This is a genomic window from Streptomyces sp. NBC_00459 (assembly GCF_036013955.1).
In the GTDB taxonomy this organism is placed as follows: domain Bacteria; phylum Actinomycetota; class Actinomycetes; order Streptomycetales; family Streptomycetaceae; genus Streptomyces.
Window position 1 is genome coordinate 518,286 of record NZ_CP107903.1, and the last position, 56,785, is coordinate 575,070.

53 protein-coding genes and 3 pseudogenes (2 of these 56 only partly in view) are annotated in these 56,785 nt (G+C 70.7%); 32 read left to right on the plus strand and 24 right to left on the minus strand.

What is annotated here, in order from left to right; translation table 11 throughout:
• Together OHN74_RS02010 and OHN74_RS02015 are read left to right on the plus strand one after the other, a co-directional pair.
• A protein-coding gene (locus OHN74_RS02010; protein WP_327692752.1) for a hypothetical protein crosses the window boundary here: on the plus strand, nt 1–1,271 show its 3' portion. It extends 25 nt beyond the left edge of the window; the window shows 1,271 of its 1,296 coding nt (coding positions 26–1,296); its start codon lies off the left edge, out of view; its stop codon occupies nt 1,269–1,271.
• Between the two features lie 3 nt (nt 1,272–1,274).
• Nucleotides 1,275–4,256, plus strand: a complete 2,982-nt coding sequence (locus tag OHN74_RS02015; RefSeq protein WP_327692753.1) for a hypothetical protein — start codon at nt 1,275–1,277, stop codon at nt 4,254–4,256.
• Between the two features lie 33 nt (nt 4,257–4,289).
• On the opposite strand, the gene OHN74_RS02020 is transcribed toward OHN74_RS02015, so the two are convergent.
• Nucleotides 4,290–5,315, minus strand: coding sequence for a LacI family DNA-binding transcriptional regulator (locus tag OHN74_RS02020; RefSeq protein ID WP_327692754.1), 1,026 nt, complete (start codon nt 5,313–5,315; stop codon nt 4,290–4,292).
• A gap of 203 nt (nt 5,316–5,518) precedes the next feature.
• On the opposite strand from OHN74_RS02020, the gene OHN74_RS02025 reads away from it, so the two are divergent.
• The 3 genes from OHN74_RS02025 to OHN74_RS02035 all read left to right on the plus strand — a co-directional run bounded on the left by OHN74_RS02025 (nt 5,519) and on the right by OHN74_RS02035 (nt 9,654).
• Nucleotides 5,519–8,218, plus strand: coding sequence for a cellulosome protein (locus OHN74_RS02025; RefSeq protein WP_327692755.1), 2,700 nt, complete (start codon nt 5,519–5,521; stop codon nt 8,216–8,218).
• Between the two features lie 175 nt (nt 8,219–8,393).
• Entirely contained in the window at nt 8,394–9,050 is a 657-nt protein-coding gene (locus OHN74_RS02030) for an ATP-dependent Clp protease proteolytic subunit (RefSeq protein ID WP_327692756.1), read from the plus strand.
• Between the two features lies 1 nt (nt 9,051).
• A complete protein-coding gene (locus tag OHN74_RS02035; RefSeq protein WP_327692757.1) occupies nt 9,052–9,654 on the plus strand; it encodes a ClpP family protease in 603 nt (200 codons plus the stop codon).
• Nucleotides 9,655–9,687: 33 nt separating this feature from the next.
• Here the strand turns inward: OHN74_RS02035 and OHN74_RS02040 are convergent, their stop codons facing one another.
• A complete protein-coding gene (locus OHN74_RS02040; protein WP_327692758.1) occupies nt 9,688–10,095 on the minus strand; it encodes a helix-turn-helix domain-containing protein in 408 nt (135 codons plus the stop codon).
• Between the two features lie 96 nt (nt 10,096–10,191).
• On the opposite strand from OHN74_RS02040, the gene OHN74_RS02045 reads away from it, so the two are divergent.
• On the plus strand, nt 10,192–10,968 hold the full coding sequence (locus OHN74_RS02045; protein WP_327692759.1) for a class I SAM-dependent methyltransferase: 777 nt from the start codon (nt 10,192–10,194) through the stop codon (nt 10,966–10,968).
• 309 nt (nt 10,969–11,277) lie between these two features.
• Nucleotides 11,278–12,165, plus strand: coding sequence for an RNA polymerase sigma factor SigF (locus OHN74_RS02050; protein WP_327692760.1), 888 nt, complete (start codon nt 11,278–11,280; stop codon nt 12,163–12,165).
• Between the two features lie 73 nt (nt 12,166–12,238).
• On the opposite strand, the gene OHN74_RS02055 is transcribed toward OHN74_RS02050, so the two are convergent.
• Both OHN74_RS02055 and OHN74_RS02060 read right to left on the minus strand, forming a co-directional pair.
• Nucleotides 12,239–12,706, minus strand: a complete 468-nt coding sequence (locus OHN74_RS02055) for an ATP-binding protein (protein ID WP_327692761.1) — start codon at nt 12,704–12,706, stop codon at nt 12,239–12,241.
• Nucleotides 12,707–12,811: 105 nt separating this feature from the next.
• Complete coding sequence (locus tag OHN74_RS02060) at nt 12,812–14,095, minus strand: DUF6777 domain-containing protein (RefSeq protein ID WP_327692762.1); 1,284 nt, start codon at nt 14,093–14,095, stop codon at nt 12,812–12,814.
• A gap of 162 nt (nt 14,096–14,257) precedes the next feature.
• Here OHN74_RS02060 and OHN74_RS02065 point away from each other — a divergent pair, with 162 nt between their 5' ends.
• Both OHN74_RS02065 and OHN74_RS02070 read left to right on the plus strand, forming a co-directional pair.
• Nucleotides 14,258–15,547, plus strand: a complete 1,290-nt coding sequence (locus OHN74_RS02065) for a streptophobe family protein (RefSeq protein WP_327692763.1) — start codon at nt 14,258–14,260, stop codon at nt 15,545–15,547.
• A 34-nt stretch (nt 15,548–15,581) separates the two neighbouring features.
• Complete coding sequence (locus OHN74_RS02070; protein WP_327692764.1) at nt 15,582–15,734, plus strand: hypothetical protein; 153 nt, start codon at nt 15,582–15,584, stop codon at nt 15,732–15,734.
• Between the two features lie 128 nt (nt 15,735–15,862).
• On the opposite strand, the gene OHN74_RS02075 is transcribed toward OHN74_RS02070, so the two are convergent.
• The 4 genes from OHN74_RS02075 to OHN74_RS02090 all read right to left on the minus strand — a co-directional run bounded on the left by OHN74_RS02075 (nt 15,863) and on the right by OHN74_RS02090 (nt 20,318).
• On the minus strand, nt 15,863–16,879 hold the full coding sequence (locus OHN74_RS02075; RefSeq protein ID WP_327692765.1) for a serine/threonine-protein kinase: 1,017 nt from the start codon (nt 16,877–16,879) through the stop codon (nt 15,863–15,865).
• Complete coding sequence (locus OHN74_RS02080) at nt 16,879–17,481, minus strand: hypothetical protein (protein ID WP_327692766.1); 603 nt, start codon at nt 17,479–17,481, stop codon at nt 16,879–16,881. The genes OHN74_RS02075 and OHN74_RS02080 overlap by 1 nt, the downstream gene beginning before the upstream one ends.
• Before the next feature lie 14 nt (nt 17,482–17,495).
• Nucleotides 17,496–19,838 carry an ABC transporter ATP-binding protein/permease gene (locus tag OHN74_RS02085; protein ID WP_327692767.1) on the minus strand — a complete coding sequence of 781 codons (2,343 nt, stop codon included), beginning with the start codon at nt 19,836–19,838 and terminating at the stop codon, nt 17,496–17,498.
• Between the two features lie 69 nt (nt 19,839–19,907).
• Nucleotides 19,908–20,318 carry a hypothetical protein gene (locus OHN74_RS02090; RefSeq protein WP_327692768.1) on the minus strand — a complete coding sequence of 137 codons (411 nt, stop codon included), beginning with the start codon at nt 20,316–20,318 and terminating at the stop codon, nt 19,908–19,910.
• Nucleotides 20,319–20,650: 332 nt separating this feature from the next.
• Here OHN74_RS02090 and OHN74_RS02095 point away from each other — a divergent pair, with 332 nt between their 5' ends.
• On the plus strand, nt 20,651–20,947 hold the full coding sequence (locus OHN74_RS02095; protein ID WP_327692769.1) for a DUF1905 domain-containing protein: 297 nt from the start codon (nt 20,651–20,653) through the stop codon (nt 20,945–20,947).
• A 14-nt stretch (nt 20,948–20,961) separates the two neighbouring features.
• Here OHN74_RS02095 and mgrA read toward each other — a convergent pair whose 3' ends face one another.
• A complete protein-coding gene (gene mgrA / locus OHN74_RS02100) occupies nt 20,962–21,954 on the minus strand; it encodes an L-glyceraldehyde 3-phosphate reductase (protein ID WP_327692770.1) in 993 nt (330 codons plus the stop codon).
• Between the two features lie 119 nt (nt 21,955–22,073).
• Here mgrA and OHN74_RS02105 point away from each other — a divergent pair, with 119 nt between their 5' ends.
• Both OHN74_RS02105 and OHN74_RS02110 read left to right on the plus strand, forming a co-directional pair.
• A complete protein-coding gene (locus OHN74_RS02105) occupies nt 22,074–22,961 on the plus strand; it encodes a LysR family transcriptional regulator (protein ID WP_327692771.1) in 888 nt (295 codons plus the stop codon).
• Nucleotides 22,962–23,016: 55 nt separating this feature from the next.
• Complete coding sequence (locus OHN74_RS02110) at nt 23,017–23,532, plus strand: mycothiol transferase (RefSeq protein WP_327692772.1); 516 nt, start codon at nt 23,017–23,019, stop codon at nt 23,530–23,532.
• Here the strand turns inward: OHN74_RS02110 and OHN74_RS02115 are convergent.
• Nucleotides 23,514–24,584, minus strand: coding sequence for an adenosine deaminase (locus OHN74_RS02115; RefSeq protein ID WP_327692773.1), 1,071 nt, complete (start codon nt 24,582–24,584; stop codon nt 23,514–23,516). The two genes, OHN74_RS02110 and OHN74_RS02115, sit on opposite strands and share 19 nt — an antisense overlap.
• Nucleotides 24,585–24,624: 40 nt before the next feature.
• Nucleotides 24,625–25,020, minus strand: a complete 396-nt coding sequence (locus OHN74_RS02120; RefSeq protein WP_327692774.1) for a VOC family protein — start codon at nt 25,018–25,020, stop codon at nt 24,625–24,627.
• Between the two features lie 522 nt (nt 25,021–25,542).
• On the opposite strand from OHN74_RS02120, the pseudogene OHN74_RS02125 reads away from it, so the two are divergent.
• Nucleotides 25,543–25,773: pseudogene (locus tag OHN74_RS02125) on the plus strand (phosphatase PAP2 family protein); the annotation flags it as partial.
• A gap of 253 nt (nt 25,774–26,026) precedes the next feature.
• Nucleotides 26,027–26,734, plus strand: a pseudogene (locus OHN74_RS02130) (dienelactone hydrolase family protein).
• 131 nt (nt 26,735–26,865) lie between these two features.
• Here OHN74_RS02130 and OHN74_RS02135 read toward each other — a convergent pair.
• From OHN74_RS02135 to OHN74_RS02150, 4 genes and pseudogenes are all read right to left on the minus strand, one after another.
• Nucleotides 26,866–27,813: pseudogene (locus tag OHN74_RS02135) on the minus strand (hydrolase); the annotation flags it as partial.
• A gap of 209 nt (nt 27,814–28,022) precedes the next feature.
• On the minus strand, nt 28,023–28,922 hold the full coding sequence (locus OHN74_RS02140; RefSeq protein WP_327692775.1) for an aldo/keto reductase: 900 nt from the start codon (nt 28,920–28,922) through the stop codon (nt 28,023–28,025).
• A 219-nt stretch (nt 28,923–29,141) separates the two neighbouring features.
• Nucleotides 29,142–29,570 (minus strand): nucleoside deaminase, encoded by a 429-nt coding sequence (locus tag OHN74_RS02145; RefSeq protein ID WP_327692776.1) that lies wholly within the window; start codon nt 29,568–29,570, stop codon nt 29,142–29,144.
• Nucleotides 29,567–30,442: an LLM class flavin-dependent oxidoreductase gene (locus OHN74_RS02150; protein ID WP_327692777.1), complete on the minus strand. Its 876-nt coding sequence runs from the start codon at nt 30,440–30,442 to the stop codon at nt 29,567–29,569. The genes OHN74_RS02145 and OHN74_RS02150 overlap by 4 nt, the downstream gene beginning before the upstream one ends.
• Before the next feature lie 95 nt (nt 30,443–30,537).
• Between OHN74_RS02150 and OHN74_RS02155 the strand changes: the two genes are divergently transcribed.
• Nucleotides 30,538–31,008 (plus strand): Lrp/AsnC family transcriptional regulator, encoded by a 471-nt coding sequence (locus OHN74_RS02155; RefSeq protein ID WP_327692778.1) that lies wholly within the window; start codon nt 30,538–30,540, stop codon nt 31,006–31,008.
• Between the two features lie 244 nt (nt 31,009–31,252).
• Here the strand turns inward: OHN74_RS02155 and OHN74_RS02160 are convergent, their stop codons facing one another.
• Nucleotides 31,253–32,623, minus strand: coding sequence for a PI-PLC domain-containing protein (locus OHN74_RS02160; RefSeq protein WP_327692779.1), 1,371 nt, complete (start codon nt 32,621–32,623; stop codon nt 31,253–31,255).
• A 185-nt stretch (nt 32,624–32,808) separates the two neighbouring features.
• On the opposite strand from OHN74_RS02160, the gene OHN74_RS02165 reads away from it, so the two are divergent.
• The 12 genes from OHN74_RS02165 (at nt 32,809) to OHN74_RS02220 (ending at nt 45,530) form a co-directional block, all read left to right on the plus strand.
• The gene (locus OHN74_RS02165; protein ID WP_327692780.1) at nt 32,809–33,975 is read left to right on the plus strand and encodes an acyl-CoA dehydrogenase family protein; all 1,167 of its coding nucleotides are present in this window, start codon (nt 32,809–32,811) and stop codon (nt 33,973–33,975) included.
• 71 nt (nt 33,976–34,046) lie between these two features.
• Nucleotides 34,047–34,814, plus strand: coding sequence for an SDR family oxidoreductase (locus OHN74_RS02170; RefSeq protein ID WP_327692781.1), 768 nt, complete (start codon nt 34,047–34,049; stop codon nt 34,812–34,814).
• A 90-nt stretch (nt 34,815–34,904) separates the two neighbouring features.
• On the plus strand, nt 34,905–35,678 hold the full coding sequence (locus OHN74_RS02175; RefSeq protein ID WP_327692782.1) for a FadR/GntR family transcriptional regulator: 774 nt from the start codon (nt 34,905–34,907) through the stop codon (nt 35,676–35,678).
• A 152-nt stretch (nt 35,679–35,830) separates the two neighbouring features.
• On the plus strand, nt 35,831–36,628 hold the full coding sequence (locus OHN74_RS02180; protein ID WP_327692783.1) for an enoyl-CoA hydratase/isomerase family protein: 798 nt from the start codon (nt 35,831–35,833) through the stop codon (nt 36,626–36,628).
• Nucleotides 36,629–36,631: 3 nt separating this feature from the next.
• The gene (locus OHN74_RS02185) at nt 36,632–37,600 is read left to right on the plus strand and encodes an acyl-CoA dehydrogenase family protein (protein WP_327692784.1); all 969 of its coding nucleotides are present in this window, start codon (nt 36,632–36,634) and stop codon (nt 37,598–37,600) included.
• Nucleotides 37,597–38,742, plus strand: coding sequence for an acyl-CoA dehydrogenase family protein (locus tag OHN74_RS02190; protein WP_327692785.1), 1,146 nt, complete (start codon nt 37,597–37,599; stop codon nt 38,740–38,742). The genes OHN74_RS02185 and OHN74_RS02190 overlap by 4 nt, the downstream gene beginning before the upstream one ends.
• A 17-nt stretch (nt 38,743–38,759) precedes the next feature.
• The gene (locus OHN74_RS02195; protein ID WP_327692786.1) at nt 38,760–40,343 is read left to right on the plus strand and encodes a FadD3 family acyl-CoA ligase; all 1,584 of its coding nucleotides are present in this window, start codon (nt 38,760–38,762) and stop codon (nt 40,341–40,343) included.
• Nucleotide 40,344: 1 nt separating this feature from the next.
• Nucleotides 40,345–41,556, plus strand: coding sequence for a CaiB/BaiF CoA transferase family protein (locus OHN74_RS02200; RefSeq protein ID WP_327692788.1), 1,212 nt, complete (start codon nt 40,345–40,347; stop codon nt 41,554–41,556).
• Nucleotides 41,553–42,428 (plus strand): enoyl-CoA hydratase/isomerase family protein, encoded by an 876-nt coding sequence (locus OHN74_RS02205; RefSeq protein WP_327692789.1) that lies wholly within the window; start codon nt 41,553–41,555, stop codon nt 42,426–42,428. The genes OHN74_RS02200 and OHN74_RS02205 overlap by 4 nt, the downstream gene beginning before the upstream one ends.
• Complete coding sequence (locus tag OHN74_RS02210) at nt 42,428–43,573, plus strand: thiolase family protein (RefSeq protein ID WP_327692790.1); 1,146 nt, start codon at nt 42,428–42,430, stop codon at nt 43,571–43,573. The genes OHN74_RS02205 and OHN74_RS02210 overlap by 1 nt, the downstream gene beginning before the upstream one ends.
• Nucleotides 43,574–43,584: 11 nt before the next feature.
• Entirely contained in the window at nt 43,585–44,733 is a 1,149-nt protein-coding gene (locus OHN74_RS02215) for an acyl-CoA dehydrogenase family protein (protein WP_327692791.1), read from the plus strand.
• Entirely contained in the window at nt 44,733–45,530 is a 798-nt protein-coding gene (locus OHN74_RS02220) for an SDR family NAD(P)-dependent oxidoreductase (RefSeq protein WP_327692792.1), read from the plus strand. The genes OHN74_RS02215 and OHN74_RS02220 overlap by 1 nt, the downstream gene beginning before the upstream one ends.
• 9 nt (nt 45,531–45,539) lie before the next feature.
• On the opposite strand, the gene OHN74_RS02225 is transcribed toward OHN74_RS02220, so the two are convergent.
• The gene (locus tag OHN74_RS02225) at nt 45,540–46,808 is read right to left on the minus strand and encodes an amidohydrolase family protein (protein WP_327692793.1); all 1,269 of its coding nucleotides are present in this window, start codon (nt 46,806–46,808) and stop codon (nt 45,540–45,542) included.
• The gene (locus tag OHN74_RS02230) at nt 46,802–47,806 is read right to left on the minus strand and encodes a CoA transferase (RefSeq protein ID WP_327692794.1); all 1,005 of its coding nucleotides are present in this window, start codon (nt 47,804–47,806) and stop codon (nt 46,802–46,804) included. The genes OHN74_RS02225 and OHN74_RS02230 overlap by 7 nt, the downstream gene beginning before the upstream one ends.
• Before the next feature lie 49 nt (nt 47,807–47,855).
• On the opposite strand from OHN74_RS02230, the gene OHN74_RS02235 reads away from it, so the two are divergent.
• Nucleotides 47,856–48,803, plus strand: coding sequence for an enoyl-CoA hydratase/isomerase family protein (locus OHN74_RS02235; RefSeq protein WP_327692795.1), 948 nt, complete (start codon nt 47,856–47,858; stop codon nt 48,801–48,803).
• Nucleotides 48,804–48,917: 114 nt separating this feature from the next.
• Here OHN74_RS02235 and OHN74_RS02240 read toward each other — a convergent pair whose 3' ends face one another.
• The 6 genes from OHN74_RS02240 to OHN74_RS02265 form a co-directional block, all read right to left on the minus strand.
• Nucleotides 48,918–49,649, minus strand: coding sequence for an enoyl-CoA hydratase-related protein (locus OHN74_RS02240; protein WP_327692796.1), 732 nt, complete (start codon nt 49,647–49,649; stop codon nt 48,918–48,920).
• Nucleotides 49,650–49,681: 32 nt separating this feature from the next.
• Entirely contained in the window at nt 49,682–49,993 is a 312-nt protein-coding gene (locus tag OHN74_RS02245; protein ID WP_327692797.1) for a hypothetical protein, read from the minus strand.
• Between the two features lie 92 nt (nt 49,994–50,085).
• The gene (locus OHN74_RS02250) at nt 50,086–50,448 is read right to left on the minus strand and encodes a hypothetical protein (protein WP_327692798.1); all 363 of its coding nucleotides are present in this window, start codon (nt 50,446–50,448) and stop codon (nt 50,086–50,088) included.
• The gene (locus OHN74_RS02255; RefSeq protein WP_327692799.1) at nt 50,445–51,152 is read right to left on the minus strand and encodes an ABC transporter ATP-binding protein; all 708 of its coding nucleotides are present in this window, start codon (nt 51,150–51,152) and stop codon (nt 50,445–50,447) included. Before OHN74_RS02255 ends, OHN74_RS02250 begins: the two co-directional genes overlap by 4 nt.
• Complete coding sequence (locus OHN74_RS02260; protein WP_327692800.1) at nt 51,149–51,859, minus strand: ABC transporter ATP-binding protein; 711 nt, start codon at nt 51,857–51,859, stop codon at nt 51,149–51,151. The genes OHN74_RS02255 and OHN74_RS02260 overlap by 4 nt, the downstream gene beginning before the upstream one ends.
• On the minus strand, nt 51,840–53,954 hold the full coding sequence (locus OHN74_RS02265; RefSeq protein ID WP_327692801.1) for a branched-chain amino acid ABC transporter permease: 2,115 nt from the start codon (nt 53,952–53,954) through the stop codon (nt 51,840–51,842). Before OHN74_RS02265 ends, OHN74_RS02260 begins: the two co-directional genes overlap by 20 nt.
• Nucleotides 53,955–54,068: 114 nt before the next feature.
• Between OHN74_RS02265 and OHN74_RS02270 the strand changes: the two genes are divergently transcribed.
• The 4 genes in view from OHN74_RS02270 to OHN74_RS02285 are tightly spaced (at most 56 nt apart) and all read left to right on the plus strand, a layout consistent with a single transcriptional unit that may run on beyond the window.
• Entirely contained in the window at nt 54,069–54,539 is a 471-nt protein-coding gene (locus OHN74_RS02270; RefSeq protein WP_327692802.1) for a pyridoxamine 5'-phosphate oxidase family protein, read from the plus strand.
• 56 nt (nt 54,540–54,595) lie between these two features.
• Nucleotides 54,596–55,015 carry a nuclear transport factor 2 family protein gene (locus tag OHN74_RS02275; protein WP_327692803.1) on the plus strand — a complete coding sequence of 140 codons (420 nt, stop codon included), beginning with the start codon at nt 54,596–54,598 and terminating at the stop codon, nt 55,013–55,015.
• Nucleotides 55,012–56,112, plus strand: a complete 1,101-nt coding sequence (locus OHN74_RS02280) for an acyl-CoA dehydrogenase family protein (RefSeq protein WP_327692804.1) — start codon at nt 55,012–55,014, stop codon at nt 56,110–56,112. Before OHN74_RS02275 ends, OHN74_RS02280 begins: the two co-directional genes overlap by 4 nt.
• A 2-nt stretch (nt 56,113–56,114) precedes the next feature.
• Nucleotides 56,115–56,785, plus strand: the 5' portion of a protein-coding gene (locus OHN74_RS02285) for an acyl-CoA dehydrogenase family protein (RefSeq protein ID WP_327692805.1). The gene runs 118 nt beyond the window's last position; 671 of the gene's 789 nt are visible here — the first part of the coding sequence; it begins with the start codon at nt 56,115–56,117; its stop codon lies beyond the right edge, outside the window.

The following is a 56,785-nucleotide window of genomic DNA, read 5'->3' on the forward strand; positions in this document are numbered from 1 at the left end:
GGGTGACCCGCGGCGCGGACGGCACGATCCGGATCGCCGCCGGGCCGGACCTCCGTCGCGTCGAGGCGTACGGCGAAGTCGTCGCCGGGGGCCCCGATTTCACCCGGGCCGTCCTGGACGTCGCGGGCGCCGTGCTGGCCTGGCCCGTCCTAGGCGAACCGGGGTTGCCGTGGGCGGAGGTCCATGACGCGGGGCGGGCCCAGCAGTGGGTGTGGGCGCTGTACGGCGAGCGGGTCGCCGGCGCCGTCCACGACTGTGCGGCGGGGCAGGACGACGTACGGGTGACGACAGAGGTGACGGTACTCGCGGGCGCCGCCGCCAGGCTGGGCCTCGGTCACTGGGCGGCCCGCTGGTGGCCCGCCTCGCACCAGGACGGGATACCGGCGCTCGAACCCGGCCTGCTGGGCCTGGAGTTGGCCGCGCTCACCCACCACTGTCAGCAGCTGTTCGACGACGAGGGCGACCAGCCCGACGACTGCGCGGCCGAACTGATCGAGGAACACCGGGCCATCATCGGCCCGCTGATCGAGTGGTGGCGCGCGACACCGGTGCCGGCGGACCTGGCCCGCCATCTGGAGAGCGTGCTGCGGCTGGTCGACGACGCTGCGGACAACGCCGGACTGGACGGGCTGGCTCTGCGCCACCTCCGCTCGTCGCTCGACGGGCGTGGTCCGGCCGCTTCCTCGGCCGGCCCCGGCACACTGTTCGCCCGCCACGGCGGCTACGCACTCGCCGCGGGCGAACAGCTCGTCACGGGCGGCCGGGTGATCGCCCGGGGGACGGGAACCAACGACTGGCGCCGCTACCCGCCCGGCCTGGTCGACGCCGCCGAGAACGCGGTGTCCTGGACCGCTCGCGCGCTCGGCGCACGGCGGCGGATCGAGGTCGAGGCCCTCGCCGATCCCGGCGCACCCGTCACCGGCGCGCCGCTCGTCGCGGAGGTCCACGTGAACGGCGACGGCCCGCACCGGGTGCCCCTCGCCAGGCGCGACGACCTGTGGACCGGTCAATCGGACCTGTCCCCGGATCTCCCGGCCGCGGTGTCGGCGCCGCGTATCGAGGTGGGTGTCCTGCTGCCCGGCTTCGACCCGGGCCCCCACCCACCGGGCGAGGCCGACGGCCACGCCGGGCGTGAAGCCGTTCGCGCCCTGGTCCGGCGGCGGCTTGTGGCCGCGACCCGGCCTCCGGCGTACGGCGTGTCGCCGCACGACAGCCACTCGGCACCGTTCCTGGCCGAGACCGCCGCCACCGCACTCGACGAGGACTACTGACCTATGCGGGACGACGAGGTCGTACACGGCGAACAGGTCGCACACGACGAGCAGGTCGAACAGGTCGACGGCGCGGGCGTGTCGGCGCTGTACGGGGAGCCGTTCGACGGCGGTTTCGCCCTGGCCGAGGAACATCAGCTGGCCGCCGACCTCACGGCCGCGTGTGCCGTCTACGAGGAGTTGCTCACCCTGGCGGAGTCCATCGAGGACTCGCCCGACGTACGGTTCCTGCGGGCTCATCTGCTGTCGAACCTCGCGAGCGTCCGGCTCACCGCCACGGACCTCGCCGGGGCCGAGGACGCCGTCGAGCGGTCCCGCGCCCTGCTCGACAGCATCGCGGCCGCGCCGATGGGGCCGCGCGGCCGTCAACTGTGGCTGGAAGTCCTGCTGAAGACTCTTTTCGCCACGGCCGACCTGCGGCGCAGGACGGGACGTCTGGACGAGGCGCTGGCGTGTCTCGACGAAGCGGCGGCCAGGCTGCCCGAGTTCGACGATCCGGAAGGACTGCGCGGCGCCGAACTCGGCTCGAACCGCGTGCATCTGCTGATGGAGCGCGGCGAGTGGGGAGCGGCCGAGGAACACGCGACGGCGCTGCTGTCCACCCTGGAGGCGACCGGGCTGGAGACCGTGCCGCGGCTGCTGACCGCGCTCGGTCTGATCTGCTCCTCGACCGGGCGCTACGACGAGGCCGAGGACTGCCTCGCCCGTGCGGAGGAGCACTTCCGGGCCCTGGGGGACATCGGCGAGCAGCACTCACTGATCGCGCACCGGGCGCACGTCGCGCTGGACCGGGGCGAACTCGACGTCGCGGAGCGGCTGTTCGCCGAGGCGTCCGCGTTCTTCGAGCGGCAACGACGCTTCGGCGACCTGGCTGTCTGCGAACAGGCCCGCGCCTTTCTCGCCGGCCGGCGCGGCGACAGCAGTGGCGCGGGCGACCTGATGGCGGCGAGCCTGGCCCGCTTCGAGGAACTCGGCGCCTCGATAGCCGCCGCCGACACCATGCTGCTGGGCGCCCAACTCGCCTACGACCGGGGCGACATCACCGAGATGAAACGGCTGGCCCAGGAGGCTCGGGACATCTACCAAGCCCGGGAGGTGTACGAGCGGTGCGCACAGGTCGACCTCATGCTGGCGAGAACCCTTGAGGACAACCTGAACCGGACCGACCACGGCGACCACCAGACGCTGTCGATCGACAACGCGCTCTCCCTCGCACTTCCCGCCGCCCTGACCCTTCAGGCGGCGCGCTTCGACTTCGCCACCGCCCGCGCACGCCATCAGTGGCTCCAACTGGCTGACGACGCGATGGAGTTGGCCTTCCGCCTCGCCGTACGCCGACAGGACCAGGGTTTGTTGTTCGAGCTGGTGGAACACCGCAGCGCGGGCGCTCTGCTGGCTCTGGACCGTACGCCGTCGGCAGCGCCCCACGCTTCGCCCTCGGGGTCCGCCGAGGGCGCCGATTCGGTCTTCCCGAGTGCGGCCATGAAGGCGTACGCGCACCCCGACGGCCCGATGACCCTCGGCGGGGCGGCGGCAGAGGTCGCCGCCTCCGCGGGCCTGCGCGTCGCGCCGCCGCCGAAGGTGCGGATGGCGGCGCAGGGTGCCGGTCGCGTGGCGCTCCAGGAGTACATCGCGGGGGCCGAATTCCGCTATCACCGGCGGATCGTGAACGACGAAGAGGTCCCGTTCTGGTTCACCGACGACCTGACGGGCCGCCCGGTCGTCCAGGTCCGGCTGGCCGACGCCGGCGACCTGTTCATGACCTGGACCTGGGCCGGCGGCGCCCGGGGATTCGGCACCGGCCAGGGGCCCGCCGGCGAAGTCAACCGGGCGGTGCGGGAGTTGGCCGCCGCGTTGCCGGGGACGGGCGAGGGAGCGACGGGAGTGCGACGTGCCTTCGACTCGGGTGCGATGACGGAGCAAGAGGCCGAGCACCGGCTCGCGCGGCTGCTGGCAGAGGCGCTGTGGCCGGAAGGGCTGACGGCTCAGATACGCCAGGTGTCCGAGCGGGCGGGCCGCCCGCTGGTCCGGATCCAGCCCTCGCCCCGGGTCGCCCAGGTCCCCTGGGAACTCCTCGCCGTCGACGGCTCCACCGACGAACGGCTCATCGAGCTGGCGGACGTCGTGACCACCGCACCGGTGTCGGTGCGACGCCAGACCGACACCGCACGCCCGGCGCGGGACCGGGACACCGCCGCGCACACCGGACCGGTCGTTCTCGTCCTCGACCCCAGGATCCCCGGATTCCGGGCCGACTCCACGCTCGGCTCCGTCCTGGGACCGCCCGGATCGGACCCGGAGCTGTCGTCCTTCGTACAGCGGCGTCTCGACACCGGCGCCGTCGTGCCGGCCGTCGCCACCCCGGCGGAGGCGTTCCGCCGCACCGACCTGGACCGGGACTGGCTGGGCCAGGTGCTCCGCAAGGGGGCCCGCAGGCTCCTGTACGTCGGGCATGTGAGCGGCGCGCCGGTAGAGGGCGGGCAGAGCGAGGACGGCACGCTCCATCTGTGCTGCGGCCCGGGAACCGCCGGCCTGGCCGAACCTCTCCGCGGTGGTCATCGCCCGTTGTCGGCCAAGGACCTCCTGCTGGGCACACTGCCCCTGCGTGCGGACGGCGAGCCGGGGGCCCTGCTCTGGCCCTCGCCGGCGCGGGTCGCCCTCATCGGCTGCGAGAGCGGCGGAGACCTCCGCTTCGCCGAGTCGTTCGGCCTCGCGACAGCGATGATCCACAACGGTGCCGAGCTGGTCACCGCCACCCGCTGGGTGCTGCCGACCAGCTTCGCCTTCCACCACCTGGCCGGCCTGCCCGAGTCCGTACGCCCGCTGACGGAGGCGGTCATCGCCGTCGACACAGCCCACGAACACGCCGATCCCGTGGCCCGGCTCGGGCGCTGGCAGCGCGAGCGACTCGACCGGTGGCGGAGCGGGGGCCGGATCGAGCACTCACCGCTGCTGTGGGCGGCCCTCACCTCGATCACCGTATGACCACGTCACCCCGAACGAGGGAAGGACGAGCTGTCAGCCGTCGACCGTGAGCGTCGGGGCGGGGCCGGTGCTGGCGCGCAGGGAGATGGGCGGTGCGAGGAGATGGTGGCGTGGGGCCGCGTCGGGGTGGTCGAGCCGCTCGACGAGCAGTTCGACGGCGAGCCGGCCCAGTTGCTCGGCCGGTACGTCCGCCGCGGTGAGCTGCGGGGTCACGGTCTCCGCCCACCGTCCGGCCACGACCCCGGTGAGGGAGAAGTCGCGCGGTACGTGCCGTCCTGCCACGGCCAGGCCCCGGTAGAGACCGCCGAGCGCGGCCTCGTTCAGGGTGACCAGTGCCGTGGTGTCGGGGTCCTCGTGAAGGATCCGCTCCAGGCAGTCCTGCCCGGACGGTGCGTCGTCGCCGCAGCAGTACGTCCGTACGGTGAGCCCGCGTTCGGCCGCGGCCTTGGTGAAGCCGTCGAGACCGCGGTGCGCCGACTCGTAGCCGGCCCGCAGCAGGTGCTCGGGCCGGTTCACGAAGGCGATCCGGCGGTGTCCCAGGTCGGCGAGGTGGTTGACGCAGGCCGCCGCCAGTGCCGTGTGGTCGAGACCGACCCACCAGTCCTGGTCCGAGCCCGCCGTGCGGCCGATGCAGACGGCGGGGAAGTTCTCCTCGCCCAGGTGGTCGACCCGGTCGTCCTGGAGCCTGATCTCCATGAGGATCGCGCCGTCGACCCGGCGCTCCGCCAGCAGCCGCTGGAACGAGCGGTCGCTGTCCACACCGCTCGGGGAGAGCAGCACGTCGTAGTCGTACGCCGCCGCGGCCTCCACCACGCTGCCGATGAAGTCGAGCTGCATGCCGGTGTAGTGGTTCCCGGCCGGCGGGAAGACCAGGCCGATGGTGCTGGTCCGGCCGTTGGCCAGGGCACGTGCGCTGGCGTTGGGCCGATAGCCCAGCTCGTCGATCACCTGCTGGATCCTGCGCCGGGTCTCCTCCGAGACGGAGCGCTTGCCGCTCAGCGCGTAGGACACGGTGCTCCGCGAGACACCGGCCCGCTTGGCGATCTCCCCGATGTTCACGCCACTCCTCTGTCGAACCGGTTCGCGTGAAGGCACGCTAAGAGCGGAGGCGGCCGATGTCAATGACGAACACGGATCTCCGAACATCCGTCAGCCTATCCATGTTGAAGGTATTGCTCACCGCTTTTCGGCGGTGCTAACTTCCGGCACGCATTCTTCGAACCGGTTCGACAGTCATGACGGATCACCTCACGGAGACCTCAGTGCGACGCACCCGCAGCAGAACCACAGCCGGCGCCACCGCCGTCACCGCCCTCGCCGCCCTGCTCGCCGTACCCGCCACCGGCGGCACGGCCCGCGCGGCGGAACCCGAACGGCTCACCATCGACCTCGCCACCGACACCGGCGCCTTCCACGGCGGTGCCTCCGGCTCGCTCTACGGCGTGTACGGCGACGGCGTGCCCAGCCGCAACGTCCTTGAGGGCATGCACGTCCGTACGGTGTCGACGAAGGCACAGGACGGCCCCCAGCACCCGGGTGCGGACGCCCTGGAGATGCTGCCGCCGTTCGTGGACTCGGGCGGCAAGGACGTCTACGTCTACATGACCGACATCTACCGCGGCTTCCCCTACCAGTGGCCGGGGGCGGACGGTCCGGCACGGCTCGCCGACTTCAAGGAGAAGATCAGGAAGCAGGTCCAGCAGGTCCTGACCCTGGACGACGCGTACAAGGACCACGTCGTGTACGTCCCCTTCAACGAGCCCGAAGGGAACATGTTCGGCACCGGCGAGTGGAGCTACAACAAGGTCTCCTGGCTCGACGACCCGCAGTACTACTTCGCGGCCTGGAAGGAGGTCTACCACCTCATCAAGGGCCTCGACCCGGACGCCCGCATCGCGGGACCCAACACCAGCGTCCTCTACGACCAGGTCAAGGGCTTCCTGCGATACGCCAAGTCCAATGCCGTGGTGCCGGACGTGATGACCTGGCACGAACTGTCGTCACCCGCGGCGGTCCGCACCAACGTGGCGAAGTACCGGCAGATGGAGAAGGACGTCGGCGTCGGCCCGCTGCCGGTCAACGTGAACGAGTACGGCCACAACTACCACCTCTCCGTGCCCGGTCAGGTCGTCCAGTGGGTCTCCGCCATCGAGGAGTCGAAGATCGACGCGGACCTCGCCTACTGGAACATCGACGGCAACCTCAACGACTCGGCGGTGGAGGCCAACAAGGGCAACGGCCAGTGGTGGCTGTTCAACGCCTACGGGCAGATGTCCGGCCACACGGTCGAGGTGACCGCCCCGCATCCCAACCAGCAGTACACCCTCCAGGGCGTCGCCACCCTCGACGAGTCCAAGAAGCAGTCGCGGGCGATCTTCGGCGGCAAGAGCGGTGACGCCGACGTCGTCTTCCGGAACATCGACCCCGCACTGTTCGGCAAGGCCGTGCACGCCACCGTGCAGGAGATTCCCTGGACCGGCCAGGTCGGCGACTCCGCCCAGCCGCTGCGGCTGGCCGACCGGGAGCTGACGGTCGGCGCGGACGGCGCCGTCACCCTGCCCATGACCGGCATGAACGAGATGTCTGCCTACCAGGTCATCCTCTCCCCCGGCGGCCACGGCGCAGTGTCCGTCGAGCCCTCGGTGAGCTGGCGCAGGACGTACGAGGCCGAGAACGCCACCTACACCGGCGGCGGTTACTCGAAGAACGGCCCCGAGGGCACGCCCTCCAACGTGGGCGGGTTCGCCACGTCCGGGACCTACAACGTCGGCGGCCTGCGCACCGGGTCCGACGGGGTCCTCGGCTTCGACGTGGAGGTCCCGCAGGACGGCACGTACGACCTCAGTGTGTTCGCCAACTCCTACAACCTGTACGACCTGGTGAAGGCGCAGGGGCCCACCAACGTCTTCCTGCGTGTCGACGGCGCCGATCCGCAGGAGCTCAGGCTGCCGCTCGGTTACAAGTGGGTGGTCTGGGGCCACACCGACACCACGGTGAAGCTGACCGCCGGCAAGCACCGCATCACCCTCGCCGCAAAGGACCCCGACCTGGGTGCCACCAAGGGCGACGCCATCATCGACAAGGTCGACCTCGCGCTGCGGGACGCGCGGGTGACCGCACCCGCGGTCTACGAGGCCGAGTACGCCACCCTCGCCGGAACCCTGCCCACCTACACCCGCCCCGGCGCCTCGGGCCCCGGCACGGTCCCGCTGGCCAAGGGCGACTCCGCGACCTTCTGGGTCCACTCCCCCACCGACGGTGAATCGACCGTGTACGTCGACCACTTGGGCGGCGGCCGAGCGAGCCTCTCCCTCAACGGTGAGAAGCTCGACGTTCCCAAGGTCGGGGGTGACAAGAAGGGCAGAGACCGGGTGCGGGTGTTCCTGTCCGGCGGCATCAACAAGATCACCGTCACCGGCGCCTCACGGACACTGGTCCTCGACCGGCTGCGGGTCAGGAGGTCCAGCGGCACGCTGACGACCAGGATCTACCAGGCGGAGGACGGCCGGCTGAGCGGTGCCGCCAAGGTGACCGACGCGTACCCCTTCGCCACCGGCGGCAGGGCGGTCACCGACATCGGAGACGGCAGGGCCAACGCCCTCACCCTCGACGTCGTCGCCGACAAGGCCGGCCGGCACGCCGTGACCGTCCGCTACTCCAACGCGGAACAGCCGCCCGCCACGCACTACAACCCCGACCCGATCGCCCGGCACGCCGACCTCTCCGTCAACGGCGGGCCGGCCCGCCGGGTGCTGTTCCCGACGACCTTCCACTTCAACAACTTCTGGGAGCTGACCGTCCCGCTCACCCTGAAGAAGGGAACCAACCGGCTCACCTTCACTGCCGAGGAACTGCCCGACTTCAACGGCGACACCTACAACCAGTACGACCAGCGATCCCCGTACGCACCGGTCATCGACCGCATCGCCGTCACCCCCATCACGGAGAAGCGGCCCGGGTGACGCCCCGGCCCGGGCCCTCCTCGGCCCGGGCCCTCTGCCGTCGGCGAATCTGCTGCGGGCCGAGAAACCGGCCTCCGTCGTCGAGTCGGGTCGAGAGTGGGAAGCGCGGAGCCATCCGCCGATCGACGAACCACGACCCACGATCGATGACTCAACGACTCGACGAGGAGCCCCTATGTCCCTGCTCACCACCGCCGGTCCCTGGCCGGCGCTGCTGCCCCGGGCCGAGGAGGGCGACACCCCGCCCTCCCGGTTCGACGACCATCTCGCCGCCCAACTGCTCGCCCAGCGCATCGTGTTCCTCGGAACGCAGGTCGACGAGGTCTCGGCGAACCGGATCTGCGTCCAGTTGCTCCTGCTGTCGGCGGAGGACCCGCGCACCGACATCAGCCTGTACATCAACAGCCCCGGCGGCTCGGTGACGGCGGGCCTCGCCATCTACGACACCATGCAGCTGATCCCCAACGACGTGTCCACGCTCGCCATGGGATTCGCGGCCAGCATGGGCCAGTTCCTGCTCAGCGTCGGCGCGCCCGGCAAGCGGTACGCGCTGCCGAACGCGCGGATCATGATGCACCAGCCGTCGGCCGGTATCGGCGGGACCACCGCCGACATCGAGATCCAGGCGGAGAACCTGGAGTTCACGAAGCGGGCCGTCGAGCGGATCACCGCCCAGCACACCGGCCAGAGCGAGGAGACCATCTCGCGGGACGGCGACCGCGACCGCTGGTTCACGGCCGAACAGGCCAAGGAGTACGGCATGGTGGACCGGGTGGTCGGCTCGCTGGCCGACGTGCGCCCGGCCGCCTCGCGACGACGGATGGGGCTCTGACATGGGGACGTACACGATTCCGAACGTCGTCGAGCGCACCCCGCAGGGCGAGCGGTCGTACGACGTGTTCAGCCGGCTGCTGTCCGAGCGGATCATCTTTCTCGGCACCGAGATCGACGACGGCGTCGCCAACGTCGTCATCGCACAACTCCTGCATCTGGAGTCGTCGTCACCGGAGCAGGAGATCGCGATCTACATCAACTCGCCCGGCGGCTCGTTCACTTCGCTCATGGCGATCTACGACACCATGACCTACGTGCGGGCGCCGATCTCGACGTTCTGTGTCGGCCAGGCGGCCTCGACCGCGGCGGTACTGCTTGCCGGAGGCGATCCCGGCCGCCGGTTCGTCCTCGAACACGCCCGGGTGCTGCTGGGCCAGCCGGCCAGCGGCGGCCACCGGGGCACAGTGTCCGACCTGGCCGTCCAGGCCAGGGAGATGGTCCGCATCCGCGCACAGGTCGAGGAGGTGCTCTCCCGGCACACGCACCACGACGTGACGACCCTGCGCGCGGACATGGACCGCGACAAGGTGTTCACCGCCGCGGAGGCGGTGGCCTACGGCCTGGCCGACGAGGTGGTGAGCCGCCGCCTGGCCGATGTCTGACGGCGGCACGTCGGACGGGCGCGCGCCAGCCTGCTAGGCGACCAGGCACAGCCCGTTGTACGGGGTGGAGGTCGTCGCACGCGCCCTGGTACGGCTTCGGGTGTGCCGTGTCAGCTCGCTCTGGGTCAGGGACAGCAGGTCTCCCAGGCCCAGGCCGAGGGCCCCGGCGGCCGCCGCGAGGACCTCCGAGGAGGCTTCCTTGCGGCCCCGCTCCAGCTCCGACAGGTAGGGCATGGAGATCCTGGCCGCGTCGGCGACATCCTTGAGGGTGCGTTCCTGGGCGAGCCGTTCGCGGCGCAGGACGTCGCCGACCAGATCTCGGAAGAGCGGTTCCCTGGGTGCGGGCCGCTCCGGGGTCATCGGGGCGGCGGGAGCCGGAGCCGGTGCGGTCTTCGGACGCAGCGGGATCACGCGGGCCTGGTTCGGCGCTTGATTGCTCACCTCCTCAGCCTAAAAGCGATCGCTTCCGAGGGAAGGGGTCGGCATTCTGCCCTGGGTGGAATCACCACGACAGGACGAACGGGCCGAGGGGCGAACATGCTGCGGGACACATTCGACGAGGCGGCGGAACTGTACGACCGGGCCCGCCCCCGGTATCCAGAGACGCTCGTGGACGACCTGGTCCGCGCGGCCGGCCTCGGCCCGGGCAGCCGAGTCCTGGAGATCGCCCCGGGTACGGGTCAGCTCACCGTCCCGCTGGCCACTACGGGATGCCGGCTCACGGCCGTCGAGCTGGGCCCGTCCCTGGCGGCCGTGGCCCGGCACAACCTGCGGGCGTTTCCGCTGGCGGAGGTGACGGTCGCCGACTTCGAGCACTGGCCGCTGCCGCCCGAACCGTTCGACCTGGTCGTCTGCGCGACCGCGTTCCACTGGCTCGACCCGGCGGTACGGCTGCCCAGGATGGCTCGGGCGCTCCGGCCCGGCGGGCTTCTCGCGCTCGTCACCACGCACCATGTCAAGGGCGGCACCGTCGACTTCTTCCAGCGGGTGCAGCGCTGCTACGAGCAGTGGGACCCGGCCACGCCACCCGGCCTCCGGCAGGTCGACGAGGCCGACACCGCGACCGACACCGGCGAGCTGGACCGGTCCGAACACTTCGACGGTGTCGAAGTCCGGCGCCACGCACAGGACATCGCGTACTCCGTCGACGAGTACATCGACGTCCTGCTCACCTATTCGAACCACCGCGCGCTGGACGCGCCCTCACGCGACGGCCTGCTCGCCGGTATCCGGGACCTGATCGACACGCGGTACGGCGGCCGGGTCGACAAGCGTTACCTCCATGAGCTGATCATGGCGAGACGAGTCTCCTGAGCGCACCACGAAGCCCTTCACAGCGAGTACATCGGGTGGGGTGCACCAGGACCGGGTGCTCTACGCCGATCCTCCGGGTGGCGTGGACCGCAATCGCTCCACGACGTCTACGCAGGCGCCACGATCAGCCCCGCAGTCCTTACTGCCAGGTCAACACCCATGGTTCTGCGGGCTTTTCGCACCGTGTGTCCACCGGTTTTTTTGCAGGGAGCAATATTTGTGGCATGCCCTGCGCCCGACCGGGTACGCGCAGTCCGGTAACCGTTCCATCGTCCGCAGCTCGATGTTTTCGTGGGAGAGGTACAGGTAATGGACACCGCCATGATCCGGTCGAAGGCAGAGGTCGCCATGGACACCGCCGGAGCCAGGACGGGTGACGCCCCACTGCCCGGGATCCCGGAACCGCGAAAGGTGGCCCCGCGTGACGCGCGGGAGCTGTCCCGCCAGTTCTTCAGGCGCATGAACGAACTCGAAGAGGGCACGCACGAGCACCAGTACGCGCGCAACACCCTGATCGAGATGAACATGTCGCTCGTGCGGTTCGCCGCCGGACGTTTCCGGGGCCGCGGCGACGACATGGAGGACATCGTCCAGGTCGGGATGATCGGCCTGATCAAGGCCATCGACCGGTTCGAGCTGTCCCGCGAGGTGGAGTTCACCTCGTTCGCGGTGCCGTACATCGTCGGTGAGATCAAGCGGTTCTTCCGTGACACGACCTGGGCGGTGCACGTACCGCGGCGCCTCCAGGAGCTGCGTGTCGAGCTGGCCAAGGCTCGCGAGGAACTGTCGAGCAGGCTGGACCGTGATCCGACGGTCGCCGAACTCGCCACACTGATGAACCTGTCGGAGGAGGAGGTCGTCGAAGGCCAGATCGCCTCCAACGGCTACAACTCCGCCTCCCTCGACGCCGCGTTGACCGGCGACGGGCCCGACGACGGTGAAGCGGTACTGGCCGACTTCATCGGGGTCGAGGAACACGGCATGCGGCTGGTCGAGGACTTCCAGTCGCTCGCCCCGCTGCTCGCCGAACTCAGCGACCGGGACCATCGGATCATCCATCTGCGGTTCGTCGAGGAGGCCACCCAGGCGGAGATCGGTGAGCTGCTCGGCTGCTCGCAGATGCATGTCTCCCGCCTGATCAAGCGCATCATCACGCAGCTGCGCGAGGGCATGCTCGGCGAGCTGGACTACGCCTGACCTGCCTGTCGACCCTGTCGACCTGCCCGTCCCCATCAACCGGTGAGTCGAGACCAGTGAGTCCGGTCTCGACTCACCGATCGGGGTTGAGGGGATTGAGCGGCAGCACGGCCCTGACGTACTTGCCGACCGGCACCCGGCGGACGGTCACCTCGGTGGCGAGTGCGTGGACGATCTCCAGACCGTGCCTGCCGATCCGTTCCGGGTCCCGGGGGTAGCGCAGAGGCAGCGCGGCGCTGCTGTCGTAGACGGACACCGTCGCCGAGCTCTCCGTGCCCTCAAGTTCGAGAACGTACGGGCCGTGACTGTGCCGGTCCGCGTTGGTGACCAACTCACTGACCACCAGAACCAGTTCGCCGTCGATACGCTCGTCCGTCGGGGCGTACCACTCCTTCCTCAACTGCTCGAGGAATTTCGTGGCGAAGGCACGTGCCTCGGCGATGCAGCCCGGCTCGCCGGTGAAGTGCGTCGCCCTTCGTAGCGGTTCGACGGGGTCGCCGAAACCAGTCGGTATCACTGCTCCGCCCAGCTGTTCGATCATGTGCTGCTCTCTCGGTGGCCGGATCCGGCCGGACCCGGTCGCATCACTGCTCGTACCCAGAGTCGCGCTTCGCAGTCCACCGGTCTCCTCGGCCTCCCCCGGAAGTCAGGAGGACGGCGAGGTGGACTCCGGCTGAGGCGCTAACCCGGAGAGGCCGTCGTCGGGCGGGGACTGAGGTGAAGCGGGGGCCGAGGACGGTGGCTCGACGGCCGGGGGCGAGGAGGGGGGTGCGCTCGACGTCGGCGGGCAGGGTGTGACCGACGGGCTCGCGGTGCCCGGTGACGCGGGCGAGGCAGGTGTCCCGGTGGAGGCGGTGGGTGAGGACACGCACGGCAGCGGTGACTGCGGCGGCAGCAGGCCGGGCGACGCGGTTGTCGGCTCCGAGGACGCCGCCGATGGCGCCGACGAACTGTCCGACGGGGTCGGCGGGTCGACCGGCGGGTCGGTCTTCTGGTCGTGCCGCCCCGTGTCGCCGTGGTGGCGGTGGAACCAGTCGCCGTGCTCGGGGTCGTAGACGACGAAGATGTTGATGACTGTGGTTGCGGGCGCCACGACGACCACGTTCGAGGAGCGGTAGGAGGGCCACGCGTCGCCCTTCGTGCGCGGGGCGCTCTGCTGTCGTACGGGGTCGGTGAGCGGGTTGCCGCAGGCGCAGCGCACACGCGGCCGGCCGCGGTCGTCCACTAGGACTGCCGTGCCGGTCTGGAGAACGGCCTGGTAGCTGGTGGCGGCCGCGTCGCGGTAGCCGTGGTTGGTGACGCGGGTGTCCATGCGCAGTTGTACGGGGGTGAGTGAGCGCAGGTACGCGGGGACCCCGGCGGGCTTGAGGCCGAGGACCGAGGCGAACGCCCCGTTCTTCGCGGGGGCCGCCCCGAGCACCCGGATCTGCTTCTCCACGTCGCAGCTGGCGACCTTCCGTGTGCCGCCGTACAGACCTGGGGCGCCGCCGTCCACGCCTCGTACGGCGTTCGAGGTGGCTGTTGTCGAGACCGTGGCGGTGGGGGTCGTGGCCGGTGGGGCGGAGCTGTCCTTGGCCGTGGACTCGGTGAAGGGGTCCGGGCCCGACTTGTCCGCGGCCTGGAGGAAGACCTCGCCGCTCGCCCGGTCGGTGGTGCCGTCGGAGCGGGTGAGAACGACGATCAGGGCCACGGCGGCCACGACCGAGGTGGCGAGCACCGCGATGCGGGGCACCGACCTCCACCAGGGCCGGTCGTGCCCGGGTCCACTTCCGGGCCCACCACCGCCCGCGCCTCCGTCACCGCCGCCTCCCGCACCTCCGCCGTCGGCGGGCGGCTGGGACGGTGGTCCCGCGGGCGGCTGGGAGGGGCCCGACAAGGGGCCTGAGGGTGGTCCTGTGGGGCGGCCGGAGGACGGCTGTTCGACGCTCACGGGCTCTTCTTCCGACGTGGGCTTCTGCGGCCATTGATTCCGATTCGCGCCGCTTTCTTCCACAACATTCCCATTGTGTGCCCTGGCCCCGGGGAGCCCGCAAGCGGACGCCCCCGCTCCTCCCGACAGGCGCCCCGCCCGAGTGCTGCTTAGCGTGGCAGGGTGAGCACGCGAACCCCCGCTCCCGTGCCGGTGCTCGCCGAGGAGCGGACCGTCTCCCGGCACGGCTGGGTACAGGCCCTGGCCGCGGTGCTGACCGGGCTGGGCGCCATGGTGCTGACCGCCGGGCTGGGGCTGTGGGCCGCCGGTGCGGGCGATCTGCCGGACGGCGCGTTCCCCCGGGTCGTCGCGGCCACCGTCGTGACAGCGGTCGGCGGCAGTGTCGAACTCACCGGCGACGCCGGTGACCTGGCCGAGACAGCCGGCGGCCTGACCGTGATGCCGCTGTCGGTGACACTGGTCGGGGCGCTCGTGACCGGTGCGGGTTTCCTTCGGCCGCTGCGGCACCGGGCCGTCGCCGGGGCTCCCGAGCTGGCCGGCTGGGCGGCGCGCATCGCCGTGCTGTGGCTGCTGGGCCTGACCGGTCTGGCGTTCGCGGCCCGGCAGACCTTCGCGGTCTCGCTGGGCGACGGAACGCTGGGTGACATCGGCGACGTCTTCGGCGCCGCACCCAGGATCGGCTTCACGACCGACGTACCGCCGACGCTCCTCGCCGGTCTGCTGTGGCTGGCGGGCGTACTGGCGCTGGCCCTGCTGGTCTCGCGCGGGGCCCCGCTGCCGGCGCGTCTGCTGCGCTTCCAGGAGTCGGTGCGTCCGGCCGCGTACGCCATGGTCGTGCTGCTGCTCGCCTTCGTGGCCCTCGGCACCGTGATCGGGCTTGTCGTGGCGGTGACGCGCGGACAGCCCGCGCAGTCGCTCGCGCTGGTCCTGCTGGGCATGCCGAACCTGGTCTGGCTCGCCCTCACCACCGGGCTGGGCGCGACCTGGGAGGGGCGAGTCGACGGTCCCTTCGGGCTGCCGATGCCGCATGTCCTCGACGAGGTGCTGCGCACCCCGGACACCGCCACGCTCAACCTGGACACCCTCTCCGGCTACGACGGCAGGGTGTGGTGGCTGGTGGCCGTCGACGCGGTGCTGCTGCTGGCCGCCGCGTTCCTGATGGCGGCGCGCTCACCGGCCCGGATGCGGGCCTGGCAGCACGCCGTGCACATGGCGGTCGCGCTCGCGCTGACCGTCCTGATGATCTGCCTGATCGGCCGGATCTCCGCCCACTACGGCCTGTCCGTGCTCGGCATCGGCGACCTCGGCGGAAACCTCTCCGGCAGCCTGTTCCTGCGCCCCCAGCTGTGGGGCGCGCTCGGTCTCGCGCTGCTCTGGGGGCTGGTCACCGGGTTCCTGGGGGCACTGCTGGCCCGGCGGGTGCACCGGCGGGGCGAGGTCGAAACCCGTTAGGCGTGGTTCTGGCGGCCGTGGGAGCGTGACCCTCATGACGTTGACCGTCGAAGACCGGCTGACCGTCACGGAGTTGATCGCACCGCACGGTCATCTCGTCGACGAAGGACACCTCGACCGCACTGCGGAGGTGTTCACCACTCCAAGGGACTGGGCGCCATGGCGGACGGCACCTGCGGCTCGGTGACGTACGACGACACAGTGGTCCGGGTAGACGGGGGCCGGCGGATCTCGTACCGGAAGGTGTCCGCACGGCGGGTGGCGTTGGGCGGGTTCGGGCACAGGTGACGCCGAATCCACCCGCCCGAAGTCCGGTTACCCCGAGCGCCGGTGGCCCTGCCGGGTGAACACCGGGCGCGCCCAGGCCGGCGGTCTCGGTGGCCGCTCCTCACCGGGCTCGGGCAGTCGGACCACCTGTGTGGGGGTGTGACCGACGTGCACGGGCCCTGTCGAGGCCGCGCGGAGGGCGGCGACGAAGTCGAGGCAGGAGTCGTAGCGGTCGTCGGGGCTCTTGGCGAGGGCCTTCGCGAACACCGGGTCGACCGCGGACGGGAGTTCGGGGCGCTGCTCGGTCAGCGGTGGTGGCTGGTCGTACTGGTGGGCCCACAACAGGGCCATGTCGTCGTCGCGTTGGAAGGGCGGGTGGCCCGCCAGGATCTCGTGGACGACGCACGCGAAGCCGTAGACGTCGCAGCGGCCGTCGACCGGGCGGCCCGAGATCTGTTCGGGCGACACGTAGTCGAGGGTGCCGACGAACTGGCCGACGGTCGTGAAGCCGGTGAGCGACAGCGACTTCTTCGTCAGGCCGAAGTCGGTGAGGTAGACGTGCTCGGGGTGGTCGGTGTCGGTGCCCCGGGCGACCAGGATGTTGCCGGGTTTGACGTCCCGGTGGACCAGGCCGTGCTCGTGGGCGGCGTCGAGCGCCGAGGCGACCTGAGCGGCGATGCGGATGGCGGTGGGGAGCGGCAGCGGGCCCTTGCGGTCCAGGAGATGACGCAGGTCGCTGCCTTCGACGTACCGCATGGCGATGTAGAGGATGCCGTCCGTCTCGTCGGCCTCGAAGACCGGGACGATGTGCGGATGGTCGATCGCGGCGGCCACCCGGGACTCATGGGTGAAGCGTTTGCGGAAGGTGTCGTTGCGGGCGAGTTCGGGGGCGAGGAGTTTCAGGGCGACGGTCCGGTCGAGCCGCAGGTCCTTGGCCCGGTAGACGACGGCCATGCCGCCGCGGCCGATCTCCTCCTCGACGCGGTACCCGGCGATCTGCTTCCCGAGCAGGTCGGAGGGCCGCCCCGCGTGCGACCGCGTGTCGTGGTCCGGGTCACGCCCCATCAGCCGCCACCGCTGCCCATGCCGCCGCCGTCGTCCCTGACGACCTGGGTGGGCGCGTGGCCCAGGTCGGGCACCACCTGCGTCGGCTCCCGCTCGGGGGCGGCGGGTTCCCGGTCGGCGGCGTACGTGCTCAGCCGCGTGCCGTCGGTGTACACCCACCGCTCGTGCTCGGCGTCGTACAGCCACACGGACTCGCCGTCGACGACGATCCCGATCCGTTGTCCCCGCGTACGCCCCCGGAACGCCTCCCGGTCGAGTGCGCCCCCGACCAACTCCTCCACGGCCCCGCGGTAGCCGGCCAGCGCTTGTTCGGCACGGGCCAGGAGGGGGCGTGGGTCGGCGGTGCGGGCCAGTGGGGCGCCGGCGGCGGGCGGGTCCTGCGGTACGGCGACCAGGAGCCGTCCGTCGACCCAGGCGGACCAGCCGTTCGCGCACCGGACGTGCCCCCAGTCGCCGCGCCGCTCGACCAGTTCCACCGGCAGCAGCGCGTCGAGGGCCACGGTGGGCCGGGACGGGTCGGGCGCGTCCCAGGCGGCCAGGCCGTCCTGCGGGACGACGTGCGTGGGCCGGAATCCGGAGATCTGGTATCCCGGGGACGTCATCTCACCCACCCCCTCTACTTCCGCATGACGGCCGGTTCGTGGCGCCGCAGCAGCCGGAGGACCAGGTACCCGAAGACCACCGACAGCACGACCAGCATCCCCGCATTGAGCAGCCAGACCCCGGCCGAGTGTTCGAACAGCGGGTCGCCGGTCAGCTCGCCGGGGACGATCCGCGACAGCCCGATCGTGCCCGCCATCGCGCCGAGCGCCCACCGGGAGGGCACCAGCCAGGAGAGCTGTTCGATGCCGGGGACACCGTCGAGTTTGAGCAGGGCCCCGCAGAACACCACCTGGACGATGGCCAGCAGCACGAGCAGCGGCATCGTCACCTCCTCCTTGCGGACGAGCGCCGACACCAGCAGGCCGAGCATCATCGCCGTGAAGGCGAGCAGCGCGACGGCGACCGTGAGCTCCACGAGGGGTGGCATCAACACGCCTTCCCCGCCGGGTGCGCCGAGATCGACGCCGAGCAGGGCGACGAGGGTCAGCACGACGGCCTGGGCGACGGTGATCGTCCCGAGGACGACGACCTTCGACATCAGGTACGCCGATCTGGACAGCCCGACGGCCCGTTCCCGTTGGTAGATCACGCGTTCCTTGACCAGTTCGCGCACGGCGTTGGCCGCCCCCGTCAGGACGCCGCCGACACACAGGATGAGCAGCGCGTTCATCGCCGTCTCCTGGGTCAGCCTGCTGCCCGCCAGTGCCCGGGCCATCGCACCCATCACGAACGGCAGCGCGACCATGATGGCGAGGAAGGTGCGGTCGGCGCTCAGCGCGGCCGTGTAGCGGCGGACCAGGGTGCTCAGCTGGGCGCCCCAGCTCTGTGGCTTGGGCGGGGGCGGGGCGGCGTCGACCGGGCCCGACCTCGACAGCCGGGGCTGGGCGGTCGAGTTGACGATGTACTGCCCGTGGAACGGTGAGACGCGGTACTCCCCCGCCCAGTCCCGTTCCTGGTCGCGCTCGAAGGCCTCGAACGCCTCGGGCCACTGCTCGTACCCGAAGAAGGCGAGGGTGTCCTGGGGCGGCCCGTAGTAGGCGACCTTGCCGCCCGGCGCGAGGACGAGCAGCCGGTCGCAGACGTCGAGGCTGAGCACGCTGTGGGTGACGACGATGACGGTCCGGCCGTCGTCGGCGAGGCCGCGCAGCATGTGCATCACCGATCGGTCCATCCCCGGGTCCAGGCCCGAGGTCGGTTCGTCGAGGAAGAGCAGCGACGGCTTGGTGAGCAGTTCCAGGGCGACGCTGACCCGCTTGCGCTGGCCGCCGGAGAGGCTGTGCACGGGCTGGTGGACGCGTTGTTCCAGGCCGAGTTCGCGCACCACCTCGTCGACGCGGGCCCGTCGTTCCGCCTTCGCGGTGTCCTGCGGGAAGCGCAGTTCGGCGGCGTAGGTGAGGGCTCCGCGCACGGTCAGCTGGGCGTGCAGGATGTCGTCCTGCGGGACCAGGCCGATGCGCTGGCGCAGTTCGGCGTAGTCGCGGTAGAGGTCACGTCCGTCGTAGAGGACCGTGCCGTGGTCGGCGGGGCGCAGGCCGGTCAGGGCGTTGAGGAGGGTGGACTTCCCGGCGCCGCTGGGTCCGACGACCGCGAGCAGGCACTTCTCCCCCACCGGGAAGGACACGCCCTCCAGGAGTGTCTTGCGTCCGTGGTCGACGGCGACGGTGAGGTCCTGGACGTCGAGGGACACCTCGCCGGTGTCCACGTACTCCTGGAGCTGGTCGCCGACCAGGCAGAACGCGGAGTGGCCGACGCCGACGATGTCACCGGGAGCGACGATCGCCCGGGCGACGGGCGCGCCGTTGAGGAACGTGCCGTTGTGGCTGCCGAGGTCGACGATCTCGTACGTCCCGTCCGGTCGGGCGCGCAGTTCGGCGTGCCGGCGGGAGACGACGAGGTCGTCGACGACGAGGTCGTTGTCGGCGCCGCGGCCGATGCGGACGGTACGGGCGGACAGTGGCCGCACGGTGGTGGGCCGGCGGAAGGTGCCGGTCATGGCCGGCATGGAGACCGCCGAGGGGCGTTCGCCGTCCGGCGGGGGTGGGGTGACGAGGACGGCTCTCGGACCGTCGGCGGGGCTGCCGAAGCGCAGGACGCTGCCGGGTCCGACGTCCCGTTCGTGGATGCGCACGCCGTCGGCGTATGTGCCGTTGGTGCTGTTCTCGTCCTCGACCGTCCAGTGGTCCGTCCCGGGCCGCAGCACCGCGTGGTGCCACGAGACGCGGGCGTCGTCGATGACGATCTCGCTGAGCGGGTCGCGTCCGACGTGATAGTCGCGGCCCGGACTCATCACCGTGGAGCCCGTCTCCGTCTCCAGGACGAGTTCGGGCGCGGTCGGCGCGACCGAGCGGTCTACCATGACCAGAATTCTAGCGATTCGTCCGCATATACGCCTGGCCAGCCGCAGGGACTACGGCGGCCTCGGCGGCTAGGCGACCGGTACGACCAGTGCCGGGTTGGTCCGCTGCATCCGCAGAGCGTCCACGGACTCGGCGAGCAGTTCGTACTCGGCGGTCTCGTCGTACGTGGCGATCCGTACGAGCCGGCCGGCCGCCAACTCGTCGGCGACCAGCTCCTGTTGATAGGGGTCCATGGACCAGGTGCGCAGCAGGCCGGGCACGTCGGGCGTGGTGGCGGTCACCGGGATGAGCGAGTTCGGGGGGAAGTACGGTTCGTCGGGCTGCGGATCGAGGCGTTCGGCGATCCAGTTCGCACGGTCCCGCAGCCACCACAGGGCCAGCGCCAGGGTGGGTGCGCGGTAGGTACCCAGCGGTACGCCGATACGTCGGCCCGCGCAGACGCCGTACGCCGTGACATGGCAAAGGAACTCGTCGTGCACGATCTTTCCCCCGATCGCCCGCCGGCCGTGCCTCGCTTTCCGTGCGACTCGCTCGCTGTACGCGTTGGTGCTGGTCACTCGATGGTCACTCAGTGGTGCAGCGTTCTACCAGTTAAGTGTCTTCACTATTGACACTCTGTCACCACGCCTTTCCAGCCAGTTTCCAGGCATTCTCCTGGCATATTCCTGGCAGGTATGGACCGGAATCCGACGGGACAGTCTCTTTTCCTGCCGCAGGATCTACGGAGATTCTCGAAGATCATGGGATTCGCGATGAGTTTTCCACTTCCCAGTGGTCTCAAGAGCGAAGACCACTGGAAATGGAGGGCCCCATGGCCACCAGCGAAAAAGTCGACAAGATCGACGAGGAATTCACAGCCGTACTGCGCAAAAGCCCGGCACCCGGGGGCTGGACCTACCTGGTCTGGCCGGAATCCGCCACGTTCTTCGGTACCCGCGGCCTGGTCAAGGTCGGCGGGACGATCGACGGGCACCCTTTCCGCAGTTCGTTCATGGCGCTGGGCGACGGCACCCACAAACTCCCCGTGAAGGCCGAGATCAGGAAAGCCATCGGTAAGGAAGAGGGTGACACCGTGACAGTACGGCTGGCGGAGCGGCTCCGTTCATAAGGGGCGCGGAAAGATCAGCTCTTGATGACCGCGTCGATCCGGGCCAGCTCGTCGTCGGAGAACTCCAGGTTGGCGATGGCCGCGACGCTGTCCTCCAGCTGCTGTGGGCTGCTCGCGCCGACGAGGGCCGAGGTGACCCGGCCGCCGCGCAGGACCCAGGCCAGGGCCAGCTGGGCCAGACTCTGGCCGCGGGTCTTGGCGATGCCGTCGAGGGCGCGCAACTGCTGCACGAGGTCCTCGGTGATCCGGTCGGAGTTCAGGAAGGGGCTGTCGCTCGCCGCCCGCGAGTCCGCCGGGATGCCGTCGAGGTAGCGGCCGGTGAGCAGGCCCTGCTCCAGCGGGGAGAAGACGATGGAGCCGACCTGGAGCTCGTCCAGCGCGTCCAGCAGGCCCTCGTCCTCCGGGCGGCGGTCGAGCATCGAGTAGCGGGGCTGGTGGATCAGGAGCGGCGTGCCCAGCTCGGCGAGGATTCGGGCGGCCTCCCGGGTCTGCTCCGCCGAGTAGTTGGAGATGCCGACGTAGAGCGCCTTGCCCTGCTGGACCGCCGTGTGCAGGGCGCCCATCGTCTCCTCCAGCGGAGTCTCCGGGTCGGGGCGGTGCGAGTAGAAGATGTCGACGTAGTCCAGGCCCATGCGGGTCAGGCTCTGGTCCAGGGAGGAGAGCAGGTACTTGCGCGAGCCCCATTCGCCGTACGGGCCCGGCCACATGAGGTAACCCGCCTTCGTGGAGATCACGAGTTCGTCGCGGTACGGGGCGAAGTCGGCCTTGAGGGCCTCACCCAGCGCGGACTCGGCGGCGCCGGGCGGCGGGCCGTAGTTGTTGGCCAGGTCGAAGTGGGTGACACCCAGGTCGAAGGCGCGCCGCAGAATGGCCCGCTGGGTGTCGACCGAACGGTCCGGTCCGAAGTTGTGCCACAGGCCGAGCGACAGCGCGGGAAGCTTCAGGCCGCTGCGTCCGGTGCGCCGGTAGGGCATGTCCGCGTAACGGTCGGTGTGTGCGGTGTACAACGCGACTCCAGAAGGGTTGGCACGACGGATGTGATCAGTCTGGTCCCACTCTTCCCCCGGAGACGGGCAGTGGTCCAACAGGAGAATCCGATGGAATTCAGCGGTTAGGCTTCTCAATCATGGAACTACGCCATCTCCAGCACTTCGTCGCGGTCGCGGAGGACCAGCATTTCACCCGGGCCGCCGAACGGCTGATGGTGTCCCAGTCGGGTCTGTCGGCCTCGATCCGCGCACTGGAGCGCGAGCTGCAGACCCCGCTGTTCGTGCGTACCACCCGCCGGGTGACGCTCACCGAGGCGGGACGGGCGCTGCTGGGCGAGGCCGAGCGCATCCTGGCAGGGGTGCGGGCGGCGCACGACGCCGTGGCCGCCGTACAGGGCGTGCTGCGGGGGACGCTCTCGCTGGGCGCGGAGCAGTGCATCGGAGGGGTGGATGTCGCCGGGCTGCTCGCCGCGTTCCGGCGGCGTCATCCCGATGTGGAGATCCGGCTGCGCCAGGCGGGTTCCGAGGCGATCGCGGACGAGGTCGCCGCCGGGCGGCTCGACCTGGCCTTCGCCATCCGCACCCGTGGGGACTCCGACCAGCTGCGTTCCGTACCGCTGAGCAGCGAGCCGATGACCGTGCTGTGCCATCCGAGCCATCCGCTCGCCCTCGCGGGTGCGGTGACGCCGGAGGAACTGGGCGGTGAGGCGTTCGTCGACTTCCATCCGGACTGGGGGCCGCGCCGCATCACGGACGAGGTGTTCGCAGCCGCCTGCGTACGGCGGACCGTGGCCCTTGAGGTCAACGACGTGCACAGCCTCCTGGACCTGGTGGGTGAGGGGCTCGGCGTCGCGGTGGTGCCCCGGCACTTCGCGCACAAGCGCGCGGCCCTGACGGCACTGCCCGTGAAGGGCACCGGGGAGACGGTGTACGAGACGGTCGCCATGCTGCCGCCGCCGCAGGCCACGAGTCCGGCGGCCCGGGCGCTGATGGAACTGCTGGAGCGACCCGAGCGGCAGGCCTGACACCGCCGGCCCCCTTCTCGATGCCGTGGGCATCGCGGTGCCTATGGTGGGTGGCATGGATGCCAAGGACGTTCTCATCGACGCGTACGGCCGGATCCAGGAAGAGGTCCACGCAGCAGTGGACGGCCTGTCCCCGGACCTCCTCAACACTCGGCCCGCCCCCGATTCCAACTCCGTCGCCTGGCTGGTCTGGCACCTCACCCGGGTCCAGGACGACCATGTCGCCGGGGCGGCCGGGTTCGACCAGGTCTGGCTGAGCGAGGGCTGGGAGAAGCGCTTCGCACTGGGACTGGAGGCCGGCGACATCGGCTACGGCCACAGCGCGCGGCAGGTCGCCCGGGTGCGGGTGGAGTCGGGTGACCTGCTGCTCGGCTACTACGACGCGGTGCACGCGCAGAGCCTCAAGTTCCTGCGGGGCCTGACCGCGGGCGACTTCGAGCGGGTCGTCGACGAGCGCTGGGACCCGCCGGTCACTCTCGGCGTACGACTGGTCAGTGTCCTGGCCGACGATCTGCAGCACGTCGGCCAGGCCGCCTATCTGCGGGGACTGCTTCAGAGCGCCGAGGCGTAGCCCGGCAGGACGACGTCCTCGATGAGGGCCTTGCGCTCGTCGAACGGGATGAACGCGCTCTTGACCGCGTTCACGGTGACCGTGCGCAGGTCCTCGACCGTCCAGCCGGCCTCCTCGACCAGGAGGGACATCTCGCGGGTCATCGTCGTCCCCGACACCAGCCGGTTGTCGGTGTTGAGGGTGACGCGGAAGCCCAGGTCGCGCAGGGCGGTGATGGGGTGCTCGGCGATCGACGTGGCCGCGCCCGTCTGGAGGTTGGAGGTCGGGCACATCTCCAGGGCGATCCGGCGGTCGCGCACCCAGCCCGCGAGGTGGCCGAGCTTGCCGTCCACGATGTCGTCGGTGATGCGGACGCCGTGGCCGATGCGCTGGGCGCCGCAGACCTGGAGGGCCTGGTGGATGCTGGGCAGACCGTGGGCCTCGCCGGCGTGGATGGTGAACGGCACGCTCTCGCTGCGCAGGTGTTCGAAGGCGGCGAGGTGGTCGGCGGGCGGGAAGCCGTCCTCGGCGCCGGCGATGTCGAAGCCGACGACACCGGCGTCCCTGAAGGCGACGGCCAGGTCGGCGGCCTCACGGACGCGGTCGAACATGCGCATCCCGCACAGGAGTGTCCCGACCCGCACCGGGGTGCCCGCGGCGGCGGCCTTCGCCATACCCGCCGCCAGGCCCTCCTGGACCGTCTCGACGACCTCGGGGAGGGTCAGGCCACTGTTCACGTTCAGTTCGGGGGCGTAGCGCACCTCGGCGTAGACGACACCGTCCTCGGCGAGGTCGAGGACGTACTCCTCGGCGGTGCGCAGCAGCCCCTCGCGGGTCTGCATCACGGCGAGGGTGTGCTCGAAGGTGGCTATGTAGCGCACCAGATCACCGGAGTTGGCGGCCTCGTAGTACCAGGCGGCCAGCTCGTCCGGATCGGTGGTGGGCAGGGTGTGACCGACCTCGGCTGCGAGCTCGACCAGGGTGGCGGGGCGCAGGCCTCCGTCGAGGTGGTCGTGCAGCACGGCCTTGGGGAGGCGGCGGAGGGTGGCGGTGTCGACGGGGGACGCGGTCATGTGCGGTGTTCCTCGGCAGGTGGTGGTGCGGTGGGATGGGTCAGTCGGTGGTGGGCTGGAGGAGGTCCCAGCGGTTGCCGTACAGGTCCTGGAAGACGGCGACCGAGCCGTACGCCTCATGGCGCGGCTCCTCCAGGAAGGTCACGCCGGCAGCGGTCATCCGGGCGTGGTCGCGGGCGAAGTCGTCGGTGTGCAGGAAGAAGCCGACACGTCCGCCGGTCTGGTCGCCGATCCGGGCACGCTGGTCCTCGCCCTTGGCCCGGGCGAGGACCAGCCCGGCGGACGTGTCTGCCGTGCCCGGCTCGACGACGACCCAGCGGGAGCCGTCCGGGCGCGGGGTGTCCTCGACGAGCCGGAAGCCGAGCGCGTCGGTGTAGAAGCGGATCGCCTTGTCGTAGTCGTCGACGACGAGGGTGACCAGGGCGATGCGTCTCATCGGCTCTCCTCGGTCTGTCGGGGTGGTGGCGCGGTGGCCTGTCCGGCCGACCTGCGCATCACGTGCGGTTGACGGGTGAGGTTATACGTAACACCCGGGGTGTGTCACCTCCGTGTCCGCACGTGTGATCCGCTCCCCGTCCACGGGTCCCGGGAACGATCGCCGGGACGTGATCGTCGAGCAGATGTGAACCATGAGCGTGCCGTACCAAGGGCCGGCTCTCCTGCGCTGGGGAGCCTGGTCGCTTTTGTGCTGCTGACCCTGCTCGCCGTCACGGTCGTCGCGCGGGGCGGCGCCACCCTCTTCGGCGACCGGGATCTGCTGGAGTGGTCACTCGCCCACCGCCCGGACCTGGCCGTCACCCTCGCCCGCGTGGTGACGCACACCGGCACGGGCTTCGTCCCGTACGTCCTGGTCGCCCTGGCCGGCCACCTGCTCGGCCGGACCGCACGGCAGCGGATCCAGGCAGCCGCCGCCTGTCTCGTCTGTCTGGTCGCCGCCCAGGCGGTGCGGTTCTCGGTGATGGCGCTGCTGTCCCGGCCCCGGCCCGCCACGGCGCACTGGGCGACGGACGCCGGCCACTGGTCGTTCCCCTCGGGCCACACCACCACGTCGGCCATCACCGCCGGACTGCTCGTCCTGGCCGTCCGGACACGGGCGCCGCGCGGCCGGTATCTGATCGCCGCCGCCGTCGGCTGCTGGGGCGTGCTGGTCGGGCTGACCAGGGTCTATCTGGGCGTCCACTGGTTCTCGGACGTCGTCGGCGGCTGGCTGTTCGCCGTGTGGTGGCTGGGCCTCGTGGCGTACGGGGTGGCGCGCTTCGCGCCGGACGCCTGGGCGCAGGTCCAGCGCGGCGAGGGGACCGCGCGGCCTGGGAAGACGCTGTTGCCCGGCATACCGGGGCCGGGATCAGAGGGCGGATTCGTCCGTGGCAAGGTGGGGATCGCGTCGGAGTCCGACTGCGGCGCACCCCCACCGAGCGCTGCCCCTCCAGGAGTTGAGTGCCATGTCCGAGCTGCCGAAGCCGACCGGATCCCCCCTCCCACCAGAACGTGACGTTTCCCAGCGCTGACACCACCGCGCACGGCTATCTGGCGTTGCCGCCGTCCGGCAGCGGACCCGGCGTCATCGTCATCCAGGAGTGGTGGGGCTGACCGACCACATAGCGGACGTCACCGACCGCCTCGCGCGGGAGCGCTTCGTCGCCCCCGCCCCCGACCTCTACGGCGGAAACGTCGCGCACGAGAGCGAGGAGGCGCTGCGCATGATGCTGGCCCTGCCGGTGTCGAAGGGTGTCGAGCTCCTCTCCGGCGCGGTCGACTATCTGCTGGCACGGCCGGAGGTCACCTCCGAGACGGTCGGCTCGGTCGGTTTCTGCATGGGCGGCGGCTTCATGCTCCACCAGGCGGCGGCCGACCCGCGCGTCAGCGCCGCCGTGCCGTTCTACGGCGTGATCCAGGGCGAGTTGCCCGACTTCTCCGGGCTCAAGGCCGAGGTGCTGGGCCACTACGGCGAACGCGACGCGAGCATCCCGGTGGAGAAGCTGGACGCGCTTCACGAGGCCGTCAAGGAGCAGTCCGGTATCACCCCGGATCTGCGCGTCTACCCGGCCGACCACGCCTTCTTCAACGACTCCCGCCCGGTGTACGACGCGGAGTCGGCGACCCGGGCGTGGGAGAGCACGGTGCCGTTCCTGAAGGAGCAGGTGCGCTGAACGCCGGTGCGCTGAACGCCGGTGCGCTGAGCATGGGCGCCTGACGCGAGGGAGGGCGGGCCCGGGGGTGGTTTCCCCGGGCCCGCCCTCCCCTTTTCGGACTTGTACGTCGGTGGCGGTCCCCTGCGTCAGCCGCTCGCGCCCGCGAGCCATGCCGTGGCGTTGAGGGCGAGGGGCGCGTTGGTGGCGCCGGTGTCGTTCCAGCCGTCGTACAGGGTGTTTCCGGACTGGCCGGTGCCGTCGTCGATCGGGGAGCTGTCGCCCCAGAACGCGATCCGGCCGCTGCCGAAGGTGCTGGTGAGGAAGAAGGCGCCGGTGTTGCCCGAGTAGCCGGAGCGGTAGAGCAGGCCCTTCACGGCGGAGTTGTCGGCGGGCTTGAGGGTGGCCGTCGTTCCGCTGGCAATGAGGCTCTTGGTGACCGTGCCGAAGGTGCCGTGCAGGACCGGATCGGACGCGGCGGTGATCGCGGCCGGGTAGCCGGAGCTGATGCTCAGGGAGTCGATGGAGAAGCCGAAGGGGTCGGTCGAGTCGACGCTGTTGTTGGTCATCAGGTCGTTGAGGATCTCGACTGCGTCCTCTCCGTCGTTGTTGCGGTCGGCCCCGGTGTGGTCGGAGATCATGAAGAGGCCGCCGCCGTTCTGGACGAACTTCATGATGGCGGTCTTCTCGGCGGTGGTGAACAGTGTGTTGGGCTCGGGAAGCACCAGTGTGTCGAACTTCGACAGATCGGTCGCAGTGGATCCCCCGTAGGCGAGGCTGGAACCCGAGGCCAGCGTCTTGAGGCTGTAGTCGCCGGTCTCCTGGAGGGCGACACCCCAGGAGGAGAGCGCCCCCGTCCAGTCGGTCTCGTCGGAAGGAGCCGAGTCCTCGGAGAGCGGGTCGGGCTGGCTCTTGGAGATGATCCAGTCGGCGTTGCCGGCCGTCTCGGCGTGGGCGTTGTCGAACAGGATCCGGTGGGGGGTGGCCGCTGTCGCGGCGGTCGCGTCGGCGGTGGCCTGGACGGCGACGCCGGTGGCGATCAGGCCGAGTACGGCCAGGGCCGAGGTGAATCTGTGGCGGGACCCGGTGATGGCGTACATCTGGCATTCCTCCATGGGTGGGGGGAGAGCTGGGGGAAAGCGGTGCGGGTGACGAATCTGCGCGCGTAGACCGGGCGTTGAAGGGATCCCGGTGCACACAAGGCAGGACCGTACCGACAAGATCCACGCCACCGGGAGGCCCGGCCGGGGTTTCACGTAAAGCTCTTACGCACATGCAACCACCGGCCGGGGCAAGGTGTTTGGGGCGATTACGACCGGTGTGACGCACCGAGTCGGGCCAACTCGTCGTCCGTCAGCCGCAGTCCGCCCGCCGCCACGTTGTCCACCAAGTGGTCCGGGTTGCCCGTGCCCGGGATGGCGAGCACATGCGCCCCCTGGTGCAGGCTCCACGCGAGCCGGATCTGGGCGGGGCTCGCGCCGTGCGCGCGGGCGACGGCGAGCACCGCGTCGTCGTGGGTGTCGGCGGCGCCCCGGGCTCCGCCGCTGCCCGCGACAGCGAAGAAGGGCACGAAGGCGATGCCCGACTCTCCGCACAGCCGCAGGAGTTCGTCGCCCTCGGGGTCCGGACGGTCCAGCGCGTACCGGTTCTGCACGCACACGACCGGGGCGATCTCCCGCGCTTCGGCGAGGTGCTTCGGCTCGATGCCGGAGATCCCGAGGTGGCGGATCAGACCGGCCTCACGCAGGTCGGCGAGCGCTCCGAAGTGCTCGGCGACGGAGTCCTGCTCCAGCCTCCGCAGATTGACCACGTCGAGGTGGTCGCGGCCGAGCTGGCGCAGGTTCTCCTCGACGTGGCCCCGCAGTTGGTCCGGGCGGGCCGAGGTCGCCCACTCCCCCGAGTAGTCGCGGTACGGGCCCACCTTGGTGACGATGACCAGGTCGTCCCCGTACGGCGCCAGCGCGCTGTTGATCAGTTCGTTGGCGGAGCGCAGCGCGGAGAAGTAGAAGGCGGCGGTGTCGATGTGGTTGACGCCGAGTTCCACGGCCTTCCGCAGCACGGCCAGCGACCGCGAACGGTCGCTGGCCGTACCGAGGTGGAAGGCCGCGCTGCCGGTGAGCCGCATGGCTCCGAATCCGAGCCGGTTGACGGTGAGATCGCCGAGTTTCCAGGTGCCCGCGGCGTCCGCGGTGATCGTTTCCGTGGTCATCGGCGGAGTCTCGCATGCGCGTCGGGCACCCGGCCGATGTCGTACCCGCCTTTTGGTGTCCTTTGCAGATGGGTGGTGGACGGGTGAAGGTGTGCTGTCACCGCTGCCCCCGCACTCGTCTGCTCGCTCAACCGTGACGCCGATGTCGACGCTCCCTCGGAGGACGAACGTACCCAGGTGCGTTCCGCTGGTGGCGGGCGCCGCTCCCCGGCCCGGCGGTCAGCGGTAGTAGGGCTCGACCGCGGCCCGTACCTCCTCCAGCAGCGCGGGACCGTCCTGCGGCACGGGCAGTCGGCCGCTGCCCGGCCTGATGTCCAGGAGCTGTTCGTTGGACAGGGCGAACACCACTCGCCGCAGCCCTGCCCATTGGATGACGGCCTCGCACATCCCGCACGGCTGGCAGCTGGTGTACATCGTGGTGCCTGCCGCCGTCTGCGCGTCGAGCTCTCTTGCGGCCCACCTCGCCAACTTGAGTTCCGGGTGTGCGGTGACGTCGTTGTCGGTGAGAGTGGTGTTGTACTCCTCGGCCAGGATCGTCCCGTCCGGTCCTGCGAGCAGGGATCCAAAGGGCGGGTTGCCGCTCGCGCGTGCCTCGGCCGCGAGCGAGATGGCCTGTCGGAGGAGGGTGTGGTCGTCGGGTGTGGTCAAGACTGCTCCATCGTGGTGCGGGACGGGGTGCCGGGCTCGTAGAAGTGTGCGGCCACAGTGGCGAGGGCCTGCCAGGCCGCCTGCGGGTGACACGTCGCGCGGGGGTCGCCCGGGTAGGTGTCGAGGACGACGGACTTGGCGCCCAGCAGCCGCAGTTGGTCGAGATCGTCCATGATCTGGTCGATGGTGCCCTCACCGGCGAGCCGTCCCGCTCCGTCGACCGGTTCCTTGGTGAGGCGCAGGGCGATACGGGGAGCCAGTGCGGGCACGGGCAGGTGCCGCTCGTCCGCGTACGTCTCCAGCCTGCCCGCGGCTTCGCGCAGCCATGGCACGGTGGGGCGCAGCGGATGCCATGCGTCGCCGAGTCGCACGGCCCGGCGCAGCCCCGCGTCGCTGTTTCCGCCGACCCACACCGGGATCCGGCGCTCTCCGTAGGAAGCGGTGTCCTTCCAGGCGGCCCGGATGCCCCGCAGGTGGTCGTCGGTCAGCTGTCCGCGCTGTGAGAACGGGATGTCGAGGGCGGCGAACTCCTGCCGTGCCCAGCCCACTCCCACGCCGAGGACCAGCCGGCCACCGCTCACCTCGTTCAGATTGGCCGCCATTCGGGCGGTGAGCAGCGGGTGCCGGTAGGGGGCGATGAGGACCGTCGTGCCGAGCTGGATACGGGTGGTGAGGCCGGCCAGCCAGGACAAGGTGGTGAAGGGCTCGTAGAAGGGTGCCGGATAGCGCTCGGCGACATCCGGCGTGATGGCTATGTGGTCCGAGATCATCAGTAGGTCGAAGCCCAGGCCCTCTACGGTCCGGGCCCAGCCGCGCAGCACTCCGGGGTCAGTGCCCGGGCCGAAATTGGGGACGTTCACTCCGATCTTCACAGGGCCCAACCCTAGGCAGGACGTATGGGTCCTCAGAAGGGATTCCCGCCTGTTCAGGGGCGGTTCAGCCGTGGATCCGCCGGTAAAATGGGCGCATGACCGAGAGTCTCGACGCGACGGACTGGGCGATCCTCACAGAAGTCCAACGGGACGGCCGGATCCCGTTCACCGAGCTGGCACGGCGGGTGAACCTGAGCGCGTCGGCGACCAAGGAGCGAGTGCGCCGACTCGAGGAGGCCGGGGTGATCACGGGGTACCGTGCGGAGGTGGACCCGGAGCGGACCGGTTACCCGGTGATGGCGGTGGTCCGGCTCAAGTACCCGGGGCCGGGAACCCGGCACGAGCCGCTGCGCCGGCTGCTGGAGGAGCGCCCGGAGATCCTGGAGTGCCTGCGCACCACCGGAGACGACTGCTACATCATGAAGGTGGCGGCCACGTCGATGGCCCATCTGGAGGAGATCGTCGACGAGCTGGCCGAGTTCGGGAGCACCACCACCAACCTCGTCCTCAGCCGGACGCTCCCGTTGCGCGGCCCGGGAGTGCCTCGGGGGAACACCGTCAGGTAGACGCGGATGCTGATCCCGCCTGCCCTGCATGAGCGAGCCCCTTCCTGAGCTCCTCACGGAGCAGAGGCCAGCCGATCCAGTGGCTCCCCCACCCGTGAGGAGAAAACCCCGACCGCCTATCGCGGTCGGGGCCTCCGGTCGGGGCCTCCATGCAGTCTCAGCCCTGGCCGAGTCCCCCGTTGTCGTCTCTGGAGAAGCGGGCCTCATGCTTCTCCAGTAGATGCCCTGCAAGCAATTTCTGGTGCTACGGATACACGTAGGTGTTCAGCGTGGCCACCGCCGAAGCGGTATTGCCCAGGTCGTAGCGGTCCACGGCAAGGAAGTTGGGCTTCTTGCGGGCGGCCGGCTGGCAGAACCGCTGGGCCCGGTCGGCCAGTTTGGTGTTGTCGTTCGTCGCCGTGGAGGCGATCGCCACGTCCCGGAAGTGGTTCATGACGAACAGGGGCTTGAAGGCGCCTTCGGTGCGGGTCAGCGGGGTGTTGGAGTCGGCGCCGTACCAGCGGCTGTAGCAGGACCAGTCGGAGGTGCCGATGCCGCCGCCCATGGACCAGTAGTTCTCCACGGTCCACTCGCGCTGGTACATCACGCCGAAGGTGTCCCGGGTGAGCCCGGCGGTCTGGTCGGCGGAGCGGCTGTGGTCGGTGAAGATCAGCAGCCGGTCGTTGGCGGCGACGAGATCGGCGATCTTCGGCCAACCGTTCTGCCGTACGCCGGTCTGGTCGGGCCGGTAGAGGACGTCGGACAGGCCGCTGACGCGGGCGAGTTCACCGCGCAGGACGCCCGGGTCGACGTAGTCCTCCAGGAAGACGGTGACGACCTGGGTGGGATTCTGCTTGAGGAAGTCGACCATCCGCTGGAGGTCGACCCAGAGCGCGACCGGGCTGCCGACGAGGGTGCAGCTGTTGTGGCAGAGGATCGCGCCGTCGGAGGTCTGGTGGATGTCCAGCATGAACCCCCTTACACCGTCGGTGAGTTGCTGGTTGATGCCGCGCGACTGGTTGGGCACGAAATTCACGAAGGGTGGGGCGAAGCCGCCGTCGACGCCATTGGCGTAGGCGTTGTGGGCGGTGAGGAACGTGACCTGGTCCAGGGTCCGCTGGTCGGCGGACGGCATCGGGGCGACGGTGGGGGCGACCGGGGTGAGGTACCAGGCGGCCAGGCTGCCCGATCCGCCGATGGCGAGCTGGTCCGGGTAGTTGGCGCCGGACGGCTTGGCTGCGACCGTGAGGTAGCGGGTGGTTCCCGGGGCCTTGAGGGTGTACTGGTCGGTGCCCGACGGGGCGATCTCCCAGGCCGCGTCGGCGCTCGTACAGGCGACGGTCCTGGCCTGGTCGCCGGAGCGGCCGAGACAGGAGCCCGCGGTGTCGGTGCTCTCCAGGAGATACGAAGTACCGCTCGCACGGAGCGTCCACTGCTGGTGGTCCTCGTTGCCCTTGGGTCTGTGCTGTTCGACGGCTCCGGCGTCGTCGGCGGCGTTGAGTCCGGTGGTGGCGCTCTGGACGTAGTAGGCGCCGGCGGCCGGAACGGCTGCGGCCAGGGCGGGCGGTGCGGGTGCCACAACCACCGCCGCCAGTGCGGCTGTTGCGGTGAGCAGTGCGGTGCGGGGGGTCGGCATCTACGGGGCCCTTCATCGACTCGGCGGCTCGACGACATGGTCGGCAGGGGCATGACATCACGAAGCCAGGCATGAAGTCAGCACACCCGCCACACCAGTACCGCAACCATCAACACCGGTCTGTCTCTTCGGTCTGACCTTTGATATGTTTCGACGCCACCGAGGCTGCGGGAGGCGTTCGAACTGTGGACTTCGAGCTGACCGAAGATCAGGAAGCGATCCGCAAGGCCGTCGCCGGACTGCTGCGCGACTTCGACGACCGGTACTGGATGGAGAAGGACCGCGACCACGAGTTCCCGGCCGACTTCTACGACACCGTCGCGCGCGGCGGCTGGCTGGGGCTCACGATCCCCGAGGAGTACGGCGGCCACGGTCTCGGCATCACCGAGGCCACGCTGCTCCTGGAGGAGGTCGCACGGTCGGGCGGCGGGATGAACGCGGCCAGCGCGATCCATCTGTCGATCTTCGGGATGCAGCCCGTGGTGGTGCACGGTTCCGAGGAGCTCAAGCGCCGGACCCTCCCCCGTGTCGCCACCGGCGACCTCCATGTCTGTTTCGGCGTGACCGAACCGGGGGCCGGACTGGACACGACGAGCATCACGACGTATGCGCGCCGGGACGGCGACCACTACGTGGTGAACGGCCATAAGGTGTGGATCTCCAAGGCGATGGAGTCGGAGAAGATCCTGCTGCTGACCCGGACGACGAGGATCGGCGAGGTCGCGAAGAAGACCGACGGGATGACGCTCTTCCTCACCGATCTCGACCGCGCCCATGTCGACATCCGCCCCATTCCGAAGATGGGCCGCAACGCCGTCACCTCGAACGAGCTGTTCATCGACGATCTGCGGGTGCCGGTGGAGGACCGGGTCGGCGAGGAGGGCCAGGGATTCCGTTATCTCCTCGACGGGCTCAATCCGGAGCGGATGCTGATCGCCGCCGAGGCGCTGGGCATCGGGCGGGTGGCACTCGACAAGGCTGTTCGGTACGGCAAGGAGCGGGTCGTGTTCGACCGGCCCATCGGCATGAACCAGGGGGTGCAGTTCCCCCTCGCGGACTCGCTGGCCCGGCTGGACGCGGCCGAGCTGGTGCTGCGCAAGGCGACCTGGCTGTACGACCACGGGCGGCCGTGCGGGCGTGAGGCCAACACCGCCAAGTACCTGTGCGCGGACGCCGGGTTCACGGCGGCGGACCGGGCGCTTCAGACCCACGGCGGGATGGGCTACTCCGAGGAGTACCACGTGGCCCGCTACTTCCGTGAGGCGCGGCTGATGCGGATCGCGCCGATCAGCCAGGAAATGATCCTCAACTATCTCGGCTCCCATGTGCTGGGGCTGCCGAGGAGCTACTGACGTCTTGGGTGACCGTCGGCCACCGCTCGGCCGTGCCGCTTCGACAGGGAGTCTTTGATGGGGAGTCAGTGATGAGCGACAACAGTGGACTGTTCGATCTGACGGGCCGGTCCGCGCTGGTCACCGGGGCGGCGGGAGGTATCGGAGCCGCCGTCGCCCGGGCGCTCGCCGGCGCCGGGGCCGCCGTGCTGGTGACGGACGTGGACGGGGACGCGGCTGCCGCGGTCGCCGGGAGGATCTGCGCCGCCGGTCTGACGGCGGACAGCGCCGCCCTCGACGTACGGGACCGGGCAGCCGCCGATGCCGCGGCGGCGCGGGCGGCCGAACTGGCGGGCGGGACACTGCACATCGTCGTCAACAACGCGGGGGTCACCGCGCCCGCCATGTTCGACAAACTGACGGAGGACGACTTCCGCCGGATCGTCGACATCCATCTGATGGGAACCTTCCACTGCTCCCGGGCGGCACTGCCCTTCCTCCCGGAGGACGGTACGGGGCGGATCATCAACGTGACCTCGTCGGCCGGTCTCGTCGGCACGCTCGGCCAGGTGAACTACTCCGCCGCGAAGGCGGGCGTCATAGGTCTCACGAAGTCACTCGCGCGTGAACTGGCGCGCCGGCAGATCCTGGTGAACGCGCTGGCACCGCTCGCCGCGACGCCGATGACGGAGACGATCCGCACCAACGAGAAGTTCGCGGCCCCGATGCTCGCGCGCATCCCGCTGGGCCGTTGGGCGGCGCCCGAGGAGATCGCGGGTTCCTTCGTCTTCCTCGCCTCCGACGCCGCGTCCTTCATCACCGGGCAGGTGCTGCCGGTGGACGGGGGTCTGGTGATGTGAGGGGACGCCGGACAAGTCATGTGACAGGCGGCGCGCGTCCCGTATTGAATGGTCCGGCCGAAGTGGTGCCACCTACGAGAGGCCTGACCCGTGCAGAGCGCCGGACATTCCGCCAGTGACCCGCGCTTCGACGTGGTGAAGGTGCCCAAGGCGTCGGACGTGCTGGCCGCCGAGGTACGCGAGCGGATCCTCTCCGGCGAGTTCACCGAGGGCACGGCGCTGCCGCCGGAGCGTCAGCTGGTCGACCAGACAGGGCTGAGCCGGGCGACGGTGCGCGAGGCGCTGCGCATCCTCGAAGTCGAACGGCTGGTGCGGATCAGGCCGGGGCGCGGCGGCGGCGCCTTCGTGCACCGGCCGGGCCACGAGTCGGTGACGAACACGGTACGGCTGGTCATCCGGGGCCGGCAGATCCGCCTTGAGGCGCTGCACGAGACGCGCGAGGCGATCGAGCCGACCTGCGCCGCACTGGCCGCGAAGCGGCGCACGTCGGCCGACCTCGCCGAACTGGACGCGGCGCACGCCGAGTTGACTGCCGCCGCCGACGACGACGTGCCGCGCTTTCTGCGGGCCAACGTCCGCTGGCACACCGCCGTGGCGAAGGCGGGCGACAACGAGTTGCTGATCGGTTTCATGACGGCCCTCTCCCAGTCGATCTACGCGGCCACGGACATCGACCGGTTCATGGACGCGGAGATCCGCGAGGTCACCACCCGTGCCCACGCGCGGATCACCGAGGCGATCCGGGCACAGGACGGCCCCGCGGCGATGCGGCGGATGACCCGCCATGTGTGCGGGTTCGCCCGCGCGGCGGCCGAGGTGGATCAGCGGCAGCGGGTGGGCCTGCCCGAACCGGGCGACGACTGACAGCGCACTCCCGACCTCTCCCGGGCAGGCCCCGCCTGTGCGAGAATGCTATTTCCATTCAGCGTAAACAACACTCTTCACTTTCGGTCTGACCTTTACTAGCATCCGAGGTCGACCGACCAGTGGCACCGGTGGCAAGGGAGAGGGTGCGCATGGGCGAGGCCGACTCCGTACTGACCGTGACCGCCGACGGCGATGTCCGTGTCGTCACCCTGAACAGGCCCGACAGCCTCAACGGGGTCTCCGGGGAGTTGCACCGGCGACTCGCCGAGGTGTGGCGGGAGTTGGCGGACGATCCCAAGGCGCGAGCCGTCGTCCTCACCGGTGCGGGACGGGCGTTCAGTGCGGGCGGCGACTTCGACCATCTGCGCCGCCATCACACCGACCCCGAGCTGCGGGAGCGGTCGATCCGCCTCGACCGGACGATCCAGACGGAGATGATCCGCTTCCCGCTGCCCGTCGTGGCAGCGGTCAACGGCCCGGCGGTGGGACTCGGTTGCAGCCTGGCGCTGGGCTGCGATCTGGTGCTGATGGCAGACGACGCGTATCTCGCGGACCCGCACATCTCGGTGGGCCTGGTCGCCGGCGACGGCGGTGTGACCCTTTGGCCGCTGCTCACGAGTCTGCTGCGGGTGAAGGAGTACCTCTTCACCGGGGACCGCATTCCCGCCGCGACGGCGGTCGAACTCGGCCTGGCCAACCGGGTGGTGCCTGCCGCCGACCTCCGCCGGGAGGCACTGACGCTGGCCCACCGGCTGGCGGCCCAGCCCCCGGAGGCGCTGCGTGCCACGAAGGCGGCACTGGCCGTGGTGGTGGAACAGGCGACCCGGGGTGGCATGGAGGCGGCCCTGATGGCGGAGCTGGCCACGATGACCAGCCCGGACCACATCCGGATCGTCGACGAACTGGCGTCGCGGGCGGAGCGCCGGTCCAGGGGCGGGGAGGGATAGCCCGTGGAGACCGAGGAGTTCGTGCTCGTACGCGACCTGCTGCGTTCGTTCGCCACCCGGTTCCGGGTGGGCTCCGCCGACGACGTCAAGCCCTCGCTCGGGGCCGCCGCGCAGGAGGCACTGGGCGAGTTGGGCCTCGCCGAGCTGCGCCGGTCCACTCCCCCGGCCGCCACCGTCCAGGAGTGCGCGCTGCTCGCCGAGGAGCACGGCAGCCTGCCGCTGGCCACCTCCCTGCTCGGTACGGCCCTGCTCGCCCCGGAGCTGCTCCGCCTGGTGGGAGTACCCGCGGCGCCCGGCAGGACCCCGACGATCGCCCTCGCCCGCGACCTTCGCTTCCCCGCCGCGAGCCCCTCCCCGCTCGTCGCCTGGGACAGCGAGGGCGCGGACGAGGCGCTGTGCGTGCTCCCCGACGGCACCGTGACCGCGGTCGGACTGGGGCCGGCGGCACCGAGCGTGGACCTGTTGCGCACGATCCGCACGGCGCTGCCCTCGCAGCACGTGGTGGGACGCCTCGATCCGGCCGGACACCTGCGCTGGCAGGCGTACGCGCTGATCGTCGTGGCCTCCGAACTCGTGGGCGCGGCACGGTCGTTCGTCGCGCAGAGTGTGGGGTACGCGCGGGAGCGCGCCCAGTACGGCCGGCCGGTCGGGTCGTTCCAGGCGGTGCAGCACCTGCTCGCCGACGCGACCGTGCTCGTGGAGGCCTGTACGAGCGCGAGCCGGTATGCCGCCTGGAGTCTCGACCACGAGTCGCCGCAGCGGGCGTTGGCCGCGGCGCGGGTCGCGAAAGCCGAGGTGAACAGGTCGGCGGTGGAGGCCGTGTACGCCGGTATGCAGGTCTTCGGCGGGATCGCCCAGACTTGGGAGCACATCGCGCACCTGTATCTGCGCAAGGTCCGCGTGGGCGCCACGGTCCTGGCCACGACAGCCGATCTGCTGACGGTGCTGGCCGAACCGGAGGCGACCCGATGACCGACACCCCACTGGACTTCGGCGACCCTGCCGACCTGAACCGGCTCCGCACGGAGTTCCGCACATGGCTGGCCGAACACCCGTTCCCTGAAAGGCACTTGGACGAGCCGGTGCCCGTTTTCCTGCACCGCTGGCACCGCCTGCTGCACTCCGGTGGCTGGGTGGGCCTCGATGTTCCGGAGCGGTACGGCGGTCGCGGTCTGACGGCACTTCACCAGGTGGCGGTCAGCGACGAGTTGGGGGCCTGCGGGGCTCCGGGCGTTCCGCGCATCGGCTATCTCGCGCACGCCCTGCTGGAGTTCGCCTCCGAGGATCAGCGGCTGCGCATGCTGCCGAGGATGCTGGCGGGCGACGAGGTGTGGTGCCAGGGGTTCAGCGAGCCGGGCGCGGGGTCGGACCTCGCCGGGATGAGCACCTTCGCGGAGCGTCGCGACGACCACTACGTGGTCCGGGGCCAGAAACTCTGGACCAGCTACGCCCAGTACTCCGACCTGTGCCTGCTCCTGGCCCGTACGGACCGCGAGGGCTCACCGCACCGCTCGATCACGGCGTTCGCGCTGCCCCTGGACCGCGCGGGCGTCACGGTACGGCCGCTGCGGGCCGCCAACGGGGACGACGAGTTCTGCGAGCTGTTCCTCGACGACGTCCGCCTGGAGGAGTCCGAACGGGTCGGCTCCGAGGGCGACGGCTGGCCGCTGGCGATGACGACGGTGTCGTACGAGCGCAACGCCCTGGACACCGGCCATCTGTCGAAGTACGGCCTGCTCGTCGAACGCCTCCGCTCCACCGTCCGGGAGCGAGCCGACACGCTCCCGGACGGACTGCGCTCCGAGATCGGGCAGTGCCAGGTGGACTACGAGGTCCTGGTGGCGCATGCCCGGCGCCGTACCGCCGAGCGCCTGAGCGGGCAGCCCGCCGGCCCGGAGTCGTCCGTCGACAAGCTGCTGATGACAAGGGCCGAACAGCGACTGTACGAGACGGCACTCAAGGTGTTCCCGGAGCAACTGGCCGAGGACGGCGGGGAGCTCTTCGGCGAATACCTGTATTCGCGGGCCGCGTCGGTGTACGGCGGTACCTCCCAGATCCAGCGGAACCTCATCGCGAAACGGGTCCTGCATCTGCCTTCGTCCGGCCGGCCTTGAGCACTGGAGCCTTCTCGATGCGATACGACGATGAATTCCTGACCATTCCCCATGCCATCGGGCTGGCCGCCGAGCGCTTCGGCGACGACATCGCACTGATCGACGGGGACCGTCGGTGGAGTTTCCGCGAGCTGGAACAGCGAATGGTGGAGGCGGTGAGGGCCACCATCGCGCTGGGGATCGAGGAGGGCGACCGGGTAGGGCTCTGCGCACCGAATTCCGCGGAATGGATCTTCGCGGCACTCGGTATTCAGGGCGCGGGAGGTGTCGTCGTGCCCCTCAACACACGGTTCAAGGCGGGCGAGATCTCCTACATTCTGCGCAAGTCGGGAGCCAGGGCCCTGTTCGCGGCCCCTTTCCTCGACAGTGACTACGTCGCCGAACTGCTGAAGCACGACCCTGAGCTTCCGGCGCTCCGCAGAACGGTGTCGATTCTCGGGCCGAAGGGTGCCGCGGACCTGTCGTGGACCGAATTCCTGCGGGCCGGTGAGGAGGTGTCCGCCGCCACGGCCGGGGAGACGATCGGGCGGCTCACCCCGGACGACATCTCCGACGTGATGTTCACGTCCGGCACGACGGGTCATCCCAAGGGTGTCGTCCTCACCCATGGCCAGTCGCTGCGGGCGTACGGCTGGATGGCCGAGGAGTACACGTTCCGACGCGGGGACACCTTTCTCGTCATCCCGCCGTTCTTCCACTGCTTCGGCTACAAGGCGGGCTGGCTGGCCTCCTTCCTGCACGGGGTGACGGTCGTTCCGATGCCGGTGTTCCACCCCGGAAAGGCGCTGGAGATCATCGACAGAGAACGGGTGAGCATTCTTCTTGGCCCGCCCACGATCTTCCACGACCTCATCAACCACCCCGAACTCTCCGGACACGATCTTTCGTCGCTCAGGGTTTCCATGACGGGCGGCACCACCGTTCCGGAGTCGCTGATCCGCGCCATGAAGTCGGAGCTCTCCTTCGACATCGTGATGAGCGCGTACGGACTGACCGAGTCGTCAGCATTGGTGACGACCACGCGTATCGGGGATTCCGAGGAGACGGTGGCCCGAACGACCGGACGTGTCATTCCGGACGTCGAGGTGAGGATCGTCGACGAGGCAGGCCGGGAACTCCCGGCGGAACAGGACGGGGAAATCCTCGTGCGGGGATACAACGTCACCCGAGGCTATTGGGACGACCCCGAGGCGACCGCCGCCACCATCGACGGTGAGGGCTGGCTGCACACCGGGGACCTCGGACGGCTCGACTCGATCGGGAATCTCTCGATCGTCGACCGGAAGAAGGAGATGTACATCGTCGGCGGATTCAACGCCTATCCGGCGGAGATCGAGAGACTTCTGCTGGCCTACGAGCCCGTCGCGCAGGTCGCCGTCATCGGTGTGCCCGACGAGCGGCTCGGCGAGGTCGGCTGTGCCTTCGTCGTCCCGAAGAAGGGGTACGAGGTCGGCGAGAAGGACGTCGTCGCGTGGTCGCGCGAGCACATGGCCAACTTCAAGGTGCCGCGCCACGTCCGTCTCACCGACGAACTCCCGCGCAACGCGAGCCAGAAGGTCCTCAAGGACGAGTTGCGCGCCCGCTTCGAAGCGAGGGCCTGACATGGCTGACGGAGCCGTCCCGGCCGGGGCCGTCGGGCCGCTCGACGGCATCACGGTGGTGACGTTGGAGCAGGCCGTGTCCGCTCCCATGTGCACCCGTACCCTCGGCGACTTCGGCGCCCGGGTGATCAAGGTGGAGAACCCGAAGGGCGGCGACTTCGCCCGGCACTACGACGACGTGGTCAACGGCCTCGCGGCGCACTTCGTGTGGATCAACCGGGGCAAGGAATCGGTGGTCCTGGATCTCAAGTCACCTGCGGGAATGGCGGTGTTGCACCGGCTGCTCGCCCGCGCCGACGTCCTCGTCTCCAACCTCACCCCCGGCACGACGGCAAAACTGGGCATCACCCCCGGCGACCTGGCCGTACGGCATCCGGAGCTGATCGCGGTCGAGATCGACGGGTACGGTCCCGGCGGCCCCCTCTCGCACAAGCGCGCCTACGACCTGCTCGTCCAGGCCGAGGCGGGGGCGTGTGCGGTGACGGGTCTGCCCGGGGCGCCGGCCAAGCCCGGGCCTCCGATGGCCGATGTGTGCGCCGGGCTGTACGCGGCCCTGTCGATCATGGCGTTGCTGTACGAGCGGGGGCGCGGGCGGCGCAGCGGTCCGGCGTCGGTCGCGGTGAGCCTCTTCGACACCATGACGGAGTTGATGGGCTATCCGCTGACGTACACCCAGCACTCGGGTGTCGATCAGCAGCCCTGGGGCATGGGGTCGCCGGCGGTGGCACCGTACGGGGCGTACGCCACGGCCGACGGTCACACCGTCGTCCTGGGGACGACGAACGACCGCGAATGGCAGCGGCTCGCACGGGAGTTGCTCGGCCGGTCCGATCTGGCGGACGACGAGCGGTTCGCCACGACGCCCGGCCGGGTCGCCCACCGGGCCGTGCTGGACGCCGAGATCGGCGCCTGGTGCGCCCGCCACGAGCTGGCGTACGTGCAGAGCAGCGCGGACGCCGCCGGGATCGGCAACTCGCGGTTCAACAAGCCGAGCGAGGTGGTCGCGCATCCGCATCTGAAGGCGCGTGACCGGTGGCGGGAGGTCGGGACGCCGTACGGGCCGATCTCCGCGCTGCTTCCCCCGCCGGTGATCTCCGGCTACGAGCAGCCCATGGGCGCGATTCCGGCGCTCGGTGAGCACACGGCGGCCGTACTCGCCGAGTTGGGTGTCGACGACCGGGGCGAGGAGACGGGCGGGGGCGAGGAGACGTGAGTGGCGGGGAGCCCGTGCTGCTCCGCACCGACCGGGACGGCGTACGGACCCTGACGCTGAACCGGCCGCACCGGAAGAACGCACTCGACGCGGAGCTGTGGGCCGCGTTGCGGGACGCGTTGACGGCGGCCGGGCGGGACCATGACGTGCGGGCGCTGGTGGTCACGGGGGCCGGGGGCGCGTTCTGTTCGGGAGCCGACATCTCGGGTGGGCTCGGCAGCGTCCACCCCCTGTACCGGATGCGGACGTTGAGCGACATCGCCCTGCAACTGCACGAGTTGCCGGTGCCGACCATCGCCAAGGTGACCGGTGTCGCGGTCGGGGCCGGGTGGAATCTCGCTCTGGGCTGCGATCTGGTCGTGGCCACGCCGGAGGCACGGTTCTCGCAGATCTTCGCGCGGCGCGGGCTCTCCCTGGACCTGGGTGGTTCCTGGCTGTTGCCGAAACTGGTCGGGCTGCAGCAGGCCAAGCGGCTCGCGCTGCTCGCCGAGACGATCGGCGCGGAGGAGGCGCGGTCGCTCGGGCTGGTGACATGGGTGGTGGCGGCGGGCGAGGTGGATTCCTTCGTCGACGGTCTCGGGGCGCGGCTGGTGGCGGGTGCGCCCGTCGCGCTCGCGCAGACCAAGGCTCTGCTGAACGAGGGGGCCGACCGCACACTGCGGGACGCGCTCGCCAATGAGGCACGGGCCCAGGGGGTCAACTTCGCCACGGCTGACGTGTCGGAGGCGTTCACGGCGTTCATGGCGAAGCGCGAACCGACCTTCGACGGGCGGTGGGCGGTACCCGCGACCGACCAGCAGACAGCCGAGGAGACAGCCATGGAGACAACCGGCTCGGCGGCGCCGGGTGCCCGTTCGGTCAGGAGGCCGTAGTGCGTGAAGCGGTGATCGTGGCGGCGGTGCGCACCCCCGTCGGGAAGCGCGGCGGCGGCCTCGCAGGTGTCCACCCGGCCGACCTGTCCGCCCTCGTCCTGCGTGCGCTGGCCGGGCGGACGGGCATCGATCCGAGCGTCGTCGACGATGTCGTCTGGGGTTGTGTGTCGCAGGTCGGCGACCAGTCGAGCAACATCGGCCGCTACTCGGTGCTGGCGGCGGGCTGGCCGGAGAGCGTTCCGGGGACGACGGTCAACCGGGCGTGCGGGTCGGGCCAGCAGGCTCTGGACTTCGCGGCGCAGGCCGTGATGTCGGGGCAGCAGGACGTGGTCGTGGCCGGCGGGGTCGAGGTGATGAGCCGGGTTCCACTGGGGTCGGCGCGGGCCTCGGGGATGCCGTACGGGCCCCAAGTCCTCGCGCGGTACGACGGCTTCTCGTTCGATCAGGGTGTGTCGGCCGAGCGGATCGCCCAGAGGTGGGGGTTCACGCGGACGCGGCTCGACGAGTTCGCGGCGCTCTCGCACGAGCGGGCCGCGGCGGCCCTGGCCTCCGGGGCGTTCGCGGAACAGATCGTGCCGGTGGACGTCGGCGACCTGACGGTGGGAGCCGATGAGGGGGTGCGGCGCGGAACGGGCGTCGAGAGCCTCGCACGGCTCAAGCCCGCTTTCCAGGACGGCGGTGTGATCCACGCGGGAAACGCCTCACAGATCTCCGACGGCGCTGCCGCGCTGCTGGTGACGACTCCCGGGAAGGCGCGCGAGTTGGGCCTCGTGCCGCTGGTGCGCTACCGCGCGGGTGCGGTCGTCGGCGCCGACCCGGTGCTCATGCTGACCGGCCCGATCCCCGCGACCGAGCGAGTGCTGCGGAAGGCGGGCGTCGGCCTGTCCGAGGTCGGCGTCTTCGAGGTGAACGAGGCCTTCGCGCCCGTACCGCTGGCCTGGCTCGCCGAGACGGGCGCAGACCCGGCACTGCTCAACCCGCTGGGCGGGGCCATCGCCCTCGGGCATCCGCTGGGGGCGTCCGGCGCGGTCCTGATGACCCGCATGATCCATCACATGCGGGAGCGTGGCCTGCGCTACGGCCTGCAGACCATGTGCGAGGGCGGCGGCACAGCGAACGCCACCCTCGTCGAACTCGCCTCCTGACGGGAGCAGTTGTGCGCCGAGAGATCTTCACGCCCGACCACGAGGCCTTCCGCGGGCTGGTGCGGGACTTCGTGGCGAACGAGGTGGTCCCCCACTACGCCGATTGGGAGGAGGCCGGACGGCTGCCCCGCGAACTCTTCGAACAGCTCGGCTCGCTGGGCCTGTTGGGCATGTCCGTCCCCGAGGAGTTCGGCGGGTCCGGCCTCGACGACTACCGCTACAACGTGGTCCTCCAGGAGGAGGCGGCCCGCGCACTGGTGACGCTGGGCACGGTACGCACCCAACTCGACGTCGTCCTGCCCTACTTCCTCACCTACGCCGACCAGGAGCAGCGCGCCCGCTGGTTTCCCGGACTCGCCGCGGGCAAGCTGCTCACGGCCGTCGCCATGACCGAGCCCGGCACGGGCTCCGACCTCGCGGGCATCCGCACGACCGCCGTCCGGGACGGCGACTCCTATGTCCTCAACGGGGCCAAGACGTTCATCACGGGCGGGCTGCTCGCCGATCTGGTGGTCGTGGTGGCCCGGACGGCCACCGATCCCGGCGACCGGCGCGCGGGGCTGACCCTGCTGGTGGTCGAGGACGGCATGCCCGGGTTCACACGGGGCCGAGTGCTGATGAAGATGGGCATCAAGGTGCAGGACACGGTCGAGCTCGCCTTCGACGACGTACGTGTCCCGGTCGCCAACCGGCTCGGCGAGGAGGGCGCCGCCTTCGGCTATCTGGGCCACAACCTTCCGCAGGAACGGATGACCGTGGCGGTCGGCTCGGTCGCGCAGGCGCGGGCCGCCCTGGACACGACGGTCGAGTACGTCAAGGAGCGCCAGGTCTTCGGGAAGCCGGTCGCCGCCTTCCAGAACACGAAGTTCGAACTCGCCGCCGTGGCAGCGGAGTTGGAGGCGGCGCAGATGATGCTCGACCGGGCGGTCCTGGAACTCGTCGACGGCCGGCTGTCCGGCGCGGACGCGGCGAAGGTCAAGCTGTTCTGCACGGAGATGCAGGCCCGGGCCGTCGACCGCTGCCTTCAACTCTTCGGCGGATACGGCTATATGCAGGAGTACCCCATCGCCCGGCTCTACACGGACGCACGCATCACCCGTATCTACGCCGGGACGAGCGAGGTCATGAAGGTCATCATCGCCAAGTCGTTGGGACTGTGATGCCGGATTTCCGTTCCCCTTCCCACACAGCCGATTTCGAGAGCCGGACGGGTGCCGCGTTCGTCGCGGGCGGCACCGGCGGCATCGGTGCGGAGATCGTACGGACGCTGGCCGAGCGGGGCAGCGACGTGGCGTTCACATACCGCGCCGACGAGACGGCGGCGGAGTCGATCGCAGGCGAGGTGAAGTCGTACGGCCGCCGTGTCCTGTCCCTGCGGCTGGACCTGGGGGACGAGGTGGCCACGGCGGAGGCGGTGGCCGAGGCCTGCGAGGCGTTCGGAGGGCTGCACACGGTCGTGTACGCGGCCGGTCCCCACGTACCGATGAGGCATCTCAGCACGGTGAAGCCGAGCGAGTACCGGGCCCAACTCGACGCGGACGCGGTGGCGTTCTTCAATCTGGTCCATCCCGCGCTGCCGAGGCTGCGGGAGACCCGGGGAAGCATCGTGGCCGTGACGACGGTGGCCACCCGCCGCTACCCGGTACGGGACGGGCTGTCGGCGGGCACGAAGGGTGCCGTGGAGGCGGTGGCCCGGGCGCTCGCGGCGGAGGAGGGGAGGTACGGGATCCGCGTGAACTGTGTGGCACCCGGCATGCTCAACGACGGTATCGCCGGCCGCCTGATCGCCTCCGGGGAACTGGACGAGGCCGCGCTCGCGATCACCCGGCGCAACATCCCGCTGCGCCGCTTCGGGGCCGCGAAGGACATCGCGGAGGCGGTGGCGTTCCTCGCCTCGGAGCGCGCGGGGTTCATCACGGGACAGGCCCTGGGGGTGGACGGCGGATACAGCGTCTGACGCGACTGTTCACTCGGGGGCGGTGATGCGGGCTCCGGCTACGAACGCCGCCCTTACGGTGTCGGCCGTCAGTACGTCGAGTGCTTCCCGCAGGGGTACGTGGAGCAGACACAGGTCGGCGACCTCACCCACCGCCAATCGCCTTGCCCGGGCGGGGCGTTGGGGCTCGCCGGTGAACAGGCTCAGGGCCGCTTCCGCATCCAGCGCCTCTCCCCCGGCCCGTTCGACGGTGGCCCGCATGACCGCCCACGGGTCGTGGGTTCCGTAGGGAGCGTCGGTGCCGGCGGCGAGCGGGATGCCCGCGTCGGCCAGGGATCGGCAGCGGTAGAGGTGGGGACGGTCGTCGGGGTCCACGTCGGTGGCGTAGGCGTGGCCGCGTTCGGCGGGGAAGTGCGGCTGGGTCACGACCGTCACGCCGAGGTGCCTGATCCAGGGGATCGTCTCGGCCGGGACGACGGACGCGTGCTCGATGCGGTCGCCGGCGACGGGGCCGGCCTCGTCCAGGGCGAGGAGGGTCACGAGCAGTTGCACCCGGGTCACGCAGTGGACGGCCACCGGGCGGGGCCGCAACGATGCGATTCTGGCGGCGAGTTCGGCCGGGACGGGCAGGGTGGCGTCGTCGAGCATCAGCTTCACGGGCGCGTCGACCGTCATGACGAGCAGCCGTTGCGGCAGTACCGACAGCAGATCGAGAAGGCCGTCCGCCGGGTGTGGATCGGCATTGGTGAACCCCGTGACGCCGAGCGCCGCCGCCCTGTTGCCCACGCCCTCCAGGTCAAGGCGCACGGGCGGAACGTGTCCGCGCAGTCGCTCGTCCTCCCGCCAGAATCGCCCGTCGCCGGCCTCCGTATGCAGACCGGCCGCCCGCAGCGCGGCGCTGTTCCACACCCACAGGGCGCCGGTCCGGTGCTGGACGCGGACCGGCCGGTCCGGGGCGAGGCTGTCGAGGGTCCATCGATCGAGGTCGCCCGCGACGCTCTCGTGGTAGCCGACGGCCCGTACCCACTCCTCGGGCGCCCTTGCGCGCAGGGCCGCGGCGAATCCGGCCCGGCCGACGACATCGGCCGGGCCTACCTGGACGGACGCGGCGTCGGCGGCCAGCGCCGCGAGGTGGACGTGATGGTCGTGGAGGCCCGGAAGCAGGGCGCCGCCGTGCCCGTCGACTGCTTCGGTCTCCTCTCTCCCGTCCAGCCGCTGCCCGATCTCGGCGATGCGCCCGTTCCGGACACGTACGTCCACTCGCCCCGCGCCCTGGACCTCGACTCTTCTGATCAGCACGGCGACGGCACCAGCGAGGCCGCGCAGGCCGACATGGCGAGGCTCAACAGTTCGCCGCCTCCGGTGGCGAGGGAGCGGGCCGTGGCACGGGCGGCGTAGACGCCGGTGACCGGGTCGGCGAGCGCGTCGCCCAGGAAGACGGGGGCGCCCTGTGCGTCGAGGCCGGTCAGACCGCCCGCGACGGCGGCGTCGTCGCCGAACGCGATGCGGTCGTCGTCCCTGCCGTACCCGGTGATGCTCACCCAGACCCGGCCCGGACGGGCGGCGAGGAACTCCTCGGCGTGGACCCCGAGCCTGCGCAGTGCCCGCGCCCGTGACGCCTCGATGACGACATCGGCCCCGGCGATCACCTCGGCGAGCGCGCCCGGGGCGAAGTCCAGTACCAGGCTGTCGTGCCCGTCGTGCAGCCAGCGGTAGAAGGCGGGCGATCCGGCGCGGGCGCCGTCCGGGCGGGTCGTGCTCTCCACCTTGACCACCTCGGCGCCCGCCAGACCCAGGAGGCGTGCGCACAGGGGGCCCGCCCAGAGCGCCGACAGGTCGACGACGCGCAGGTCGGCGATATCGCGTGGGTGCCGCTCGCCGAGCCGCTCGGTCCGTACCGGGGGTCCGCTCACGGAGGCGTGCTCCGAAGCCGCGATCCCCAGCAGTTGTGCGCTCGCCGCCACTTCGGCGCCCTTGGCCCGCTTCACCACCTCCTGGAGAGGCTCGCCCTCCATCCCCTTCAGCAGGGCGATGAGAGCCGGTACCGCGGCCAGGTCGTCGGGACGGGCGAGGTTCACGGCCGTCCAGCCGTCGGCCGCTTCGAGGAGGTGGCAGGAGCCGCCCGCCGATGTCCGGCCCGGGAGGACGTGGCCGGCCAGCCGGGCCCGCAGAAAGAGGGCCGTGGGCAGGTCGATGGGCACGCGGGTGAGGGCGGTGAACTCCTGGGCGACCGAGGCCAGCGGAGGCAGGTACGGCTCGACCGAGTCCATCCAGCTGTCGAGAGCGTCATTCTCCAATGGCCAAACGCCCTTCTCGTCCGAGGTGGCCCCAAATTACACTCCGGTCGTGACCTTGCCCTCCCCCTTCATCCTGGTCGACCTCGACCGTGGACCGAATCCCGGCCTGGGAACGTCTGGAGTTACCGGGCGGATGCTCGTAGGCGTCGCGGAGAAACCTGTCGGGGTCGACGGCTGCTTCGACATCCTCCTCACCAACGAGCCCGATCCACCACGCCCCTGGGTCAGTTGCGCCGACGCGTACGCCACGGCCCGCCGTCTGGCGGAGATCGTCGCGGACCGTCCCGCCGCCTCGGTCGCCCTGACGCAGGTGCTGCGGATGGGTCCGGCGCTCGCACCGCCCGACCGTCTCGTGGCCGAGTCGCTCGCCTACTCGACGCTCCAGGCGTCGGCCGTCTTCCGCGCCTGGCTGGACTCGGCGCCCGCGCGTACGCCGCGGCCCTCCGCCGAGCCCGTCGCGCTGGCCCGTGACGCTGACAGCCTCTCCATCACGCTCGACCGGCCGCAGGCCCGCAACGCCATGGACGCCGGCACGCGGGACGCCCTGTGCGAGGCGCTCGAAGTCGCCGTACTCGACCCGTCGATCATCCGCGTCGACCTCTACGGCAACGGGCCGGCCTTCTGCGCCGGCGGGGACCTGAGCGAGTTCGGCTCGGCCAGGGATCCCGCGCAGGCCCATCTGGTCCGGGTCCACCGCAGTCCGGCCGCCCTGCTCCAGCGGTGCGGCGCGCGGGTGACGGCCCATCTGCACGGCGCCTGTATCGGGGCGGGCATCGAGCTGACGGCGTTCGCGGGTCGGGTACTGGCCGCGCCGGACACGGTGATTCGCCTGCCCGAGGTGGGGATGGGGCTCATTCCGGGCGCGGGCGGCACGGCGAGCCTGCCGCTGCGGATCGGGCGGGAGCGGACGGCGTACCTGGCGTTGTCGGGAGAGGCGCTGGGGGCCGGGGAGGCGCTTCGGTGGGGACTGGTCGACGAGGTCCTTCAGGGGGACTGAGCGTTCCTCGCGATGCGCGGTTCTGAGTCTGCGGCCGTCCGTGGCCGGTCGCGCAGTTCCCCGCGCCCCTTGAGAGGTGCTCTACCGCGAGCCGGAATCGGTCGCCTCGCCCCGTCACTTTCCTGTCCACACCGGCGCCCTTCGCTCCGCGAACGCCCTCGCTCCCTCCGTCGCGTCGGCGCTGCGGAACACCGCCTCGATCTCGGCCGGTTCGGCCCAACGGCGTTCCCGCATCAGCTTCTTGGTCATCGCGACGCCCAACGGGCCGTTCTGTGCGATCCGTTCGGCGAGGGCAAGTGCCTCCGCACGGACCGTGTCAGCCGGGACGACCCGGTTCACCAGGCCGATCTCCCGGGCCCTGGCCGCCGTGACCAGTTCACCGGTGAGGCCCATTTCCAGGGCGACAGCGAGCGGGACACGATCGGCGAGGGTGGTGGCGCCGCCCGCCGCGAAGAGGCCGCGTTTCACCTCAGCGACTCCGAGGTACGCGGTGTCGGCGGCGACCACCAGGTCGCAGGCCAGGGCGAGTTCGAACCCACCGGCCACAGCGGACCCGTTGAGGGCGGCGACGACCGGGGTGGCGACGCCCTCGCGGTGGAACCAGAGAAGGCCGTCGAAGCGGGCGCCGCGTGCGAACGCCTTCAGGTCCATGCCGGCACAGAAGGCCGGGCCCTCCCCGGTGAGAACGATCGCCCGGACGGCCGGGTCGGCATCGGCCTCCTTGAGGACTGTCGACAGCTCGTCGAGGAGCTCAGGGTTCAGGGCGTTTCGCGCCTCGGGCCGGTTCATCGTCGCCACAAGGACGTCGCCCACCCGTTCGGTCAGGACCAGGTCCTCCTGCGCCATGACAACTCCCTTTCGAATAGAGGCGGTCCGGTTCAGTCGGACGCGGGCAGGGGCTTGGCCGCCTTGATGGTCATCGGGGTGCCGTCGCAGGCCAGTTCGCCCGCTCCGGAGGCGGTGCAGAGCAGTTCGAGGGCGCCCGTGGCGTCCACGTACCGCTTGCCGATGAGGGTGCCCGAGCCGGTGTCCTTGACCTGCGGCACGGACGCCGCGGGCACCATGGGGGCGCCCGCGCAGGTGAGTTGGGGCTGGGCTTTCGCGGGGGCGCGGATCACCACCACGCGGGTGCCGCAGGCGGTGCTGGCGAGCTGGTTGCCGGGGCGCAGCGTCGATGCCGGGGTGGTCATGGCCTGGGTCCCTTTCGAGCGGACGGTCGGGGTCGCGCGGATGGCCGGGGACGCGGGGTCGTTCCGCCACCCGGAGTTGTCGCCTCCCGGAGTCACTCCGGGTCGCGCAGCCGGTCCGGGTCGCGCAGTCGTTCCGCGAGGAGGCTGACGTCGTACGACTGGCGGGCCATCCAGAACCGCAGGAAGCCGGTGAGGGAGTAGCGCAGGAACAGCGCCGAGCCCACCACTCCGGCGGCGATTCCGGCGAGGCCGAGAGCGAGGCCGTCGTTCTGGACCAGGGGGTCGAGGGTGTTGTGGGCGACCAGGTAGCCGGAGGCGCCGAGGATCAGGCCGAGCGCCATCAGGGCTCCGCCGAGGCGCAGCCAGAGACCGGAGCGGGCGGCGGCCGGGTCGGGGATCTTCAGTTCGGTCAGTTCGCGGACGAAGCGGTCCGCACGTGGCTCGGTGGACGTCATGCGGAACTCCCGAGGTAGAGAGCGGACAGTTCGGCGCGCAACCCGTCGTCGGGGTGGCCCTGCCGTTGGATCCGGCCGCGCACGAGGACTGCGGCGCGGTCGGCGATGTCGAGTACGGCGGCGGCGAACTGCTCCACGACCAGGACGGCCACGCCCTGCCGGGCGATCTCGGCGACCTGCTCGTACAGTCGGGCGACCACCAACGGGGCGAGCCCCATGGAGAGTTCGTCCAGGAGCAGGACCGCCGGGTCGGTGGCGAGCCCTCGCGCCAGGGCGAGCATCTGCTGTTCGCCGCCTGACATCGTGCCCGCCGGCTGCGAGGCACGCTGGGCGAGGACGGGGAAGCGGCTGAACGCGATCTCCTCGATCTCGGCCCGGCTGCGGCCGGTGTAGGTCATCATCAGGAGGTTGTCGCGCACCGAGAGGTTGGGGAACACCCCACGACCCTCGGGGATCAGACAGACTCCGGCGCGGGCCAGGTCGCGTGGCGCGGCGCCCGTCATGTCCCGCCCGCCCAGCAGGAGTTGGCCGGACTTTGCAGAGTGGATGCCCGCAGCGACGTTCAACGTGGTCGTCTTTCCGGCGCCGTTGGGGCCGAGCAGCGCCACCACCTCGCCTGCGGCGACGCTCAGATCGACTCCGTGCAGGACGGTGATCCGTTCGTGGGCGGCGCGGATGCCGCGCAGTTCGATCAGCGCGTTCACGCGTCCCCCAGATAGGCGGCAAGGACCGTCTCGTCGTTGCGGATCACCTCGGGTGGGCCGACGGCGATGACCTTCCCCAGGTCGAGGACGTACACGTCGTCGCACACACTCATGACGAGGCTCATGTCGTGTTCGACGAGGACGACCGCGGTGCCGTCGTCGGCGAGTGAGCGCAGAAGGGCCGCGAAGCGCTCGGTCTCCTCGGCGTCCTGTCCGGCGGCGGGTTCGTCGAGCAGGAGCACCTTGGGGCGCAGTGCCAGCGCCCGGCCGACCTCGACGAGACGGCCGACACCGGTGGGCAGGCTGTCGGGGGCGGTGTCGGCGATGCCGGTGAGCCCGAGCCGGTCGAGGATCTCCGTGACGACGGCGACCGCGCGCGGCCGTTCGGGGCCGAGTTCGGCGGCGACGAGCAGGTTGTCGCGGACGCTGAGCCGGCCGAACAGTTCCAACCGCTGGAACGTACGGGCGAGTCCACAGTGGGCGCGGGCGGAGGGGCGCATCCGGGTGACATCCCGGTCGCCGAGGAGGACCCGCCCCGAGGACGGTCTGCGCAGCCCGGAAGCGACGTCGAACAGGGTGCTCTTTCCTGCCCCGTTGGGCCCGATGAGCCCGGTGACACGGCCGGGCTCGGCGGTCATGCCGACCCCGTCCAGCGCCCGGTTCCCACCGAAGGAAACCGTCACTCCACTAACTCGCAGCGACGCCACGGGCCAGCACCTCCCCGTCCTCCGGGCGCCAGGCACGCCGTACGCCCCACCACTCGACCGGAATCTCCGGCTCGGCCGCCGGTGCCTGCCGGACACCCGCCCATGTCCGTAGTGCCAGTGCCACGACGACGGCTCCGCCCAGGAAGGTCCAGCCGTCGATGACGTCGCCGAGGCGCAGCAGCCAGGCCGTGACCAGCCAGGCGACGAGCGCCGTGAGCGCGACGCGGTCACGGCCGAGCGGCTCCCACTGGCGCCGGAGGTGGGACGAGATGCCGTCCGGGCTCTTGCCCAGGCCCATGCCTGCGAGGGCGGGCAGCAGGGCGACCGGATTCTGCAGCGCGGGCGCCACCACGATCAGGGCGTTGGTCGGTCCGACGAGGGCCGTACCGGTGAACAGGCCGTTGCCGACCGCGCCGAGGCCGCCGATCACCGCGACCAGGAAGATCGGCAGTCCGGCCACGAGGTTGAACTGGTCGGGGGTGATGGCCCGTTGCTGCATTCCGTAGAGCGCACCGCCGAGGCCCGCGATCCCGGACGCCAGCGCGAACACGAGCACCTTGGCGACGAGCAGGTTGCCGCCGAGGGTGGCGTAGGCGGCCTCGCTGTCGCGCAGGGCGATCAGCCGCCGTCCGAACCGGCCCCGCCGCAGCGCCGCCACACCGATCGACGCGAGGGCGAGACAGACCGCGGCGAGCACCATCAGCTCCTCCCCGCTGTCCAGCCGCAGCCCGAACAGCGAGGGCCCGGTCACTTCGACCGAGCCCTGGTCGAACAGCGCGATCTCGACACCGAAGACATGGAACGCGGGGAGGGTGAAGATCCAGCGGTCGAGTACGACGGCGAAGGCGGCGGTCCCCAGCGCCAGGTACACACCGGACAGCCGCAGCGCGGGCAGCGCGATCAGTGCCCCGGCGACCGCCGAGACCAGCACCGCCAGACCCAGCGCCCACAGCTGACCGTGGTCCCCGAAGTGCGCCCAGACGACCGCGCCGATCCCGGCCATGCTCAGCTGGCACAGGGAGATCTGGCCCGCGTAACCGGTCAGGGGGACGTACGAGAGGGCCACCACGCCGAGCGCGAAGACCGGCCCGTAGGTGATGAGGTCGGCCTCGCCGAGCATCGAGGCCAGCACGATGCCGAACGCGACGGTCGCCGCGGCGAAGACCAGCGTGCCGCGTGGCGTGGGCACCGGGACCGGGGCCAGCCGTCGGTCGCGTCCGCGCAGCCGCCGGTGCGGGAACAGCAGCAGGGCGATGAAGAGGAGCAGTGCGGGGGCGGCCAGGCGCAGGCCGGGCAGGTAGTCGTTCTGCGGCAGGTAGCCGGTCAGATAGCTCTCCGTGCAGCCGATGACGACGGCCCCGATGAAGGTGAGCGGCACGCTGCGCAGCCGGCCGAAGACGGCTGCGGTGTAGGCGCTGACGATCAGCAGGGAGAGCTGCGCCGCGTCGAGGGTGACGCTCGGTGCGATCAAGATGCCGCCGAGCGCGGCGAGTTGGGTGCCCATGATCCAGGCGGCCTTGTTGGCCCGTACGGGATCGGCGCCGGTGAGTCCGACGAGTGCGCGGTCGTCGACGGTGGCGCGCATCTCGGCGCCGGCGCGGGTGCGGTAGAGCAGGACGCGCAGTCCGGCGGCGACCGCGAGGGCCACGCCCATGGTGATGGCCTGGTGCCAGGTGACGGCTGCCGGACCGATGTGGAAGGGGGCGCGGTCGGCGAGGAAGGCGGGCAGCGGCCGGGCCACGTTCGGGTCCCAGATCCAGCGGGCGACCCCGATGAGTCCGCTGAGCAGCGCGACCGTCATCACCAGCCGTTCCGCCTCGCCGAGCGCCTGGACCGGCCGCAGGATGAACCGCTCGACGAGCAGTCCGAACGCCGGAGCGAGCAGGAGCAGTACGACGGCCAGCGCGACCGGCACCGGCCAGCCCCAGCCGACGGTGAGCTGCCAGTAGGTGAAGGCCGAGAACATGCCCGCGGCGCCGTGCGCGAAGTTGAAGACGCCGGTGGTGGTGTAGGTGAGTACGAGGCCGCTGCCGATGACCGCGTAGATCGCGGCGGTGCTGAGGCCGACGATGCCGAAGGTGAGGAACTGGTCCATGACGCGCCGTCACTCGATGTCGGGGTCGGCCGACCGAGTGGTCCCCTCTCTGGGGGTGGAAACTAGCTTCTCAATTGGAGAGAATCAAGCATTCGGACAATGCTGGGAGAAACGATGACCGGACAGCGCAGGGGAACCGCGATCGCCATGACCGAGCCGGAAAGGGACGCGTTTCTGCGCACCCGGCCCATATGCCGGGTGGCCACCGTCGGGGCGGGCGGACACCCCCACGTCAGTGCCCTGTGGTTCGTGTGGGACGGGACGGCCCTGTGGCTCAACTCGCTGGTCCGCAGCCAGCGTTGGACCGACCTGGACCGGGATCCGCGGATCGGCGTGATCGTCGACGACGGGGGCTCCGACTTCACGCGACTGCGGGGCGTGGAGCTGCGGGGCCGCGTGGAGGTGATCGGCGAGACCCCCCGGAAGGGGGCACCCGTGGATGAACTCCGGGAGCCGGAACGGCTGTTCGCGGACAAGTACGCGGACGGCCGCGACTTCCCGTACGACGGGCGGCACGCCTGGCTTCGGGTGACGGCGGAGAAGGTGGTGAGCTGGGACTTCTCGAAACTGCGGCGGGACCGTTGACGCCTTCACGACCTCCATGAGAACCTTCCGCTCACTTTGAGAGAATGGAATTCTCAATGTCCACTGACGACCTGATGGACATCCAGCAACTGCTGGCCCGGTACGCGGTGTACATCACCCAGGGGAACCTGGACGGCGTGCTCGCGGTCTTCACCCCCGACGGGACCTACAGCGCCTTCGGCGACACCTACGCCCTCGACGAGTTCCCGGCACTGGTCGCGGCGGCGCCCAAGGGTCTCTTCCTCACCGGGACGGCCGTCGTCGAGCCGGGCGCGGACGAGAACTCCGCGTCCGGCACACAGCCCCTGTGCTTCGTCGACCACACCACCCACGATCTGCGCATCGGCTACTACAACGACACCTACGCGCGCACCGCCGACGGCTGGCGGTTGCGCACCCGCGCCATGACGTTCATCCGCCGCAGCGGCGCGCACGACTCGGGACGCCCGCACGCCTACCAGCGCCCGGGGACATGAACGTCACCGAGTTCCGCACGGACCTGCGGCGCTGGCTCGACACGAACGACCTCTCCCCCGGCCCCGGAGACTCGCTCGACGCGCAGGTCGCGCAGCTCGCCCGGGTCCGGCGCGCGCTGTACGAGGCCGGGTGGATGCGGTACGGGTGGCCCGCCGAGGTGAGGGGGCTGGGCGGGCCCGCCGTACTGCGCGCGGTACTCGGCGAGGAGGTCGCCACCCGGGGCCTGGCCGAGCCAGGGATCTACTCCATGGTCGAGGTCCTGGCCCCGACGATGATCTCGTACGCGCGTCCGGAGCTGGCCGCCGAGACGGTCCCGCTGCTGCTCGGCGGACGGGAACAGTGGTGCCAGGGCTTCTCCGAACCGGGCTCGGGCAGCGACCTGGCCTCGATCACCACCAGGGCCGTCCCCCGGGGCGACGACTGGGTGGTGACGGGCCAGAAGGTGTGGACGAGCCTCGCCCAGTACTCCGCCCGCTGTGTCCTGCTCACCCGCACGGCCCCCGGCCACGCGGGCATCACCGCGTTCTTCGTCGACATGGACACCCCGGGGATCACCGTCCGCCCGCTGCGCACGATGCACGGCGTGGACGAGTTCGCGGAGGTGTTCTTCGACGACGTGGTCGTCCCCGGCGACCGGATGCTGGGCCGCCCGGGCGACGGCTGGCAGCTGGCCATGGACCTGCTGCCGCACGAGCGCTCGACGTGCTTCTGGCACCGGATCGCCCACCTCTACACCCGACTCGACCACCTGCTGGAGCAGACGCCCGCAGCCCGCTCCGCCCAGGACGACGACACCCTCGGCGCCACATACCTCGCCCTGCACACCGTCCGCTGCCGCTCCCACGCGACACAGCGACGCCTGGCGGAAGGGGAGCACCTGGGCCCGGAGACCTCGGTCGACAAAGTCCTGCTGGCCACGGCGGAGCAACAACTCTACGACACCGTACGGGACTTGCTGCCCGGCGTGCTGGAGCTGACGGAGACGTCCTGGCGGTCGGAGTACCTGTACTCGCGCGCGGCGACCATCTACGGCGGTACCGCCGAGATCCAGCGGAACATCATCGCCCGCCGGTTGCTGAACCTCGGAAGGGAGTAGTCATGGACGCCGCCGAACAGGACCTGCTCGCCGGGACACTCCGCAAGACGATGGCGACGGCCACGGGTCCGGCGCTCGACACCGCGCTGACCGACCTCGGCTGGGCCGACCTGCTGACGGAGGTGCCCGAGGTCGCTGTCCCGCTCGTCTTCCGGCTGCTGGGCGAGACCGGCGCCCACGCCCCGCTCCTCAACGACGTGGTGCTGCACGCGGCCGGCCGAACGATCGGCGGCACGCTGCCGGTGCCGTACACGGGCGGCTCGTGGGTGGTGTGGGAGCGTGGTGGGGGCGAGAGGCAGGATCTCTGCCTCGACGGTGAACTGCCCTTGCGGGTCTGCCCTGTCGGGGAGCCTGTGCCACTCGGCGCAGGTCGGCGGGCGCTCGGCTGGTGGCTGCTGGGCACCGGGCGGGCCATGCTCACGCTGGCCAGGACGCACGTGCTGGACCGGACCCAGTTCGGCCGGCCCCTCGCTTCCTTCCAGGCCGTACGGCACCGGCTCGCGGAGACACTCGTCGCCCTCGACGGCGCCGAGGCGACTCTCGTGGCCGCCGACGACGACCTCGGCGCGCTGCTGGCCAAGGCCGCGGCCGGGCGGGCGGCGCTGACCGCGGCCCGGCACTGCCAGCAGGTCCTGGGCGGTATCGGCTTCACCGCCGAGCACGATCTGCACCG

Coding starts and splice junctions, on each gene's coding strand:
- OHN74_RS02055 (WP_327692761.1), bottom strand. CDS start 12,706: ATGATCGAACAGCTGGGCGGAGCAGTGATACCGACTGGTTTCGGCGAC.
- OHN74_RS02160 (WP_327692779.1), bottom strand. CDS start 32,623: ATGCCGACCCCCCGCACCGCACTGCTCACCGCAACAGCCGCACTGGCG.
- OHN74_RS02200 (WP_327692788.1), top strand. CDS start 40,345: ATGGCTGACGGAGCCGTCCCGGCCGGGGCCGTCGGGCCGCTCGACGGC.
- OHN74_RS02015 (WP_327692753.1), top strand. CDS start 1,275: ATGCGGGACGACGAGGTCGTACACGGCGAACAGGTCGCACACGACGAG.
- OHN74_RS02080 (WP_327692766.1), bottom strand. CDS start 17,481: ATGACGTCCCCGGGATACCAGATCTCCGGATTCCGGCCCACGCACGTC.
- OHN74_RS02115 (WP_327692773.1), bottom strand. CDS start 24,584: ATGACCGCGTCCCCCGTCGACACCGCCACCCTCCGCCGCCTCCCCAAG.
- OHN74_RS02035 (WP_327692757.1), top strand. CDS start 9,052: ATGGGGACGTACACGATTCCGAACGTCGTCGAGCGCACCCCGCAGGGC.
- OHN74_RS02170 (WP_327692781.1), top strand. CDS start 34,047: ATGAGCGACAACAGTGGACTGTTCGATCTGACGGGCCGGTCCGCGCTG.
- OHN74_RS02195 (WP_327692786.1), top strand. CDS start 38,760: ATGCGATACGACGATGAATTCCTGACCATTCCCCATGCCATCGGGCTG.
- OHN74_RS02085 (WP_327692767.1), bottom strand. CDS start 19,838: ATGGTAGACCGCTCGGTCGCGCCGACCGCGCCCGAACTCGTCCTGGAG.
- OHN74_RS02095 (WP_327692769.1), top strand. CDS start 20,651: ATGGCCACCAGCGAAAAAGTCGACAAGATCGACGAGGAATTCACAGCC.
- OHN74_RS02245 (WP_327692797.1), bottom strand. CDS start 49,993: ATGACCACCCCGGCATCGACGCTGCGCCCCGGCAACCAGCTCGCCAGC.
- OHN74_RS02275 (WP_327692803.1), top strand. CDS start 54,596: ATGTCCACTGACGACCTGATGGACATCCAGCAACTGCTGGCCCGGTAC.
- OHN74_RS02180 (WP_327692783.1), top strand. CDS start 35,831: ATGGGCGAGGCCGACTCCGTACTGACCGTGACCGCCGACGGCGATGTC.
- OHN74_RS02280 (WP_327692804.1), top strand. CDS start 55,012: ATGAACGTCACCGAGTTCCGCACGGACCTGCGGCGCTGGCTCGACACG.
- OHN74_RS02220 (WP_327692792.1), top strand. CDS start 44,733: ATGCCGGATTTCCGTTCCCCTTCCCACACAGCCGATTTCGAGAGCCGG.
- OHN74_RS02270 (WP_327692802.1), top strand. CDS start 54,069: ATGACCGGACAGCGCAGGGGAACCGCGATCGCCATGACCGAGCCGGAA.
- OHN74_RS02240 (WP_327692796.1), bottom strand. CDS start 49,649: ATGGCGCAGGAGGACCTGGTCCTGACCGAACGGGTGGGCGACGTCCTT.
- OHN74_RS02075 (WP_327692765.1), bottom strand. CDS start 16,879: ATGGGGCGTGACCCGGACCACGACACGCGGTCGCACGCGGGGCGGCCC.
- OHN74_RS02120 (WP_327692774.1), bottom strand. CDS start 25,020: ATGAGACGCATCGCCCTGGTCACCCTCGTCGTCGACGACTACGACAAG.
- OHN74_RS02110 (WP_327692772.1), top strand. CDS start 23,017: ATGGATGCCAAGGACGTTCTCATCGACGCGTACGGCCGGATCCAGGAA.
- OHN74_RS02105 (WP_327692771.1), top strand. CDS start 22,074: ATGGAACTACGCCATCTCCAGCACTTCGTCGCGGTCGCGGAGGACCAG.
- OHN74_RS02030 (WP_327692756.1), top strand. CDS start 8,394: ATGTCCCTGCTCACCACCGCCGGTCCCTGGCCGGCGCTGCTGCCCCGG.
- OHN74_RS02155 (WP_327692778.1), top strand. CDS start 30,538: ATGACCGAGAGTCTCGACGCGACGGACTGGGCGATCCTCACAGAAGTC.
- OHN74_RS02045 (WP_327692759.1), top strand. CDS start 10,192: ATGCTGCGGGACACATTCGACGAGGCGGCGGAACTGTACGACCGGGCC.
- OHN74_RS02050 (WP_327692760.1), top strand. CDS start 11,278: ATGGACACCGCCATGATCCGGTCGAAGGCAGAGGTCGCCATGGACACC.
- OHN74_RS02250 (WP_327692798.1), bottom strand. CDS start 50,448: ATGACGTCCACCGAGCCACGTGCGGACCGCTTCGTCCGCGAACTGACC.
- OHN74_RS02140 (WP_327692775.1), bottom strand. CDS start 28,922: ATGACCACGGAAACGATCACCGCGGACGCCGCGGGCACCTGGAAACTC.
- OHN74_RS02190 (WP_327692785.1), top strand. CDS start 37,597: ATGACCGACACCCCACTGGACTTCGGCGACCCTGCCGACCTGAACCGG.
- OHN74_RS02265 (WP_327692801.1), bottom strand. CDS start 53,954: ATGGACCAGTTCCTCACCTTCGGCATCGTCGGCCTCAGCACCGCCGCG.
- OHN74_RS02070 (WP_327692764.1), top strand. CDS start 15,582: ATGACGTTGACCGTCGAAGACCGGCTGACCGTCACGGAGTTGATCGCA.